Here is a 57,143-nt window from a genome sequence, read left to right as displayed (position 1 = left end):
ACCCGGCGATGAAAAATCAGGGCGTTCAGGCGCACTACCGCTCCCCTGAACTGGACCTGCCGTTGCCGGACACTGCCGAGTGGTTGGCGCTGTTAATGGAAACCTCCCGGCAAGTGCCCAACGACCCGCGACTGGTGCATTGGTCGGCCCGCCTGCGCGTGGTGCAAGAACAACAGCTGTACCTGGACAATCAGGGCTCAGAGATTTTGCGCAGCCAGCAGCAGTTATTCCCCGAAATTGGCGTCAACGCCTTTGATGGCCAGCAAAGCCAGCGCCGCACCTATCAGGTTGCCCAGCAAGGCAGCGCCAACATCGTGACTCACGCAGGCTTTATGGATGAGGCGCGTCGCGTCGCCGATCAGGCACTGCAATTATTACTGGCCCCCAATACTCCGCAAGGCCCGCGGGACGTGCTCTTGATGCCGGATCAGATGATCCTGCAAATCCACGAGTCGATTGGCCATCCCCTCGAACTGGATCGAATTTTAGGCGATGAACGCAACTACGCGGGCACCAGCTTTGTGACCCCAGACATGTTTGGTCATTACCGCTATGGCTCCGAGTTGTTGAATGTCAGCTTCGACCCGAACGTCGCGGGCGAACTGGTGAGCTACAGCCATGACGATGAAGGTTTGCGAGCCGAAAAACAGCTGCTGATCAGTCAGGGCATTTTGCAGCGGCCCATGGGCGGCGCGCTGTCCCAGGCTCGCAGCGCTTTGCCGGGCGTCGCCAACAGTCGCGCCTGCAGCTGGAACCGGGCACCGATTGATCGCATGGCCAACCTCAATATCGAACCCGGCGATCAGTCGATGCAGCAGCTGATTGGCGGCATCGAACACGGCATTTTAATGGCCACCAACCGCTCCTGGTCGATTGACGATGCGCGCAACAAATTCCAGTTCGGCTGCGAATGGGGCCAATTGATCGAAAACGGAGAGCTGGGCGCGGTGGTCAAAAACCCGAATTATCGCGGAATTTCGTCACAGTTCTGGCGCAAGTTGAGCGCCGTGGGGGATGCCTCGACTAACTCGATCATGGGCACGCCCAATTGCGGCAAGGGCGAACCCAACCAGGGAATCACCGTTGGCCACGCGTCCCCGGCCTGCGTTTTTAGCCATCTTGATGTGTTCGGAGGCCAAGCCTGATGAGCAATTGCCGATTCGCCAGCACCTTCAAAACGCTGGAACACTGGCTCAAACACCAGTTGCACGCCCAAGAGCATTTCACGCTGTGGTACGCCGCCGAAGACAGCCAGTTCGTGCGTTTCAATCACGGCAAAGTGCGTCAGGCCTATCCGGTGCTGCAAATTGAGTTGACCGTGCGCCTCATTCTCGGCGAGCGACACGCCAGTGCGCGGATAAACCTGAGCGGTGAGTTCGAACAGGACACCCTGCAATTGGGCCAGACCCTCGCTCAACTGCGCGGCGTACTCGATGTACTGCCCGCCGATCCGTATTTATTACTCAACACCCAAGTGTGGGCATCTGAACGCCAAGTGCCGGGGCGCGTTCCTGAGTTGCAGCAGGTCATCGACAGTATTTGTGGCTTGAGCCAAGGCCTGGACATGGTCGGCATTTACGCCGCCGGCACGCTGTATCGCGGGTTCGCCAACAGCTGGGGCGCCAGCGGCTGGCATGAATGCGCCAACGCGCTGTTTGACTGGAGCCTGTTCGATGCCAGTGGTGAAGCGGTCAAAAGTACCTATGGTTCGGCCGATTGGGATGCACAGGTTTTAAGCGATTTGTTTGTGAAGGCCCGTGAGCAACTGCACCACCTGAGCACACCGCGAATCAGTCTCAAACCCGGACAGTACCGAGCTTATCTGGCACCTGCGGCATTGGATGAAGTGTTGTCGATGCTCAGTTATGACGCATTTTCGGCCAAGACGTTGGCCAACCGCCAAAGTGCGCTGCAACAATTGCAGCTCGGCAAGCAGCAATTGTCGCCCTTGGTGAACCTGCGCGAGCAACCTTCGAGCGGTTTTGAACCTGGCTTCGGGCATGACGGTGCACCACGACAGGACGTTGACCTGATCCAGGCCGGGCAACTGGTCGGGCAGTTGGTCAGCTCACGTTCGGCCGCCGAATACGGCTTGCAAGCCAACGGTGCCGACCAACAGGAAATACCCCACACACTGGTCATGGCACCCGGCGAACTGGCCACTGCGGATGTGTTGCGCGAACTGGGAACAGGCTTGTACATCAGTAACTTGTGGTACTTGAACTATTCCGATGTGGGCTCGGCACGCCTGACCGGCATGACCCGTTTTGCAACCTTCTGGGTTGAAAACGGACAGATCGTCGCGCCCATCGAAACCATGCGTTTTGATGACAGCGTGTACGACATGTTGGGCACACATTTGCTGGCCCTGACGCGCGAGCAGACCTTGTGCATCGACACTCGCACCTATGAGCGTCGCTACCTGGACAGCCATGTGCTGCCGGGAGCTCTGTTAGAGCACTTGACCCTGACGCTCTAAAGCATCGGCCACGTTATGCACTATTAATAGGCAACGCTCATTACTTTGGTGCACTGTTTTATGACCAGACCCAAATAACGTTTGATTGTCAGACAATACTAGCGATTATCAAAGTCTACAACTAAGCCCATTATTAGTTCCAAGTGGCGTTAATTAAGCACGCAACTAATTAACGCCACCGTTTTTATGAAACTGCGTCGAACATCCTGAATATTTGCTTATGAAAACTGCACATTCTTAATGTTGGCACAGCCGTTGCTATACATAATTTAACGAAATCTTACAAAAAACCAAGAATCGATCCGTTGACTTAACTAGCAGGAGCTCAAATGACAACTTCCCCCCGCAGTGGCTAAACCCGTTTGCACGTGCCCCATCACGTGAACGAACGCCATTGAAGTAACCGTTGAACCCATAGTTCTCGTCCCTGCACGCAAGGGCGAACGGAGCCTTATTGCCCTTCATTTTGTCGAGGGACTCTTAATGAGTGACGAGGTAAAACATAAAGAGCGGCCTGCCTCTCTACTCGGCGCTGAGCGTGTGCAGCTGTGGACTCATATTCCACATGTGCCCAACACCTCGCAGCCGGGCGGACTGAGCAAGCCGCACATCCTGCTGCTGATCGGCGTAGTTGCCGTGCTGCATGGCAGCGCATGGTGGTTTTTCCAGCAGTCCAGACCCGCCCCGGTGATGACCCCACCGGAAATTCCGGAAATGACCGTCGAGCTCACAAGTCCGGCGCCACCGGCACCGCCTGTCGAGGAACCGCCGCCACCGCCACCGCCGCCAGAACCTGAAGCACCGCAAGAAGATGAAGATGCGGTCAAGGAGCCGCCACCCAAACCGGTGGAGAAACCCAAGCCCATTGAAAAACCCAAACCGGTGGTCAAGCCCAAGCCGGTGCAGAAACCACAACCGCCCAAGCCCGCACCACAGGCTCCCGCGGCTCCAGCTGCGCCCACCGCGCCAACAGCGCCCGCAGCCCCGGCAGCAGCGCCTGGACCGGTAAAAGAAACAGCCGCGGTCTCCGGGCTGGCCAGCCTTGGCAACCCGCCACCGGAATACCCGGCCCTGGCATTGCGCCGCAATTGGGAAGGTTCGGTGGGGTTAAAAATCAAGGTGCTGCCCAACGGGCGTGCCGGGTCAGTGGAGGTCACCAAGTCCAGTGGCAAGCAAGCGCTGGATGACGCCGCCGTAGAAGCTGTACGCAACTGGAAGTTTGTCCCGGCCAAACGCGGGGACACACCGATAGAAGGGTTCGCCACCCAGACCATTGCTTTCAAATTGCCGGAATAACCTCACCGGGTTACCGACATTTATTTAATTAGCCGCGTTATTTAACCGCAGTGCGAGGTATAGCCATGAACGAGTCTCTGTCTTCCATGATTGTCCCGGGAGTACTTTGGGCATTGGTGTTTTTTTCGGTGATAAGTTGGGCCCTGTTGCTCATCAAGTCATCGCAATACCTGCGTCAGAAATCCCAGAACAAGCAATTCACCAAAGCCTTCTGGGCCGCCCCCGACTTGCTGACCGCAGCCGAACACGCCAGCCAGTACCCAGGCTCCCTGGCCCGCATCGCCAACAGTGGTTTTGAAGCCATGATCGTCGATGACACGCCACGCACCACGCAACAGTTGGCCAACACCATCAACCGTTCCGACCGCCTGGAACGCAACCTGCGCCAGCAAATCCAGAAAGAGCGTCGCGCCCTTGAAAGTGGCCAGGCGATTCTCGCCAGTATCGGCAGCACCGCGCCCTTCATCGGACTGTTCGGGACGGTCTGGGGCATCATGGAAGCCCTGCAAAGCATCGGCGCCAGTGGTTCCGCCAGCCTGGAAACGGTTGCCGGGCCTATCGGCCACGCCTTGATCGCAACGGGTGTCGGCATCGCCGTCGCGGTACCTGCCGTGCTGATTTACAACTTCTTCCTGCGCCGTCTCAAACTGGCCTCGGCCAACATGGACGATTTTGCCCATGACTTCGACGCCCTCGCCCAGCGCAGCGCCTTCGCCATCGACCGCCAGGCCATTGCCACCAAGCGCACCGCAGTGCGGGAGGCAAGCTGATGTCTTTCTCAACCCAAGACAGTGATGAAGTGCTCAGCGAAATGAACGTCACCCCGCTGGTGGACGTGATGCTGGTCCTGCTGGTGGTGTTCATCGTGACCACGCCGATGATGACCAACGCGATCAAAATCAACCTGCCCAAGACTGACGCCGTGGCCACCGAGAAAAAGAAAGACCCGGTGGTGGTCAGCGTCGATCAAGACGGCAAATTCTTCCTGGCCAAAAACGAAGTGGCCCCTGAACTGTTGGAAAAAAGCCTGCAGGACGTCAAGGCCCAAGACCCGGAAGTACGGGTGCAGTTGCAGGCTGACGAGGGTGTCAATTACGGCCAGGTGGCTAAGGCCATGGCCTCGATTGAGCGCTCCGGCATTACCAAGATCTCGGTGATGACCGCGAGGTAACTGACGACACCACCGCGACAGCTCCCGCACAGGTGATTTGTCGCGCACTTAGTACTCCCGCTGTAACCACGCCGCGCAGGGGCTCTTGGGCCCCTGCTGGGGAGCGGCTTGCTTGAAAAAAGTGTTTTGCCACGGGTCGACACAACCCAACTGGAGTCATGAGGGCTCACAAAGCCATTCCAATAAACGTCTGAAAAAGTCGGAATTTACCATGCAGATGAAGAGTTCAGGTTTCACCCTCAAACCGCTCGTTGCAAGCTTGCAGCGGCATCGTTTTGTGCCGCTGTATCTGGTTGCTCTGGGGATGAGCGCAGGCCAGTTGCAAGCAGCGCAAACCAGCGCACCAGACGACTCGGCCAATGCCGTCAGCGTTGGCGCTGTGAGCACCGATGCAACCGCAGCCGCCCCCGCTACTACGCAATTGGAACGCGTGGAAGTGACCGGCTCGGCGATTCGCCGGGTTGACGCAGAAACCGCAGTGCCGATTACCATTCTGCGCGCCGAACAATTGCGTAATGAGGGTGTAACCACCACCGCTGAAATCATGCAGCGGGTGACGGGCAACCAGTCGCTGCGCAACCCGGCCAGTTCGGTGGGTGCGGGCACAGGCGGTTCCAGCTTTGCCGACATGCGCGGTATTGGCGCCAACAAAACCCTGGTGCTGCTCAACGGTCGTCGTTTGGGCAACAACGCCATCGACGGTTCGGCTGTCGACCTGAACACCATCCCGTTTGCAGCCATCGACCGGGTTGAAGTGCTGCGCGACGGCGCATCGGCTTTGTACGGCACTGACGCCATTGGCGGGGTGATCAACTTCATCACCAAAAAATCCTTGACTGACGGCACACTTTCGGTGGGCGGCGAAGGCGCTGACGCCACCGGTGGCGGTGAAAGCAAAGACCTGAGCGCCAGTTGGGGCTATGGCGACTTGGACAAAGACCGCTTTAACGTCATGGGCGTGGTCGGCTACAACAAACAGGGCGCACTGCGCGCCAACGACCGCACCTTCGCTACCACCTATGCACCGGGTCGTGGCCTGGACCAAACCTCCGGCACGGCATACCCGGCCAACTACAGCCAGGGCGGCGTGAGTTCCAACCCGCTGTCATCCGGCAACTGCAATGGCCCTGACCTGGTAGCGCGTCAAGGCGTATGCCGCTTCGACACGCGCAATTACATCGACTTGCTGCCGGCCACCGAGAAAACCTCATTTTTCGGCAAAGCCACCGGCAAGATTACCGACGACGACAACGTCAACCTTGAATACTTCTTTGCCCGCAACAACAACGCGACCCAAGTTGGCCCTGCCCCCTTGCTGGGCGTGACCATGGACCCGTCGTCGCCGTACTTCCCGGGCAACGGCATCACGCCTGCGTCCAGCAACCCGACCTTCGACCCTACCCAACCCATCGACCTCAACTGGCGTGAAACCGCAGCCGGTCCACGTGCCTCCAAAGACCAGAACACCAGCCAACGCCTGGTGCTGAGCTTTGACGGCGTGGCCAAGGGTTGGGACTACAACGTTGGCGCCTCGTACAACCAGAACAAGGTGATCTCCAGCGTGACGGGCGGGTATATCAGCGATGCAGCCATGATTGATGGCATCGCTGACGGCATCCTTAACCCGTTTGGCCCGCAAACAGCGGCTGGCCAGGCGCTGATCGACGCCAATCGGTACCACGGCCAGTATTCCTCATCGGTCGGCCGGGTGACCGGGCTTGATGGCCGCATGAGCCGCGAAATTGGCGACTGGTTTGGCGCAGGCTCTGCTGGTCTGGCAATTGGTGGGGAGTTCCGTCAGGAAAAATTCCATCAGAGCTACGAACAATTCGCCGCGGATATTTCCAGCCTGGGCGTCGATCCGGATGGCACCGTGTCAGGCGATCGCACTGTCAAGGCGGTGTACACCGAATTGAACGTTCCGGTACTGGACAGCCTCGAACTGTCAGCCGCCGTGCGTCACGACAAGTACAGCGACTTCGGCAGCACCACCAACCCGAAATACTCGTTCCGCTACCAGCCAGTCAAAGAATTGGTGGTTCGCGGTGCGTACAGCGAAGGCTTCCGTGCCCCCTCGCTGTATGAGCTGTACAACCCGCAATACACCACCTTCACCCAGGGTTACTACGACGACCCCAAGCTCTGTACCGGTGGTGTCGTGCAACCGGGCGGCAACGCCGGGCGTGACTGCGGCCAGCAGTTCCATAACCGCACAGGCGGCAACACCAACCTGTCACCTGAAACAGCGCGCAACGTGACATTGGGCTTCGTTTATCAGCCGGTTCGCAACCTGTCCATGGGGCTGGACTTCTGGTGGATTCACATCGCCAACCAGATCGCCGAGTTCCCGGAATCCACTGTGTTTGACGATCCGAACGCGTATGCCGATCGCTTCATTCGCAACGCCGACGGTTCCCTTAACTACGTGCAAACCGGCCTCGCCAACCTGGGGACAGTCAAAACCAGCGGCGTCGACGTGTCGCTCGACTACAAATTCCCGAACACCCCATACGGCCAGTTCGGCCTGGGCCTGCAAGGGACCTACGTATCGCGTTACGACTACCAGACCACCATTGGCGGCAGCTACACCGACAAGGTCGGGCAGTTTGAAGACGACGGCATGATCTCGCGCTGGAAGCATGTACTGAGCGGCACCTGGAACCTGGGCGCCTACCGTGCAGCCTTGGTCAACCGCTTCACCAGCGGCTACAACGATGCCGATCCGGACACCCACTCACGCGTAGCGTCGTACACCCTTTGGGATATTTCGGGGGGTTACACCTTCGACAAAACCGTGGACCTGGACGTGGGGGTCAAGAACATGTTTGACCGCAACCCACCGTTCTCTAACCAGTCCTACAACTTCCAGAGCGGATACGACCCTCGTTACGGCGACCCAATGGGCCGTACTTTCTTCGCCCGTGCGACTTACCACTTCTGAGTGATCACTGGCGCGGGCCTACTCCAGCCCGCGTCGGTTTAACTGCGACATCGCGACCCCACGACCTTTTAACGCGCAAGGAAGTGGGGGTTTTTCAAAGCAGTCGATGGTTCAACACGCGGTACAAGGAACTCCCATCATGTCTTCATTATTCCTGCCCCTGCTTCGTTCACTGCTGATACCCGTGTTGTCTTGCGTGTGCATCAGCGTCAGCGCCGCGCCCAGCCAGGCCATGACGGTCTATGGCGAGGCCGCCAAATACCCGGACAATTTCCAGCACTTCGACTATGTGAACCCCCACGCGCCCAAAGGCGGTTCGCTCAGTCGGGCCTCGATGGAAATTGGCCAGTTCAACTACATCGTTCCCTATATCGACCAGGGCACCGGCGTGGCACAGGCTGATCAATGGCTGTATTCGCCCTTGGCCTTTCGCTCACTGGACGAGCCCTACACAGTCTACGGACTGATCGCACAAAAGATGGAACGCGACCCTGACGGCCTGTGGGTGCGTTTCTACCTCAACCCCAAGGCTCGCTTTGCCGATGACACGCCGATTACCGCGCAAGACGTGGCCTTCACCTACAACACCTTGATGACCAAAGGCAGCCTGAGCTTTCGCATGCTCTATGGCGAGGTCAAGGACATGGTCGTCGAAGGCCCGTTGCAGGTCCGCTTCGACTTCAAGAACAATCAGAACCGCACCCTGGCGCTGGATTTGGCCAGCATGCGGATCATGCCGCAGCAGTGGTGGAAAACTCGCGACTTTAGCACTGGCGGCGGCTTTGAAGCGCCCCTGAGCAGCGGCCCGTACTCGGTGTCGCAGGTCGACCCTGGTCGCAGCATCACCTTTGAGCGCAACAAGAACTGGTGGGCCAAGGACTTGCCCGTCAGCAAGGGGCTGTACAACTTCGACCGCATGACCGTGAATTTCTACAGTGACACCGACATCGCCCGCCAACTGCTCAAGGCCGGCGCCTTTGATTACAACCGCGAGTTCTCGGCCACCGGCTTCAGCATTGGCTATGACAGTCCAGCCCTGACCGACGGACGTCTGCAACGCGGGGTCTTAGCCAAGGATAAACCGGGCGCCGCGCAAGGCTTTGCCTTTAACTTGCAGAACCCGTTCTTTCAGGACCGCCGCGTCCGCCAGGCGTTGAGCCTGCTGTGGGATTTTGAGTGGACCAACAAGCAGATGATGCGCAATTTCTATGTGCGCCAGCAGAGCTACTTCCCGAAAAGCGAAATGGCCGCCACAGCCCTCCCCGATCCTCGTGAGCTGGAAATTCTCGAACCCTTGCGCGGCAAGATCCCCGACGAGGTGTTCACCCAGGTATACCAGGCCCCTAAAACCGATGGCAGCGGTTATATCCGCGACAAACAACTGCAAGCACTGGCGCTGCTCAAAGAGGCAGGCTGGAGCCCAAAAGACAACAAACTGGTGAACGCCCAGGGCCAGCAACTGAGCTTTACCTTTCTTGACGGCCAGGGCGGCTTTGACCGGATGATCCTGCCGTACAAGCGCACCCTGGCGCAGATCGGCATCAACATGGACATCCGCAAGATCGACTCCGCGCAGTACATCAACCGCCTCAACGCCCGTGACTACGACATGATCGTGGTCGGTTTTCCGCGCAGCGGCCAGCCCATCGTCTCGCCGGGCCGTGAAATGTACGACATGTACGGCTCACGCAGCGCCACCCAGCCCGGTGCCTCCAACGCCTTTGTGCTGCGCGACCCGGCGGTCGACACCTTGCTCGACGGGCTGGTGCAGGCCAACAGCCGCGAAGAAATGGTGCATTACGCTCGCGCCCTCGACCGGGTGTTGCAGTGGGGTTACTACATGATCCCCAACTACTACTCGATAGGGACGCCAACCGTGTACCAGAACCGTTTCGGCCGCCCGGCCCTGGAACCCATGTTCGACGAGGGCCTGGACACCTGGTGGGAAGTCAGCAAAACCGCGCAAACCAGTGCCGCCTCCGGCCAGGCCAGCGCATTGTCGAAGGGGAATTGAGATGCTGCATTACATCAGTCGTCGCTTATTGCTCATCATCCCCACCCTGCTGTGCATCCTGGTGGTCAACTTTTTGATTGTGCAGGCCGCCCCCGGTGGCCCGGTGGATCAAGCCATTGCCCGTTTGCAGGGGTTCAGCGGCGGCTCGGTCGGCGGTGGCGGCGGTGAAATGGCCGCCGGGGGCTCCGGGGCCAGCCGCAGCAGCCGCGGCCTGGACCCGGCGCTGATCGAGGAAATCACCAAGCACTACGGTTTCGACAAACCCATGCATGAGCGCTTGTGGCTGATGCTCAAGAACTACGCGCAACTGGATTTTGGCAACAGTTTCTTTCGCGGTTCCTCGGTCACTGACCTGATTCTGCAAAAGCTGCCGGTAACCATTTCGCTGGGGTTCTGGGCCACCCTCATCACCTACCTGATCTCGATCCCGCTGGGTATCCGCAAGGCCATTCACAACGGCAGCGCGTTTGATATGTGGACCAGCACCGCCATCATCATTGGCTATGCCATGCCCGCGTTTCTGTTCGCCATTTTGCTGATCGTGGTGTTCGCAGGCGGCAGTTATGTGAGCTGGTTTCCGATTCAGGGGCTGGTGTCGGATGACTTCGACAGTCTGAGTTTTTTCGGAAAAATCGCAGACTACCTGTGGCACATGGTGTTGCCGGTCAGCGCTCTGGTCATTGGCGGCTTCGCCACGTTGACCATCCTCACCAAAAACAGCTTCCTCAACGAGATCAGCCGTCAGTACGTGGTCACCGCACGGGCCAAGGGCCTGACCGAACAACGGGTGCTGTACGGGCACGTGTTGCGCAACGCCATGTTGCTGGTGGTGGCCGGAATTCCCCAGGCGCTGATCGAGGTATTCTTCGCCGGTTCCCTGCTGATCGAGACCATTTTCAACCTCGACGGCATCGGCCGCATGAGTTACGAGGCGGCCGTATCGCGCGACTACCCGGTGGTGTTCGGCACGTTGTTCCTGTTCACCCTGTTCGGGCTGCTGATCAAACTGATCGGCGACATTGCCTACACCCTGCTCGACCCCCGTATCGATTTCTCGGCGAGGACTGCCTGATGTTTACCCTCTCTCCTCTGGGCCGTCGTCGCCTCGCCCACTTCAAGGCCAATCGTCGTGGCTGGTGGTCGTTGTGGCTGTTTGTCGGCCTGTTTGTGCTGTGCCTGGGCGGCGAACTGATCGCCAACGACAAGCCACTGGCGGTGCACTACAAAGACCATTGGTACTTTCCGATTGTGTCCCACTACACCGAAACCGACTTCGGCGGCGAACTGCCCTTCGAGCCCGACTACAGCAGCGACTACGTGCGCAAGCTGATTGCTGAACAGGGCGGCTGGATGCTCTTCGCTCCTATTCCGTTCAGCTACGACACCGTCAATTACGACCTCAAGGTGCCCTCCCCCAGCCCGCCCAGTACCAACAACTGGCTGGGCACCGATGAACAGGCGCGCGACGTGCTGGCACGGGTGATTTTTGGCGCACGGATTTCCATCCTGTTTGCCTTGATCCTGACCGCCATCAGCGCGTTGGTGGGCATCACTGCCGGGGCCTTTCAGGGGTTTTATGGCGGGCTGGTGGACCTGATCGGCCAGCGCGTGCAAGAAGTCTGGGCCGGGCTGCCGGTGCTGTATTTGCTGATCATTTTGTCCGGGTTCGTGGCCCCCAGTTTTTGGTGGTTGCTGGGGATCATGGCGCTGTTCAGCTGGCTGGCGCTGGTGGACGTAGTGCGTGCCGAGTTCTTGCGCGGGCGCAACCTGGAATACGTAAAAGCCGCTCGGGCATTGGGCCTGACCAATGGTGCACTGATGCGTCGGCACATTCTGCCCAATGCCATGACGTCAACCCTGACCTACTTGCCGTTCATTTTGACCGGCGCGATTGCCACGCTCACCGCCCTCGATTTTCTGGGCTTCGGCATGCCGCCGGGCACCGCCTCGCTGGGTGAACTGATCGGTCAGGCCAAACGCAACCTGCAAGCCCCGTGGCTGGGCCTGACGGCGTTCTGTGCCCTGGCATTGATTTTGTCGCTACTGGTGTTTATCGGCGAAGCCTGCCGCGATGCCTTTGATCCTCGGAGCTGACATGAACGACACACTGATTGAAATACGTAATTTGCGCGTTGGTTTCGGCGGGCGAGAAGTCGTGCACGGGCTCAACCTCGACATCCGCCGTGGCGAATGCCTGGCGCTCGTGGGTGAATCAGGCTCGGGCAAATCCGTGACCGCCCACTCGATCCTGCGCCTGTTGCCCGGCAAAGACGTGCAGACCCAAGGCAGTATTCGCTATGACGGCACTGACCTGGTCAACGCCAGCGACAGCCAGTTGCGCAGCCTGCGCGGCAACCGCATCGCGATGATTTTTCAAGAGCCGATGACCTCGCTTAACCCGCTGCACACCGTGCAAAAGCAAATCAGCGAAATCCTCGTCACCCACAAGGGCCTGAAAAACCGCGCCGCCCGTGAACGTACGCTGGAGTTGCTGAATCTGGTGGGCATTCGTGACCCCGAGAAGCGCCTAAATGCCTACCCACATCAACTGTCCGGTGGCCAACGCCAACGGGTAATGATCGCCATGGCGCTGGCCAACGAACCTGAACTGTTGATCGCTGACGAGCCGACCACGGCACTGGACGTGACCGTGCAGCAAAAAATCCTCGAACTGCTGATCGACCTGCAACAGCGCCTCGGCATGTCGTTGTTGCTGATCAGCCACGATCTCAACCTGGTGCGCAAAATCGCCCAGCGCGTGTGCGTGATGCGCGGGGGCGAGATCGTCGAGCAAGCCAGTTGCGAAGACCTGTTTCGCTCCCCGCGGCACCCCTACAGCCGCATGCTGATCGAAGCCGAACCCAGCGGCAGCCCGGTGCCTTGCGACTACCGGCATAACCTGTTGGAAGTCGACAACCTGAAAGTCTGGTTCCCCCTGCCCAAGCCGTTGTTCAGCCGCGAGCGGCAGTACATAAAGGCCGTGGACGGGGTCAGCTTTGAGCTCAAAAAAGGCAAGACCCTGGGCATTGTGGGCGAGTCCGGCTCAGGCAAATCGACCCTCGGCCAGGCGATATTGCGGCTGGTGGATTCGCAGGGTGATATTCGCTTTGGCAACAAACAGCTCAACCTGTTAAGCCAGGACCTGTTGCGCCCGTTGCGGCGACAAATGCAGGTGGTGTTCCAGGACCCGTTCGGCAGCCTGAGCCCGCGCATGTCGGTGCAACAGATCATCAGCGAAGGCCTGCTGGCCCACGACATCGGCACCGTGCAAGAGCGTGAAGAAGCGGTGATTCGCGTACTCCAAGAAGTCGGGCTCGACCCCGAAAGTCGGCATCGTTACCCGCACGAATTCTCGGGTGGGCAGCGCCAGCGTATATCCATCGCCCGGGCGCTGATCATGGAACCCGAGTTGATATTGCTCGACGAACCCACCTCGGCGCTGGACCGCACCGTGCAAAAACAAGTGGTGGATTTGCTGCGCGACTTGCAAGCCCGGCATGGTCTGACCTACCTGTTTATCAGCCATGACCTGGCAGTGGTGCACGCCCTGGCCCATGACATGATCGTGATCAAGGATGGCAAAGTGGTGGAACAAGGTGATGCGCAGTCGATCTTTGACAACCCGCAGCAGGCGTATACCCAAGAGTTGTTGCAGGCCAGTAGTTTGAAGACGGTTCACGCAGAGGTTGAATTAGCTTAAGAAGGCAAATCCCCTGTAGGTGCGAGCGGGCCTCGCGATCTTTTAAGAGATCAAAAGATCGCGAGGCAAGCTCGCTCCTGCAAGGGCCGCTATGCCAATGTTGTGATCATCACCCACACCGGGGCAAAAGCCACGGGTAGCCAGATGGCCAGGCGTGAGCGATAGGGCAATACCATCAGCAGCCCATAACCACTGAGCGATATCAGTCCAAACCAGCCGATCGGGCCCATCGCCCATCCCCAGGCCTGGGCGCAAAAGTGCAAGCTCAAGGCCAGACTCAACCACCCTACTGCGCGCAGGGTACGTCGCAGGCCAGTTGACGGCGCTTTGTTCCACACCTGTTTGTAATGGCGCTCCAACCCTTGACACAACGCAAGCATGCCGATGTAGGCAAAGGCCCACGCCGCAAAATAGTCCGCCAGCATCTCAATTCACCTCGGCCATAACAGCGGCTTTTTTGCGCGGCACCCGCTCGACCACCGGTTGCGAGACTTTCCAGCACGCCCACAACAACAGCCCACCCAGCACCATGGCGGTTAACTCCACCCCCAGGCTGCTGTGTCCCCCCCAAGGCTGTTTGACGGTGAGCAGACTCAGCAGCGGCAAGCTCAGGCACATCACTGCGGCCAGACCCAATTGTTCACGCCAGGCCTGCATGCGCGGGCGCAGCACGGCATGCACGAAGCTCAAGGCCCACAGGCCAAAGAACACGTTGAGTTCGGCGTCAGCACGTTCGGCCATGTTCACCGGCAACAGGCGGTTGCCCCACAACAAACCGATGCACGCCACGCTCAAACCGGCCATTACGGCGACGTTGATCGCCTCGACCAAACGGTAGAGCACTTGGGCGGCCCGGTTTTCACTGGCGTATTTGCGACGCCGTTTGACCGTGAACAACACCAGCCCGCTGGCAATCATGGCGCTGCTGATCAGGCCACACATGAAGTACACCCAACGCATCGGATAACCACCAAACTGGGCAAAGTGCATACCGGAGATCACCCGATGAGTGAGTACGCTGGCTCGCATGTCGGTGGGCCCGGACAATTGCTCGCCCGTGACCCCGTCAAAGCGCATACCTCCCCCTTTGACCAAGGCAATCCGGTTGCCCAGGATCGGGCGAATCTGAATCTGGGCATTGCTCTGGCCGGGGTTGCTGATGCTAACGCCACCCAACGGCCCCATGACTTCCCGAGCGTGGGCCAGCAACGGCCCGATGGCCACCAGCGGTGCCGGTTCGACGCTCGCCGCACGTTTGACTTCACGGACGACCGGGGTCGTGTCCTGAGCGTTGAAAAACGCCTCACGGTCGCCATCAAACAGCGCATCCATGGCCGCGGGCATGTAAATCACCAAGAAAATCGCCAGCCCGCTGTAGGTGATCATCAAATGAAACGGCAGCAACAGCACGGCGCTGGCGTTGTGGGCGTCGAGCCATGAACGCTGGCCTTTGGCAGGCCGAAAGGTGAAGAACTCCTTGAAGAATTTTTTGTGAATCACAATGCCGCTGATCAAGGCCGCCAGCATGCCCATGGCCAGCGCACCCACCAGATAAATCCCGATCATGCGCGGCATGTGCAAGGTGAAGTGGAACAGAAAAAAGAACCGCCCCCCGGCTGTCTCGCGCACCGGCAGTACGTCCCCGGTGTTTGGGTCCAGCGTTACCGAAACCCCGTCACGGCGCCCGCCCGTTGAAGCCTGTAATTCTGGCGAACGCTCATACGGCAAGCTGATGCCCCATTGTTTGGCATCTGGTTTGTGCTCACGCAAATAGCCCAGTGCACGCTCAACCGCCTGCTCATCGGTCAATGAGTGACCGGGCAACTCAGGGTGCATCCAGTTGTCGATCTCTTGATCGAACACTGCCAGGCTGCCGGTCAGGAAGATCACGAACAGCAACCAGCCAACAATCAGTCCGCCCCAGGTGTGCAACCACGCCATGGATTGGGTCAAGGTCTGTTTCATCCGAGGCGCTCCAGCATATGCGGCCAAAAACCAATCGCGGCCAGGGGCACCGCCAGCACGGCGCCCATCCACGCCGACCACTGATGGCGAGCGATAAAGGCCCACAAAATGGCGCAGGTGTAGATCGCGAATGACAACAGGCTGGCGACGAGCAGCGAGTCGACGTTGTCCAGCGGCAACAGCTGCGCCAGCGCCGCCGTAAAGGCATAGGTGAACACATAGCCGCCAACCATCGCGGCCAGAGTGCGAGACAGAATCGGCATCCAGGCCGGCGTTGTGTGTTTCATCGGATCAATCCTTAAATAGCATCAGCCACGTTTTGCCAACGCCACATGCGACAACGGCGCGACACCCGTTATAACGGGATGTCGCGCCTGTAAATGCCTGCACCATCTCGGCGGTCAGGCCGCGTTGGTTATCAGAACGAAGAGGTCACCGAGGCAAAGTAGGCGCGGCCTGCCTCGTTATAGGTCTGGGCACCGGCCTCGTCAGCGTTGCCCTTGCGGTACAACTGCTTGTCGAACAGGTTGTTGATGCCCACCCGCACGCTGAAGTTTTTATTGAACTCATAACCGCTGCTCAAACCCACCAGACCGTATGGGTCAACCGACTGTTGCACCGACTTGTCCAGCGCTTCGTTGGCACGCATGTTGTACTTCGGCGCTTTTTGCTCGCCGTAGTAAGTGCCGTTGACCTGGAACGACAGCTGCTCGGTGGCGTACCAGTCCAGCGTGGTGTTGAGTGTGTATTTGGGGATGATGCTCAGCGGTTCGCCGGTTTCCTTGTCTTTGCTTTCGATCATGTAGGTCAGGTTGGTATTCCAGTCCAAATCGTTGCGCAAACTGACGAACAGGTTACCTTCAACCCCTTGAACGATGGCCTTGCCACTGTTTTCCCACTGCAACACGCGGCGCCCGTTGGGCAGGCGGAAGGCCGATTCGTTGCTGGCATTGATTTTGTTTTGGTAGTCGTTACGAAAGTACGTACCGCTGGTGCGCCACGTGCCTTTGTCGAACGCCAGGCCAATCTCTTTGTTAATGCTGATTTCAGGCTTCAAATCGGGGTTACCCACCAGATAGCAGCCACCGATATTGACCTCAACCGAGCTGCAACCCGCGCCACGGCTGTACAACAGGTAGTTGGGGTTGGACTGGTACAGATTCGGCGTTTTGTAAGCCCGGGCAATACCGCCCTTGATGCTCAATTCGTCCGTGATCTGGTGCGAAGCGTTGAGGCTTGGGCTCCAGTTGCCGCCAAACTCGTTGTGGTGGTCGAAGCGCAAGCCCGGCGTAACGATGGTTTTGGCCCCGACTTCGAGATTATCCTCAACATAAAACGCGTAGCTGTTGGCGGTGGATTTGGTTTGGGTGCGGTCTGTTCCAGGAATACCTGGCGTGCCATCGGCGCCCGGATCCCAGCTTTGTGGACGCAGCGAACCCGGATCGTTGAGCGACTCGTACAGGTATTCGCCGCCCAGGGTCAGGACCTGATGGGTGTAAACGTCCAGCGGCAGGTTGACCTCAGCTTTGGCGCGAGTATTGCGCAAGCGTGACTCGAAGCTGCCAGCGCTTTCTGATGGAGCACCTTCGCCATACCCCGCCAGTCCTTCGTTGAGGCGCGAGTTACGGGTCAGGTCGTGGGTCAGCGAGGCGGTGGTTGAACCCCAGTCAAACGAGCCATTGTGGGTCGCCGAGAAGGTGCTGCGTTGCAGAACGCTGGTTTCCTTGCCGTACAGGCTGTTAACGAAGTCGCCCCCGCTGTTGAGCATGGTATCGCCGGCAAAGATATTGCCCTGGCGGCTGTAGCTGGCTTCCAGGTCGAGCGTTTGCTCGGGGGTGAACTGCCAGCTCAGCAAACCGTTCACGTCTTTGTTACGCACACCCTCTCGCCCCGCCACGACGCTGTCGGCATACGCCTGCTGGGCCGTGTTGATGGTGGCATCGTCGGCGTCGGTCTTGCTCAGGCCGCCGTACACGCGGAACACCAGGTCGTCGGTGATAGGGCCGCTGAGGTTGAAGTTGGTGCGCTTGCTGATGCCTTCCGAATCATCTTCCGGTGACAGGTAATAAGCGGTCAACGAGCCGTGAAGTTGGTCGGTTGGGCGTTTGGTGATGATGTTGACCACCCCGCCCATCGCGCCAGAGCCATAACGAGCGGCCGCCGGGCCACGCAGAATTTCGATACGTTCGACTTCTTCGGCCGGGACCCAGTTGGTTTCACCGCGGGTGTCACGGTCGCCGCTCCAGCCATACCGCTGAGCGTTACGCGAAGAGGACGGCTTGCCGTCGATCAGGATCAAGGTGTTTTCCGGGCCCATGCCGCGCAAGTCAATCTGGCGGTTGTTGCCGCGAGCGCCACTGGAACTGTTACCGGTGAGGTTGACCCCCGGTTCGCGACGGATAATGTCGGAAAGATCATTGGCGGGTGGACGTTTTTTAATGTCCTCGGCAGTGATGATCGATACACCCGGCGCTTGCTTCAGCTCTTCAGCGGCGGTGCCCAACACGCGGGTTTCTTCCAGTTGCAGCGCTTGCTTGCTGCCATCCACCGGTAAGTCGCTGGCCTCGACGGGCACCTCATCGCGTTCGCGCTCCAGCGCATCGGCGAGCAAGGTCGGTGAAGCGAGTGCGGCCATGATAGCCAGTGAGAATTGACTGCGTTTGAATCGAGACGACATGTCCAATTGATCCCTTAACAATGGAGTGTGCTCAGCAGGCAAAACGCTGGAGTGACTGGCGGCAGGGCTATCCAAATGCCCCACATCGCTTAGCTTTCCCCGGCGCTGCCAGGGCTGCAATAGTAACCATTCTCAAATGATAGTAAAGCGCAATTGACATCCAGCCTCATTAACAAGCTCCCGAGACCCTCTGTTTTAAAGGCTTTGGCTGCCTGAAAAAATGACAAGCCGCGCGTCTGACTGGCGCTGAAACAGCGATGGGAGCTGGCTGGCCAGCGATTGCATCCCTAAGGTCGGTCTGTAAAATGTGCCGCCTGTAGCGCTGGCCAGCCAGCTTGTGCAGTGATGCCCCTCTTTTCAGCTTTGTGAGTGCAGCCCCATGACTAACGAACTCCAGATCACCGACCTTGTACTGGGCGAAGGCAAAGCCTGTGTCAAAGGCGCGCTGATCACCACGCAGTACACCGGCTGGCTCGCAGATGGCACGGTATTCGACTCCTCGTTTGAGCGTGGCAAGCCCTTCCAGTGCGTGATTGGCAGCGGTCGCGTGATCAAGGGTTGGGACCTGGGACTCATGGGCATGAAAGTCGGCGGTAAACGCACACTGCAAGTCCCTGCACACTTGGCCTATGGTGAAAGAAGCATGGGCGCGCACATCACACCGAACTCCGACCTCACCTTTGAGATCGAACTGCTGGAAGTGCTGACTCGAGACGACTAAGTCCTTTACATGCAGCACTATTTTTTGGGAGTTAAGCGCAAGTGAATCGATTCTTCATGCGGCTTTTAGCGCTTTCTCTACTCATTGCGATCGCCGGCTGCAGCAGCAAAAGCACTCAGACCTTACCGAGCCGTACGCCTGAACAGGCCCGTGCACGCCTCATGCAACTGCTGCCCGCCCAGCTCCAGGATCGACAGGGTTGGGCCACCGATATTTACACCGCCTTTGCCGCGCAACAACTTGAGCCCAGCGACGAAAACCTGTGTGCGGTGCTGGCCGTCACCGAACAGGAGTCGACGTTTCAGGCCGACCCGCCGGTGCCAAACCTGGCAAAAATTGCCCGCAGCGAAATCAATCGCCGCGCGGCTAAGCTGCACATCCCTGAATTTATGGTTCGCAGTGCGCTGAACATCACCTCGCCGAATGGCAAAACCTATAACCAGCGCCTCGATACTGCTCGAACCGAAGGCCAGTTGAGTGCCATTTTTGATGACTTTATCGGCATGGTGCCGCTGGGTAAAAACCTGTTTGGCAGCCTGAATCCGGTACATACCGGCGGCCCGATGCAGGTCAGCATCGCGTTTGCCGAGAAACACGCGAAGGATTATCCGTACCCCATACCAGGCACGATCCGCCAGGAAGTCTTTACCCGTCGAGGCGGCATGTATTTCGGTACCGCCCATTTGCTCGGCTATCGCGCCGACTACACACAATCGTTGTATCGCTTTGCCGACTTTAATGCGGGCTGGTACGCCAGTCGCAATGCCGCGTTTCAGAATGCCGTCAGCCAGGTTTCAGGCGTTGTGCTGGTACTGGATGGTGATGTGACGATCCCCGATTCTTACGCCGTGGGCTCGACCGAACGCGCCGTGCGCACGTTGGGCAAACAGTTGGGCTTGAGCAATAACCAGATCAGGCAGCAATTGCTCAAAGGCGACAGTCTGGCGTTTGAACACACTGAGGTGTATCGCAAAGTGTTTGCGCTCGCAGATCGCCAACAAGGCAAACCCCTGCCCCGCGCGGTATTGCCGGGCATTACCCTGCAAAGCCCGAAGATCACCCGTAACCTGACCACCGCCTGGTTCGCCCAGCGCGTTGATGAACGTCGCCAGCGCTGTATGAATCGGGCCAAGTCATTGCCCACGCCGTGAAGTCACATCGCGCAAAGTTCATATGCGGATACATTTGTTGTAATTATCCAGATGCGGTGTACGCTCTTAAGTATTAGCGCCCTGGAGGTCACCATGCAGTTAGTCGCCCAACACACTCAGCCCGACATCACCAGTGGTGATGCGGGCCGTGTGGCCCTGACATTCTTCTTCAATTTAATGGAGCACTGGGGCTGCACCAAAGACCAGCAATGCACCCTGCTTGGCTCAATCGGCAATACCACGTACTTCAAGTACAAAAAACTACCGAATGTGCGCCTGCCTCACGACACTCTTGAGCGCATTTCATACCTGATGGGCGTACACAAAGCATTGCGCATCCTGTTCAGCAATCAGCCCGAGCGCGCCTACGAGTGGGTACACAAGGCCAACACCGCAGCGCCTTTCAATGGCCAGAGTGCGTTGAGCTATATGCTCGCGGGCCAGGTGGTCGACCTCGCGGATGTGCGGCGCTATCTGGACGGGGTGCGCGGCTGATGCCAGACACCTCCAGGCCAGTCGTGCTTCCCGAATGGAGCAACGCCTATCGCATCATCAACAGTGCGTTCCCGCCGGTATCGGTGTTTGAAGACACCCTGAACCCCGACGACCTGGACCTCGCCTTCGTCCTAGAAAGCCTGACCAATGACCGCCTGCGCGACCAGGCCGGGGTGCTGAACCGGGTGCGCCCCGAAGACCGCCTGTGTGGTGAAGGCTCAACCCCAATCATGGCCGCCTTTACCCATATTGGCCGCGCCAGTCGCTTTACCGATGGCAGTTATGGTGTGTACTACTGCGCCAGCAGCGTCGAGGCAGCCATAGCCGAAACCTGTTTCCATCAGGAGCAATTCTGGCGAGCCACCCAGGAAGCAAGCATCGAGATCACCCTGCGCACCTACATCAACCAGGTGCTCCAGCCGATGATTGATGTGCGCGACAACCCCCTGGTGCATCAACCTTCGCCCGCCGGCTACGGCGCCGCGCAAGCCTTTGCCCGGCCGCACCGCGAAGCGCTGGCCTGGGGTTTGCTCTACAACAGCGTGCGCCTCGACGGCCACGAATGCGTGGCCGCCTTTCGCCCGCCTGCGCTCTCGATTCCGGTGCAGGGCCCACATTTTCGCTATGTCTGGGATGACAAAAAACAGGCGATCGCCTGGGTGTTGCACGTGAGCGAAGTCACGTTCTGATCAAGCGACGTCAGAAACTTCGTTGTCGGGGGGTTATTTGGCCCTCACAAATCGAATATCGTCAGCACATGGCCGAAGTGGATGAGCAGGACCGGTGCGGGCACCTAAAAGCCCCCTTTCTGCCTCATACCCCTTACAAGAAAGATCACAGAGCCTCCCATGACTGAACGCTGCAACTCGTATTACACCGCGACCCTCAACCACGAAACCGGCTACCCGCTCCTGCAAGGCCAGCACCGGGTCGATGTGGTGATTATCGGTGGCGGATTTACCGGCGTCGCGACCGCCGTTGAGCTGGCAGAAAAAGGCCTGAAAGTAGCCATCGTCGAGAGCCACAAAATCGGCTGGGGAGCCACCGGGCGCAATGGTGGTCAAGTCACCGGCAGCCTGTCGGGCGATGAGGCGATGCGCAAACAGATGCGCCGTCGCCTGGGCAGCCAGGTCGATGATTTCATCTGGAACCTGCGGTGGCGCGGGCACGACATCATCCAGCGGCGGGTCGAGAAATACGCCATCCAGTGCGACCTGAAACACGGCCACTTGCATGCGGCCTACAAGCCAAGCCACATGGCAGGTTTGCGCAAGGATTACGACGAAGCCGTGCACCGGGGCATGGGGGCCGAGGTGTCGCTGCTCGACCGCAGTCAAGTACGCGACATTTTGCAAAGCGATCTCTATCACGGCGCCATCAAGAACACCCGCAACATGCACCTGCACCCGCTCAACCTGTGTATCGGTGAAGCACGGGCAGCAGAAAGCCTGGGTGCACTGATTTTTGAAAACAGCGAAGTGCTGGAAATCATCCATGGCGACACCCCTGGCGTGCGCACTGCTCATGGGCGCATTGATGCTAATCAGGTCCTGCTGGCAGGCGACGTTTATCACAGGCTGGAGCCTGGCAAACTCAAGGGTAAAATCTTCCCGGCCATGGGCGGGATCGTCACCACCGAACCGCTGGGGGACATGGCCCGGCAACTGAACCCCGAAGACCTGGCGGTGTATGACTGCCGCTTTGTACTCGACTATTACCGCATGACCGCCGATGGCCGCCTGCTGTTTGGCGGCGGCGCCAACTATAGCGGCAAAGATTCGCGAGACATTGCAGCTGAATTGCTGCCCTGCATCGAGCAGACCTTCCCGGCACTCAAAGGGGTGAAAATCGATTACCAGTGGAGTTGCGCGATGGGCATCGTGATCAACCGCATTCCACAACTGGGCAAGCTCTCGGACAACGTCTGGTACTGCCAGGGCTACTCAGGCCATGGCATCGCCACCACGCACATCATGGGCGAGATCATGGGCCGCGCGATCACAGGTCAACTGGAGCAATTCGACACCTTTGCCGGGTGCCAGCACATTCGCGTGCCGATGGGTGATGTGTTTGGCAACCCGATGCTGGCGGCGGGCATGTGGTACTACCAGATGCTTGAGCGGTTTCGTTAACCCTTGACGTGATCCAATCACAGGCCCTGTAGGCGCGAGCTTGACTCGCGATCGTTTGACCTTGTAAAAGCCCGCGCCTACCGGGCATCAGCCGCAGCCGGCGCACCCCTGGCCCCCACCAGCAACCCCAGTTCAACGGCCAAAAACCCGATCACCAGACTGGCCACCAGATAGCAGATAGAAACCAGCACCCCGCCCGGATCCGTCATCATTTCGACGGCGCCAAACACAAAGCTTGAGAACGTCGAAAGGCCGCCCATGATCCCGGTCCCGACCATGACGTGCACATACTGGTTAATTCGATTGCTCTTGAACAGCGACGTGGCAACGCCCAGCAAAAACGCGGCAACGATGTTGGCGACAAAAATATCCATGGGAAAGCCATCGGCCAGACGCGGCACCGCTAACATCACAAACTCACGGCACGTGGCCCCAAACGCCCCGCCGACAAAAATCAAAATGATCATATTCAGCATGTTTCAAGCTCCTTGTCAGCGCGCCAGCCAGGCGCCGAATGCCGCAGCGGCCAGCCCCAGCAGCACGGAAATAATCAAATAACCGGCTGCCCACACGCGGTCCTTGATAGCGGCCAGTTTGGAGGCGTCCAATTGCATGCTGCTGAAGGTGGTGTAGCCGCCCAGAATCCCGGTCAGCACGGCGGCGTTCAACACATCACCGTAACGATCACGCCAGTCGACGCTGAACAGAATGCTCAAATAGCCGATCACAAAGGCACCGCTGACGTTGATCAAAAACGTGCCCAGCGGCAACTTCCCCTTGTAAAACTGGCCTACCCGCAGCCCGATCCACCACCGAAGCAGCGAACCCAGGCCGCCCCCCAGCCCGACCCAGAAAACATCCAGCGCAGTCATGAAGATCCCTCTCGTGTCTGTCAGCAAGTGCCAAGAACTGTAGTTGATAAATGTCGGACCGCACTTGATTTGAAGCGCCTGAAGAGGCCAGAAATGGCACCGCCGCAGCTTCACGCCTTTGCCTATTGGTCGCATCGCGCCGCTTTACACCGAGGCGATCGACAAAGGACATGCGCGCCTGAAGGGCCCTCTTTCGCTCAAGTGAACAGCGTTGGCCTCTGTATGCGGCTGCTGAGTTGAGTGTGTAGCCCTGCGTAACACTGCGCCCTGTTTCGGTGCGCTTTTTCAGCCCTCGCCCGGCAGCCGCCCCAATGCCGCCGGGCTTTGCCAGCCATGGCGCAGTTCGTGCATCTAAATGCACCCCTGCCCTGCCAGAAGTCACCATGCGCCCCAAGGAACTGAAACTCTGGACCACCGGCGTTGCCCATTTGCTTGATTTACCCGCCGGGCATTCGCGTTTGGCGGGCTTGAGCCAGTGGTTACGGCAAATCTGCCCGGTGGATCACTTTGTGCTGTTTGTCTATGAAGGCAACCATCGGCCGCTGGCGATGTTCGATACGTTTTCGGCTGACAAGCGTGCCGTGTATGTCGATGACTACCAGAGCGGGCCTTACCTGCTGGACCCGTTCTACCTTGCCTGCACCCGCGCGCAAGCACCCGGTTTGTGGCGTCTACGCCAGTTTGCACCCGACCACTTCTACCTCGGTGAGTATTACCTGACCTATTACCAGCAAACCGGATTGGCTGAGGAAGTGGCTTTTTTCGTGGATCTGGGTGACGGCGCCATGGCGGTGTTGTCGTTAATGCGCTCGACCGCCAGTTGCGCGTTCAGCCGTGACGAGATGCAACTGATCGAATGCGCGCAGGCCGTAGTCGAACAGGTGATCAATGAAGCCTGGCGTTTGCGGCAGGCCCAAGCACCGCGCCCGGCACAAGACCTGGACTTCAAGATCCGCGAAGTCTTCGATCACTTCGGCGCGCACATTCTCACTGGCCGTGAACAAGAGATCGTGCAACTGCTGCTGCGCGGCCACTCCAGCGCCTCGGTGGCCGAACAATTGAGCATCAGCCCCGGCACGGTGAAGATTCATCGCAAGAACATCTACGCCAAACTCAACATCGGCAGCCAATCTGAGCTGCTAGGTCTGTTCATCCGGGATTTGACAGGCCAGGAACTGGTTGTCGAATCCTGATACCTGAAAACGACTCTATCCCCCAAGGGATATATACGCCGCAAAACCCCGATTGCTAGTTTGGCCCCCGACGCACTGATTGATCACTGCAAGGGAGCCCGCCTCGTGAATAACAACACCGCGCCTAGCGACATCGAATTCTGCAATGTGGTCAAACGCTATGGCGAGGTGACCGCCGTCAACGGGCTGAACTTTGCCGTGCGCCGCGGCTCGTTTCATTCCTTTCTCGGCGGCTCGGGCTGCGGTAAAACCACTACGTTGCGCATGATCGCAGGCTTCGAACAACCGAGCAGCGGCGAAGTCATGTTGGCCGGTCACAACGTGGCCGGGGTTCCTGCCTTTGAACGGCCGGTGAACATGGTGTTCCAGCACTATGCGCTGTTCCCGCACCTCACGGTGGCGCAAAACATCGCCTACGGCCTGCGCTATCGCACCCCGCGCCCCGACAAGAAAACCCAACTGCGCATGGCCGATGAGGCGCTAGAGATGGTACGCCTGACCGGCTTTGGCCAGCGCAAGCCCAGCGAACTGTCGGGCGGCCAGCAACAGCGCGTAGCCCTGGCCAGGGCGCTGGTCAACAAGCCCACCGTGCTATTGCTCGACGAACCACTGGCCGCACTGGACCGCAAGTTGCGCAAGGAAATGCAGTCCGAATTGCTGCGCCTGCAGCGCGAAGTCGGCATCACCTTTGTGCTGGTGACCCACGATCAGGAAGAAGCCCTGTCGATGAGCGACAGCATCAGCGTGATGCACAACGGCTCAATCATTCAGACCGCGACCCCCGAGCAACTCTACGAAGCCCCTGCTAGCCGCTACGTGGCCGACTTTATCGGCGAATCGAACCTGTTTAACGGGACGGTGCGCCATCTGCAGGGCAACTCGGTAGTGCTGCGCACCGAACAAGGTCTGGAGCTCAACAGCCCACTGACGCCCACCGGCAAAGCGTTAAGCGCTGATGCTGCCGGGTGCATCGCTGTGCGCCCGGAGCTGATCAGCATTGCCGGGGCCAACGCAGAGCTGGGGCGCGACGTGAAGCTGCAAGGCTGCGTCGAAGACCGGATCTACCTCGGCAACTCCACTGAATATCGCGTGCGCACCCAAGCCTTTGGCGTGGTCTGCGTCCGCGTGCCGCGCCAGCAAGACCAAGGCGCCCCTGCATTCGAACACGGCGCTGCAGTCAGCGTCGGCTGGGATCACGCCAACGGCTTGGCCATGGCGTTGTAAATCATCGATTCGTTTCAATAACTACCCTGTGGAGCGCGCTATGGACCAGAAGACGTTTATCAAAAACCTGCGCAGTTGGCAGAATGGCTCGATCAGCCGGCGCGACTTTCTGGGTCGCACCGGCCTGGGCGTCGCCGCTGCGGTGGTCGCCACCCACATGCCAGGGCTGTTGACCTCAACCGCCTTCGCCGGTGAACAACCGCAGTTGGGCGACCGACTGGCATTGGCGACCTGGCCGAACTACCACAGCCAGGAAAACCTCGACGATTTCGGCAAGAAAACCGGCGCCCGGGTGTCGATGAGCGTGTTTGGCTCCAACGAAGAAATGCTCGCCAAGTTGCAGGCCGGTGGCAGTGGCTGGGACGTGCTGGTACCGACCAACTACGCCATCAGCACCTACGTCAACCTGGGCTTGATCGAGCCGCTGGACCTGTCGCGGATCCCCAATTTCGACGCCTCGGCCTTCCAGCAGAAGTTTATGGCCCAAGGCACCGTGGACGGCAAGGTTTACGGCGTGCCGAAGAACTGGGGCACCACCGGCATGCTATACGACACCGACAAACTTAAAGAGGGCCCCAGCAGCTGGAAAGAATTCTGGGCCGCCGCCCAAGGCCCTGCCAGCGGCCGCACAATGGTTCACGACTACCAGTTGACCGCCATCGGCAATGCCCTCAAAAACTTCGGCTACAGCTTCAACTCACTGGACCCGAAAGAATTGGCCGATGCCGAAAAACTGCTGATCGAGGTCAAGCCACACCTGTTTGCGATCAACTCCGACATTCAGCCCTCCATGCGCAGCGGCGATGCCTGGCTGGCCATGTCGTGGACTGGCGACGCCTCGCAACTGCACCGCGACAACCCGCAGATGCATTACACCTTGGGCAAGGAAGGCGGCGAACTGTGGAGCGACTTCTTCGCCATCCCCAAAAGCTCGGAGCACAAAGATGCGGCCTACGCCTTCATCAACTATTTGCTCGAGCCGCAACACAACACACTTGAAGTGCTGAGCCACGGCTACCCGAGCGGCGACAAGCGAGTCGATGCTTTACTGCCGGTGGCGATGCTCAATGACCCGATCATGTACCCGGCTGCCGAGGCTTTGAGCCCACTGGAGTTCGGTGCAGCAGCAACCCTGACCAGCCCGGCACGTGCCGAAGTGATGGCGCGCTTCAAGTCCGCTTAAAACGCCCAATACCCTGTTGTCGCTGACGAGGGACGAGGCTCAGATCGAGTGCGATGCAGCCGTTCGCAGCCTCGTCCCTCGTCAGCGACTACCAAAATTGAGTTGTACCCAGCCCTCATAAGGAGCGCTCCATGAACGCCGCCACCCACCTTGCGGTGAATGCCTCGTCAACCGGGGTTCGCCAGCGGCGCAGCCTGGGCCAGCGGATCACGCTGCTGATGCTGCTACCGTCGACGTTATGGTTTTTGCTGCTATTGCTACTGCCGCTGGTGATCATCCTAGTCTTCAGTTTCGGTGAGCGCAGCGCCGTGGGCGGCTATGCGGCGGGCTTCACCCTGGCCAACTACCTGAACCTCGGCTCACGTGCGGCAGCCTTCAGCAACACCTTAATGCTGGCCCCGCTGGGCACGTTGGTGTGTCTAGTGGCGGCGTATCCGCTGGCGTATTTTCTGGCCGTCAAGGTCAGCAAAAACCGCTCGCTGCTGCTGACACTGGTGATTGTGCCGTTCTGGACCAGTTTTCTGATCCGCACCTACGCCTGGATTTTCATCCTCAGCGGCAAGGGCATCCCGGCCTTGCTGGCAAGCCTTGGCCTGGAAGACGTGCGCTTGATCAACACCCCGTGGGCGGTGCTGATCGGCATTGTCTACGGCTATTTGCCACTGATGGTGTTCCCGATCTATGTCAGCCTCGAAAAACTCGACAAGCGCCTGCTGGAAGCCTCGGCAGACCTGGGCGCCAGCGCCTTTGAAAGCTTTCGGCGGATCACCTTGGCGCTCTCTGCGCCGGGCATCATCACCGGGGTCATGCTGGTGTTTATCCTGCTGATGGGTGAGTTCTTGATACCGGCCATTCTGGGCGGCGGCAAAGTGTTCTTTCTTGGCAACGCGCTGGTCGACCTGTTTTTGCAATCGCGCAACTGGCCGTTTGGCAGTGCCTTGGCGATGACGTTAGTGGCGATGATGCTGCTGATCATCGGCGTGTATTTGAAGCTGGTGGCGCGCTATGGCGGCCGCCCTGCCGATGGAGGGTTGTGACATGTGGCTGCGCAGCTATTCGACCTCGCTGTACCTGTTTCTGTACGCGCCGATTGCCCTGATTATTCTGTTCAGTTTCAACGCCGGGCGCAGCGGCCTGGCGTTTGAGTGTTGCTCGGTGCAATGGTTTGGCCGTGCCTTCGGCAACCCATTTATCATGGAGGCCCTGGGGCACAGCGCATTCATTGCGCTGACCTCGGCTGTCATCGCTACCCTGTTCGGCACGCTTGCAGTGTTCGGTTTGCAGCGCGTCGGGCCCAGGGTACGCATGCTGTTCGATGCCCTGACCTACTGCGCGATCATCGTCCCCGGCATCGTCATTGGCATCTCGACCCTGATCGCCTTCATCAGTATGTTCGACCTGATCAACCCGCTGCTGGCGAGCTGGATCCCCAGCGCTGCGCGCCTGAACATGGGGTTTGCCACGGTGATTGCCGCGCACTCGTTGTTCACCATGGCGCTGGTCATGGTCATCGTGCGCAGTCGCGTCGACGCTCTCGACAGAGCTTTGCTAGAAGCCTCGGCCGACCTCTATGCGCCACCGATGCAGACCTTCTGGCGCGTGACCCTGCCGCAAATCAGCCCCGCGATCATGGCCGGGTTTCTGCTGGCGTTCACCTTCAGCTTCGACGACTTCATCATCGCCTTTTTCGTTGCCGGTTCTGAAACCACCTTGCCGATCTATATCTTTTCATCCATCCGCCGGGGGGTGACGCCGGAAATCAACGCAGTCTCGACAGTGATCATTTGCCTGTCGCTGGTGCTGCTGTTTACCTCCCGCCACCTGCAAGGCCGCCGCACCGGTGGCCAGGAGTCTCAGCATGCGTGATCAGCTCTATATCAATGGCGAATGGGTCAGCCCGGATCTGGGCGGGTATCTGGACGTTATCGACCCAGCCACTGGCCAGGTGTTTCATCAGGTCGCGGCCGGCACCGAGGAAGACATCGACCATGCCGTGCGCGCTGCCCGCCGAGCATTCGATAACGGTTGGAGCCAAACCACCGGCGCCGAACGCGCGCAGTGGCTGGACGCACTGGCCGATGAACTGGAAAGAAACCTGCCGCAACTGGCCGAACTCGAAGTGCGCGACAACGGCAAACCTTTGCCCGAAGCCCAATGGGACGTTGGCGATGCCATTGCCTGCTTTCGTTACTATGCCGGGCTGGCTGCTCAATTGGACACGCAACAAGACCAACCGCTGGCCCTGCCGGATCCGCGCTTTCGGTGCCGCATTCGCCATGAACCCATTGGCGTTGCCGGGCAAATCATCCCGTGGAACTACCCGCTGCTGATGGCTGCCTGGAAAGTCGCCCCGGCCTTGGCAGCCGGGGCCACGCTGGTGCTCAAGCCTTCGGAGCTGACGCCCCTTACAGCCCTTGAACTGGCAGCCGCCGCTGACCGCATCGGCCTGCCTGCCGGGGTCTTGAACATCGTCACCGGGCTCGGTACCGACGCGGGCAGCCCGCTGACCGAGCACCCCGGCGTGGACAAGCTGGCCTTCACCGGCAGCGTGCCCACCGGAGCAAAAATCATGTCGGCGGCGGCCCGCGACATCAAGAACATCAGCCTGGAACTGGGCGGGAAATCGGCCTTTATCGTCTTCGACGATGCCGACGTCGAAGCCGCCGTGGAGTGGATTCTGTTCGGCATCTTCTGGAACCAGGGTCAAGTCTGTAGCGCCACCTCACGCCTGCTGGTGCAAGACAGCATCGCGCCACAACTGATTGAACGGCTGGTCGAAGAGACTCGCAACATCAGCATCGGCCCCGGTATGCAGCCCGGAGTACTGCTGGGCCCGCTGGTGAGCCATGGGCAATACGAAAAAGTGCGGGGCTTTATCGACCAGGGCCTGGCCAGCGGCGCGCGGCTGCTCACCGGCGGTCAGCGCCCGGCCCATTTGGCAGAGGGTTACTTTATCGAGCCGGCGATCTTTGACGAACCGGCACACAACAGCAGCCTCTGGCGAGAAGAAGTGTTCGGCCCGGTGCTGAGCATCAAGCGCTTCAAGACTGAAGAGCAAGCGGTGCAAATGGCCAACGCCAGTCGCTTCGGCCTCGCGGCGGCCGTCATGAGCGCGGATGGTCAGCGCACCAGCCGGGTTGCCAACCAGTTACGCGCAGGGATTGTCTGGGTCAACTGCTCGCAGCCAACCTTTGTCGAAGCGCCATGGGGCGGAATGAAACACAGCGGCATTGGCCGCGAACTGGGCCAGTGGGGGCTAAACAACTATCTGGAGGTCAAGCAAGTGACCGAATACATCCATGACCAGCCATGGGGCTGGTACTTGAAATAAACGGTCACAGGCTGTGGTGCTCGGGAAGCCGCTCAGAGCTGCTTGAGGGTTTCCTGAGTAATGGCTTCAAGACCTTTTTCAGTGATGTTCTTCCAGTCGTCTTCGCGGGTGACCTTGATGGTCTCGTTGACCAGCGTATTCACTTGTTGCTCAGGAGCGCCAGCCGCTTTGATCTTCAACAGCGACTTGTTGCTTATGACCTTTTCAAACACGCCCTGCAGCTTGATCCATGACCAGAACTCAATGACATGCACCTTCACTTCGCTGGCATCGCGAACACCGGACGTACTCACCACCTCATACCCGGCTTGCCGGTAGGCGGCGGCGACAGCGTCTGCCACCAACCCTGAAACAGTCTGGCCCTTGGGTAACAGCCAGTCACCGATGGGCATGTTGTAGGTGTTGCGCTTACGGGCAAAAACCCGCTCGGTGATCGACTTGTTATCGATCTCGTTGTACTTCAACGAAGGAATGTCCGGGCTGTCTGGCTTGATCTGAAAAACCCGATCATCGATGGCGCTGATGTACACCTTTTTGCCATTGCTGGGTGCAGGAGCCTGCGACTCAACGGGCGGTACAACCTTCACGTCCACTTCTGAGCGGTTAATGGCGCAACCGGCCAACAGCACCACTACCGCAATCCCCAAAACGCTACGAACCATCACTTCTACTCCCTTTTTATTGCGCCTTCATTGGCATGGTCAAAAGCCGACCCAAAAAGAGTGTAGAAGACAGAACGCGATTCAACCGCCCGCAGATCTCGGGCGATTGAGAATGGCTAAGACAACGATTGAGTACGATCGACTCAGGCCTTGGCCGCCATTGCAGTCACTTCCACACGCATGCCCTCGACAGCCAATGCCGCCACACCGACTGCCGCCCGCACCGGCCACGGCTTGGCGAAGTAACGCTTGTACACCTCGTTAAACGCGGCTCGGTCGGCCATATCGGTCAGGTAGATGGTCAGATGCAACACCCGGTCCATGCCGCTGCCGGCACGTTCCAGCGCCACCTTGAGCGCCTGCAAAGTGCACTCGCTTTGCTCGGTGATCCCGCCCAGCTCCAGACTGCCGTCCGCACGGGTCGGGATCTGAGTGGACACCAGCATGCCGGCAAAACCAGCCACGTCGGAAGAGATGGAGTCGACGTCTGGATCAGGGGTAAAGGTAATGTCTTGGTTTGCCATGAGGGTCTCTTGGTCGAGGTCAATAAAAGCGACTACTGGGCCGGTCAAGCTCGGCTGAATCAATTAACGGCTGCGCTTGCCTGCTGCGCAGCGAGCGCGAGTCTAGCACTGGAGCGCTCGGCGATTGGTCAGAAGGTTACGGCCATCTGCGGTGTGACGGAACATAGGTGGGAACTGGCGAAGGCTGCGATCTTTGGTTTGGGCTTATTCGAAAAGCGGACGGAAGAAACTGCGCTCGTAGCTCAGGATGCAGCGGTTGTCTTCAGCCAGCTTGAACGCTGCAATGCACTCGGCATCGGTTTTCGAGCGTTCACGGTAGTCTTCGTAGGTGGCCAGACTGGGAAAGGTAAACATTGCCAAGGCAATATTGTTGGCGCCTTCCGAAGGCAGGAAATAGCCATGGTGTGTGCCACCGAATTTCTCGACCAGCGGGATCCAGATGCGCCCGTACGCTTCGAATTCAGCCAGTTTGTAAGGGTCAATAACGTATCGCAGGTAGCACGTGATCATGACTTCATTTCCTTTCGGGATAAATTCGATTGAGTACGCCCAGGGTGATAACGACCGCCGGGATGGTTAGCAACACCGGGTTGAACGATGGCGGCACAAACAGCGTGATAATCCATGCGATAAACAGTCCGGCGGCGATCAGGCAAAAGAGCCAGGTCGGAACCCGTTTGCCAAAGTGTTCGCACGCCTGATTGAATCGTTGAAACCATTGCATCCATAACATCCTTGTCAGGTCGCCTCGCAGAATACTTTAAAGCCCTCGTTGCCCATAACCCACACGCAAAATGTGCGTGGGCGCCTGGCTTGCCAACGATGCGAGCCACCGACCTCGGCGGCATACGCGGGTTTATGCATGCAACCGTTCCTGTATCTGTTGCACCGTGACGCGCATGGCCGGCAAATAGCGGCGCGCCGCCTCTTCTACGGACATGGCCTTGGCGATGTACACCAGATTCAAACACCCCATCACCCGCTCTTCATGCACCACAGGAATGGCAATCGCGGCAATCCTGCGTTCTTGCCCCCAGTGCGAGTTGTTCTCGCCATACCCCTTGCTCACGGTGTGTTCCACCAGTCGCTCAACAAAGCGCCGATCAGCCGCCAGCACCGATTGTTCATCCTCGCGACTGAGCATTAAATCAATCAACTCTTCACGCTCGGACGCCGAACAATACGCAAAGTAAGCGCGCCCGGTCGCCGTCATGAGCAATGGCAAGCGCCGCCCTACCATCGAACGGTGAAACGACAACCGGCTAAACCGGTGCGTGGTCTCGCGAATCACCATGGCATCACCGTCCAGGGTGCACAGGTCGGTAGGCCATACCACCTGCTGCAACAACTCCCCCAGTAACGGGGCAGCGATGGATGAAATCCACTGCTCATCGCGGAACCCTTCACTGAGCTCGCGCACTTTCAAGGTCAGCCGATAGCTGTCATCCGACTCGCTGCGGCGCACATAACCCTCAGCCTGCAGGGTCTCTAGCAATCGGCGCACGGTAGTGCGATGCAACCCACTTAGCTCGGCCAATTGCGCCGTGCTGGCCCCCCCGTCAATACGGTTCAGACCATTGATCAACGCCAGTCCACGTATCAGGCCGCGCACGGCCTTGTATTCGGTTTCGCTCATTGGCGACCTCTTTATTTTTATAAATCAACGATGTGCACCTAGTGCACCCTACCAAGGGTTGTCGTTGTTCACCAGCCTTGTGATTTCCATACTGGGCCCAACAAGAAATTCAAAAAAAGACGCTGTACGGAGATGCTCATGAACTCTGCCTCCACACCTTCTGCACAGGTGCTCACCACTGACGTCGCGATTATCGGCGCCGGACCGGTCGGTTTGATGATTGCCAACTATCTGGGCCAATGCGGCATCACTGTCACCATCGTCGAGAAGCTCGACAGCCTGATCGACTACCCCCGCGCTATCGGCCTGGACGACGAAAGTCTGCGGGCCTTTCAAGCCGTTGGTCTGGCCGACAGTGTGCTGCCGCACACCACGCCTTGGCATGCGATGCGTTTTTTGACCCCCAAGGGTCGCTGCTTTGCCGATATTCAACCGCAAACCGATGAGTTCGGCTGGCCACGCCGCAATGCCTTTATCCAGCCGCTGGCAGACAAAGTGCTGTTTGAGGGGTTGCGCCGCTTTGACAACGTCAAGGTGATGTTTGGCCGCGAAATGGAAGGTTTCGAGCAAAGCGCCAGTCAGGTTGTGCTCAATCTCAAGGATCAAAACGGTCGCAGCGAGCGCTTGCAAGCCCGTTACCTGATTGGTTGCGATGGCGGCAACAGCTTGGTGCGACGCAGCCTGAACATCAGTTTTGAAGGCAAGACCGCGCCCAACCAGTGGATCGTGGTCGACATTGCCAACGACCCGCTGAGCACGCCCCATGTGTATCTGTGCTGCGATCCGGTGCGCCCGTATGTGTCGGCCGCCCTGCCCCACGGCGTGCGGCGCTTTGAATTCATGGTCATGCCCGGCGAGACCGAAGTTGAGCTGAGCAAGCCCGAGAACATGCGCAAATTGCTGGCCAAGGTGTTGCCCGACCCGGACCGCATCGAGCTGATCCGCAGCCGCGTCTACACCCACAACGCCCGACTGGCCGGACGCTTTCGCGAAGGCCGGGTGCTGCTGGCAGGCGATGCGGCGCACATCATGCCGGTCTGGCAGGGTCAGGGTTACAACAGCGGAATTCGTGATGCCTCGAACCTGGCCTGGAAACTCTCACTGGTGATCAAGGGCCTGGCCGACGACAAGCTGCTCGACAGTTATGAGCAGGAGCGTCGCGACCATGCCAAGGCGATGATTGATCTGTCGGTGCTGGCAGGCCATGTACTGGCGCCGCCAAAGCGCTGGCAAGGCACGGTACGTGATGGCGTGTCCTGGCTACTTAATTACGTGCCACCGGTCAAACGCTACTTCCTGGAAATGCGTTTTAAACCCATGCCGCAATACACCCAGGGGGCGCTGCTCGCGCCGGGCACGAAAGCGTCGCCGGTGGGCAAGATGTTCATCCAGCCACGCATCCTGACCGAGAACGGCGAAAGCCTGCTGCTGGATGAAGTGATCGGCAAAAATTTCGCGATCATCGCCTGGGGCTGTGATCCGACCTGGGGCCTGACTGAAGCCCAAATCGCGCAATGGCAGGCCCTGGGCACGCGGTTTATCCAAGTATTGCCAGACGTTCAACTCAAAGCCGCCAGCGATGTCAGTTCGCCGGTGATTCGCATCGGTGACAGCCAGGGCCGCCTGCGTCAGTGGTTTGCCCTGGGCACGGGCTCTATCGCCGTGGTACGCCCCGACCGCTTCCTCGCGGCCTTGGCGATTCCGCAAACCATCGGCCAGGCCTGTGATCAATTGCTGCTGGCGCTCAAGGCATTGCCCTGCACGGTTGTCGCCCCCACAACCAGCAAGGTGGCCTGAGATGAGTGCCTATCTGCACTGCCTGTCGCACACGCCGCTGGTGGGTTACGTCGACCCATCACCACAGGTACTGGCTGAAGTTGATGCCATGCACCACGCGGCCCGTGCGCGCATCGCCCGTTTTAACCCGGAACTCGTCGTGCTGTTTGGCCCGGATCACTACAACGGCTTTTTCTACGACGTGATGCCGTCTTTTTGCATTGGCATGGCAGCGGACGCGATTGGCGATTTCGATACCGCCGCCGGGCCGCTGGATGTGCCCAAGGCGCTGGCCGAAGCCTGTGCCCGCCATGTGCTGGATGCCGGAATCGACGCTGCCGTGTCGTATCGCATGCAAGTCGATCACGCGTTCGCTCAGCCACTGGAACTGCTGCTCGGCGGCCTGCAAAGCTGCCCGGTGATTCCTGTGTTTATCAACGCGGTAGCGGTGCCGTTGCCTAGTTTTCAGCGTTCCCGCCTGCTCGGTGAAGCCATCGGCCAGTGGGCGTTGTCGCTGAACAAACGCGTGTTGTTCCTGGCCTCGGGCGGGCTTTCACATCAGCCACCGGTTCCGGAACTGGCCAAGGTCGATGCCCGCATGGCTGACCGTCTGATGGGCAGCGGCCGTCAGTTGCCGGCCGACGAGCGCCAGGCCCGCCAGCAACGGGTGATTCAGGCAGCGCGCCATTTTGTTGAAGACCAGAACAGCCTGCACCCGTTAAACCCGGCCTGGGACCAGCAGTTTCTCGACACCCTAGAGCAAGGCTGCGTGGGCGATCTGGATGCGCTGAGCAACGACGCGCTTTCAGCGCTGGCCGGCAAGTCCACCCATGAGGTGAAAACCTGGACCGCGGCTTTCGCGGCCTTGTCAGCCTTTGGTCCGTATCAGACCGAAGGCCGTTATTACCGCCCGATTCCTGAATGGATCGCAGGCTTTGGCGCCCTGAGTGCCCAGCCACTGAACCCCTCTACCCGAATTCAAGGAACACAACCATGACTGCCACTGCCGCTGCTTTCACTGAAACCTCCACCAGCCGCTTTGCCCGTATCAAAGAAGGCAATCTGGACCTGCAACTGCATTACAACGATGTCGGCCAGGGCGCCGAAACCGTGGTCATGCTTCACGGCTCCGGGCCCGGCGCCAGCGGCTGGGCCAACTTTAATCGCAATATCGAACCGCTGGTCAACGCCGGTTACCGGGTGATCCTGCTCGACTGTCCGGGCTGGAGCAAAAGCGACCCGGTAGTCAGCGAAGGCTCGCGCTCGAACCTCAATGCCGACGCCCTCAAAGGCTTGCTCGACGTGCTGGAGCTGGACCGCGTGCACCTGATCGGCAACTCCATGGGGGCTCACAGCGTGGTGGCCTTTGCCCTGGAACACCCGGAGCGCATCGGTAAGTTAGTCCTGATGGGCGGCGGCACCGGCGGCCCGAGCGCGTTCGTGCCGCAACCCACAGAAGGCATCAAGTTAATCGGCGGGCTGTACCGCGACCCGACCATCGACAACCTGAAAAAGATGATGAACGTTTTCGTGTTCGATGCCAGCAGCATTACCGACGCGATGTTCCAGACCCGCCTGGACAATATCCTGGCGCGCCGCGACCACCTGGAAAACTTCGTCAAGAGCAGCACCATAAACCCTAAGCAGTTCCCGGACTTCAGCCACCGCCTGCACGAAATCCAGGCCGACACCCTGATCGTCTGGGGCCGTGAAGACCGCTTCGTGCCCATGGACACCGGTCTGCGCCTGCTGGCAGGCCTGCCCCGTGCCCAACTGCACGTTTTCAATCGCTGCGGCCACTGGGCGCAATGGGAACACGCCGACACCTTTAACCGCATGGTCCTGGACTTCCTGACCCATTGAGCATCGAGGCTGACATGAGCGTTACTCAACACACCCTTGAACACCTGGCGGCCGCCTTGCGCCAGGCCGAAATAGACGGCGAGGCCATCGCCCCTCTGCGTGAGCAGATCGGTGCCGACAACGCTGACGCTGCCTACCGCATCCAGCGCCTGAATGTGGCGCATAGCCAGGCGCAAGGCCGGCGCGTGGTGGGCCGAAAAATCGGCCTGACCAACCCCAAGGTGCAAGCGCAACTGGGCGTCGACCAACCCGACTTCGGCACCCTGTTCGCTGACATGTGCTATGGCGACAACCAGAGCGTGCCGTTTGACCGGGTTCTGCAACCCAAGATCGAAGCCGAAATCGCCTTGATCCTGCAACACGATCTGCCGTACGCCGACACCACCTTTGACGAAGTGATGAACGCCACCGGCTGGGTACTCCCGGCGCTGGAAATCGTCGGCAGCCGTGTCCAGAACTGGAACATCCGTTTCGTCGACACCGTGGCCGACAACGCTTCCAGCGGTTGCTTCGTGCTCGGCGGCCCGGCCCGGCGCATCGACAGCCTGGACCTGCGTCAGGCCAGCATGCGCATGACCCGCAACGGTGAACCGGTGTCCAGCGGCAGCGGCGCTGAATGCCTTGGGCATCCGATCAATGCCGCCGTGTGGCTGGCCCGCACCATGGCGCGCCTGGGCGAACCGCTGCGCGCTGGCGACATCATTTTGACCGGCGCACTGGGTCCCATGGTGGCAGTTGCCGCCGGTGATCGTTTCGAAGCCCAAATCGACGGCATTGGCCAAGTCGCAGTGGACTTCACGGTAGACAGCAGCGCCGGGTAATCGGCGGCATGCGTGCAAATGAGGCAACAACCATGAATAAGAAACTTAAAGTCGCCATCATCGGTTCCGGCAACATCGGCACCGATTTGATGATCAAGATCCTGCGCAACGCCAAGCACCTGGAAATGGGCGCGATGGTCGGCATCGACCCCGCCTCCGACGGCTTGGCCCGCGCTCAGCGCATGGGCGTGGCGACCACCCATGAAGGCGTCGAGGGCCTGACCCGCATGGACGTGTTCAAAGACATCGACTTCGTCTTCGACGCCACCAGCGCCGGCGCCCATGTCAAAAACGATGCGTTTCTGCGCAGCGTCAAACCCGACATCCGCCTGATCGACCTGACACCTGCGGCCATCGGCCCGTATTGCGTGCCGGTGGTCAACCTGGAGCAAAACCTTAACCAGCTCAACGTCAACATGGTCACCTGCGGTGGGCAGGCAACCATTCCGATGGTGGCGGCCGTGTCTCGCGTGGCCAAGGTTCATTACGCTGAAATCGTGGCCTCCATCGCCAGCAAATCAGCGGGACCTGGCACCCGCGCCAACATCGACGAGTTCACCGAAACCACCTCCAAGGCCATCGAAGTGATCGGCGGCGCCAGCAAGGGCAAGGCGATCATTGTCATGAACCCGGCCGAGCCGCCCTTGATGATGCGCGACACCGTGTTCGTGTTGTCCGAAGCGGCGGATCAGGCATTGGTTGAAGCCTCCATCGTTGAAATGGCTGCAGCCGTTAACGCTTACGTACCGGGCTATCGCCTCAAGCAAAACGTGCAATTTGATGTGATTCCTGAATCCGCGCCGCTGACCATTCCCGGCCTTGGCACCTTCAGCGGGCTCAAGACTTCGGTGTTTCTGGAAGTCGAAGGTGCTGCCCATTACCTGCCGGCCTACGCCGGAAACCTCGACATCATGACCTCCGCAGCCTTGGCTACCGCCGAGCGCATGGCGCTGTCGATGCTCAACGCCTGAGGAGATGGCTATGAATCCGAATAAAAAGCTCTACATCAGCGACGTGACCCTGCGTGACGGCAGCCACGCGGTGCGCCATCAGTACTCGATCCAGAACGTACAAGACATTGCCCGCGCGCTCGACAAAGCCGGGGTTGACGCCATCGAAGTGGCCCACGGGGATGGCCTGCAAGGCTCAAGCTTCAACTACGGGTTTGCCTCGCACACCGATCTGGAATGGATCGAAGCCGCTGCTGATGTGATCAGCCACGCCAAAATCACCACCTTGTTGCTGCCCGGCATCGGCACCGTGCACGACCTCAAGGCCGCCTATAACGCCGGGGCCCGGGTGGTGCGCATCGCCACCCACTGCACCGAAGCCGACGTGTCGAAACAACACATCGAATTCGCCCGTGAACTGGGCATGGACACCGTCGGTTTTCTGATGATGAGCCACATGATCCCGGCCGAGCAGTTAGCGGCCCAGGCCAAGTTGATGGAGAGCTACGGCGCGACCTGCGTGTACATGGCCGACTCGGGTGGCGCGATGAACATGCAGGATGTGCGTGAGCGCTTCCGTGCGTTTAAAGCCGTGCTCAAGCCAGAAACCGAAACCGGAATGCACGCCCACCACAACCTGAGCCTGGGTGTGGCCAACTCGATCACCGCGGTCGAAGAAGGCTGCGATCGCATCGACGCGAGTTTGGCAGGCATGGGCGCAGGTGCCGGTAATGCGCCGCTGGAAGTGTTTATTGCCGCTGCTGATCGCTTGGGCTGGAACCACGGCACCGACCTCTACACCTTGATGGACGCCGCAGACGACATCGTGCGCCCGCTACAGGATCGCCCGGTGCGAGTCGACCGCGAAACGCTGGCGCTGGGTTACGCCGGGGTCTACTCGAGCTTCTTGCGCCATGCAGAAATTGCCGCGGCCAAATATGGCCTCAAAACCCTGGATATTTTGGTCGAGCTGGGCAAACGGCGGATGGTCGGCGGCCAGGAGGACATGATCGTCGACGTGGCACTGGACCTGCTCAAACGCTAGGTCAAACACCAGCACAGGCAATACTGCTCACTTGAGAACAGCACACGGCCAACGACAGGAGCGAGCTTGCTCGCTCCTGCAAGGTCTGCTTTCGCTTGAGTGAACAGCATTGCGCGGCCACAGCATTTTTCTTCACCCCTAAAACAACAATAAAACGAGTACTGCCCATGTCTTTGCTCAACACAACTGCGCGCACGATTGCCTTGTGCTTTCTGGTGGCCTTGATGGAAGGCCTTGATTTACAAGCTGCGGGCATCGCAGCCCAAGGCATGTCCAACGCTTTTGCGCTGGACAAGCTACACATGAGCTGGGTGTTCAGTGCCGGGATTTTCGGCCTGTTACCCGGCGCGTTTGTGGGCGGCTGGCTGGCAGACCGGATCGGGCGTAAACGCGTACTCATGGCATCGGTCGCGTTGTTCGGGCTGTTTTCGCTGTTCACCGCACTGGCCTGGAACTTCAACAGCCTGCTGCTGGCTCGTTGCCTGACGGGTGTCGGCCTGGGGGCGGCCCTGCCCAACCTGATTGCCCTGACCAGCGAAGCGGCTGGCCCGCGCCTGCGCGGGACTGCGGTAAGCCTGATGTATTGCGGCGTACCGTTGGGCGCTGCGCTGGCCGCCGTGATTGGCATCGCGGATTTAAGCGGTGGCTGGCAATCGGTGTTTTATGTCGGCGGGGTGGTACCGCTGTTGATCGTGCCGCTACTGGGACGCTACCTGCCGGAGTCGCAACAGTTTCGCCACGCACAAGAGGCAGCCCCCATCAGCGTGGCCAAGGGGCTGTTCGGTAAAGGCGCGGCCCTGCCAACCGCGCTGATCTGGCTCAGCTATTTCTTTACCTTGATGGTGGTTTACATCCTGATCAACTGGTTGCCCAGCTTGCTGATCGGCCAAGGGTTCAGCGGGCGTGACGCCAGTTGGGTAATGCTGGCCCTGCAAATGGGCGCGGCGATCGGCACCCTGATGCTGGGCTGGGTCATGGACCGCTTGCCCGCGTGGGCACTCTCGGCCCTGATTTATCTGGGCATTCTCGGCTCGCTGACGGCGCTGGGCCTGGTCAACAGTGTGTCAGGCATGCTGGTGGCCGGTTTTGTCGCCGGGTTCTTCGCCACCGGCGGGCAATGCGTGCTGTACGCCCTGGCCCCGCATTTCTACCCGGCCTCGATTCGCGCAACAGGGGTTGGCAGTGCGGTGGCCATCGGTCGGCTGGGGGCCATGAGCGGCCCGTTGGTGGCCGGCAAAATGCTCGCACTGGGCACCGGCACCGCCGGGGTGATGCTGGCCTCGGCGCCGGGCATCTTCATTGCGGCGGCCGCCATGTTTTACCTGTCGATACGGCGCAACAACTCACTGCCTCAATAACCCCGTAGGCGCTGGCGCTGGCTGCGATCTTTTGATCCTTTAAAAGCGTGCAGCCCGCGCCAGCGCCTGCAATAACACCCATAACAATAAAAGTGAACCTGCCATGCTCAAGACTTCTCAGTGGGCGCTCAGCGCCTGCGCCTGCGTTTTATCCGTGCCTGCAATTGCCGACGGTTTTATCAATGACAGCCACGCCGACCTGACGCTGCGCAACTATTACTTTGACCGCAACTACGTCAACGCAACGCCTCAAGCCGCCGCCCGCGAATGGGCCCAGGGCTTCATTCTCAACGTGCGCTCAGGCTTTACCGAAGGCCCGATCGGCTTCGGCCTCGACGCCCAAGGGTTGCTCGGCATGCGCCTCGACTCCTCACCCGCTCGCACTGGCACCGGCCTGTTGCCCTACGACCCGGCGACCCGCGAGCCTGCCAATGAGTATTCGAAGCTGGGCCTGACGGCCAAATTCCGCGCCTCGCAAAGCCAACTGCAAGTGGGCACCATCAGCACCTTTCTGCCGATTGCCTTTGCCAGCCCTACCCGGCTATTGCCACAAACATTCCGGGGGGCGTACTTGAAATCTCAAGAGTTCGAAAACCTGACCTTGCATGTCGGCTGGCTGGACCGGATCAACCTGCGCGACTCCACCAACTACCAAAAAATGTCCGTTGGCTCACCCAATAGACGTTTTAACGGCGCAGCCGAATCAGACCGTTTCACATTTGTGGGCGGCGACTATGCCTGGTCCCCGCAACTGACACTCAAGTACTACCACGCCGAACTGGCCGAGCTGTACCGCAAGGACTACTTGGGCTTTGTCGATAACCGTGCGGTGGGCCCCGGCAGCCTGAAAAGCGACTTTCGACTGTTTATCAGCGGCGAAGACGGCGCCGCCAAGGCTGGCCCGGTGGACAACCGTAATGCGGCGCTGATGCTGACCTACACGCTGGGCGCACACAAACTGGGAGCCGGTTACATGCAGCTAACCGGTAAAACGGCCATGCCTTACCTGTTTGGCACCGAGCCGCTGGTGATCACCGAGGGCACCCTCAGCTCCGAGTTCCTCAACCCCAAAGAACGCAGTTGGCAGGTGCGCTATGACTATAATTTCACCGCGCTCGGCCTACCCGGCCTCAATGGCATGCTGCGCTACGTCAGCGGCAGTAATATCGAACTGCCCACACTCGGCGGATCCGATCTGACGGAAAGTGAAAAAGACCTCGAAGTGTCGTATGCAGTACAGAGCGGGCCGCTCAAAGACGTGTCGCTGCGGGTGCGCAACGCGTGGTATCGCAACGACTTTACCGCCCAGGCCAGCCACCGTGACGACAACGAGTTACGGATAAATATCGATTACACGTGGAAGTTGTGGTGACAGTCATCACATTGTCTGGCTCAACAGACCCCAATTTCGCTAAGCTGCGCACCTGTGCACCTCAGACAGCGCTGCGCAGAACCCGATATGAAACGTTATTTTGAGCATTATGATGTTCCATCATCCAACCTCCTCCAACCGTTAGCGGTGAGCGCATGATCGAAGTCACTGAAGTTTCCATTGCCCAATTGCGTGAGGCCCTCGAATCGGGTCAGACCACTGCGGTTGAGCTGGTCACGTCGTACCTTGCACGGATCGAGGCCTACGATGGCCCCGACACTGCGACCGCGCTCAACGCGGTGGTGGTGCGCAACCCCGATGTGCTGCAAGAGGCCCAGGCTTCGGATGCCCGTCGCGCCAAGGGCCAGACCCTCGGGCCGCTGGACGGCATTCCCTACACCGCCAAGGACAGCTATCTGGTCAAGGGGCTCACCGCCGCGTCCGGCAGCCCGGCCTTCAAAGACCTGATTGCCTATCGGGATGCGTTCACCATTGAGCGCTTGCGTGGCGCCGGGGCCATTTGCCTGGGCAAAACCAACATGCCGCCCATGGCCAACGGCGGCATGCAACGCGGCGTGTATGGCCGCGCCGAAAGCCCGTACAACGCCGACTACCTGACTGCGCCCTTTGCTTCGGGGTCGTCCAACGGCGCTGGCACGGCCACGGCCGCCAGCTTTTCGGCCTTTGGCCTGGCGGAAGAAACCTGGTCCAGCGGTCGCGGTCCGGCGTCGAACAATGGCCTATGCGCCTACACCCCGTCACGCGGAGTGATTTCAGTGCGCGGCAACTGGCCGCTGACCCCGACCATGGACGTGGTGGTGCCGTACGCCAGAACCATGGCTGATCTGCTGCAAGTGCTCGATGTGGTGGTCGCCCAAGACCCGGACACCCGAGGCGACCTGTGGCGCATGCAACCGTGGGTGCCCCTGCCGAGCGTTGAATCGGTGCGTCCGGCGTCGTATATGGAACTGGCAGCCAACGCTGAATCGCTCGCCGGCAAGCGCTTTGGTGTACCGCGCATGTACATCAACGCCGACCCTGAAGCCGGAACGGCAGAAAAACCTGGCATCGGTGGCCCGACCGGGCAACGGATCATCACCCGCGCCTCGGTCATCGACCTGTGGCAAGACGCACGCCGGGCCCTCGAAGCCAAAGGCTGCGAAGTGATCGAAGTCGATTTCCCGCTGGTGTCCAATTGCGAAGGTGATCGTCCGGGCGCGCCGACTGTGTTTACCCGCGGTTTGGTGTCCAAAGCGTTTATGCACCACGAACTGTGGGATCTGTCGGCCTGGGCCTTCGATGACTTCTTACGGGCCAACGGCGACCCGAAACTGAACCGTTTGGCGGATGTTAACGGCGCACTGATATTCCCTCACGATCCGGGCACCCTGCCCAACCGCGAAGACGAACTGGCGGCAGGCATGGACGAATACGTGCGCATGGCCCAACGCGGGATTACGCCCTGGGATCAGATTGCCACCTTGCCGGACGGCTTGCGCGGCCTGGAACAGACCCGTCGAATCGACCTTGAAGACTGGATGGACCGACTGGGGCTGGACGCCGTGCTGTTCCCGACCGTGGCCGACGTTGGCCCGGCAGATGCCGATGTCAACCCGGTATCGGCCGACATTGCCTGGAGCAACGGCGTGTGGGTGGCCAACGGCAACCTTGCGATCCGCCATTTGGGCGTGCCTACCGTCACGGTGCCAATGGGCGTGATGGCCGACATTGGCATGCCGGTGGGGCTGACCTTCGCCGGACGTGCATATGACGATTCAACGTTGCTGCGCTTTGCCTCGGCGTTCGAATCGCTTGGCAACAAACGCATGATTCCACCGCGTACTCCGCCGTTGTCGGCAGTGTAAGCAAACCCAGTGGCAGGGCACTCCGGGGGGTGCAGCAAGCCGATAGCGCAGCAATCGTAAACCCCAGACACACCCCGCAGTAGATCGGTGGGAGCTGGCCAAGGCTGCGATCTTTTGATGTTAAAGCCCAGAGATCGCAGGCTTCGGCAACTCCCACGCACCATGCCTGGTCACGCTCCATACCCAAAGCACTGACTTAACGCGTATTTCATTGCCGTGAGCCATCACAGCCAGTGATGCCCAGTGATGCCCAGTGATGGCCAGTGATGGCCAGTGATGGCCATTGGCCTGATTCTTGCTGCTGCCTTCATCTCTCAAGGTCGTCGTTGGAGACGTGAATGTCGCTATCAAGCAGTTCAATGCAACTTTCTTCCAGCGAGAAACGTTGGCTGCCCTGGTTCGGTAAGAACGGAAAACTGACCATGGGCTGGGGATGCTGGCTCAATCGTTCGGCGTATCCGGTGCTGGAGCAAACCTTCGAAGCCATTGCCCACACCCGCGTGCAACTGCTGCACAACTGGACCCGCGAGCAGTGGGAACATTTGAGCGAATTGGCCGAGCATGCAGGCACCAATCTGGCCCATCTCGATCAGCCAATGTTGCTCGACAAGCTCAAGCAAGCCAAAGACTTCTGCGAGTTGTTTGTGGTCGACCCGCACGGCAAGGTGATCACCTCGACGTGGAGCGGGCGCAGCAAAAACCAGCCGCATACCTCTCGCGCTTTAACCGAGGGCTTGAAAGCACCGTTTTTGCACGGACCTTACACAGACCCGCTAACCCTGCAAATCGGCCCTTCGTCGTCGCCGTTCCATGACGAAGTCACGCTGATGTTTTATCAGCCGCTCAAGGCCCATGGCAAAACCCTGGGCTGCCTATGCGCCCGCGTACCCAACGATGTACTGGGCGACCTGATTCAGCGCGAGGCCGGGCATATTTATGCCGAGTCGGGCGACAACTACCTGTTTATGGCGCAATCACGCTTCGACCCGTCTATCCAGCCGGGCACGGCCTTGTCGCGCTCACGCTTTGAAGACGGCACCTTCAGCCACGGCGAGAACCTGAAAAGTGGTGTGCGCACGCCCTGGAAAACCGTGCAGATTCAGCGCCACACCGAGCTGGAGTTGCGCTTCACCGACCCGGCCACGCAACAACTGCACCCCGGTGTGCGCGAAACCATCCGCAACGGCTCCAATCTGTTCGTGACCTACCCCGGTTACTCGGACTACCGGCATATTCCGGTGGTCGGCAAGGGTGTCACCTTCCAGCTGCCTGGCTCGCCAGACCGCTGGGGCATGATGTGCGAGGCCGATTTAGAGGAGGTTTATCGCCGGCGTTCGCTGAGTTATGGACTGATGAAGCCCTACCTCGCGACCATGACCGGTCTGTTTGCCTGCAACTTTGCGGTTCAGCATTACAGTGGCCTGGATCAATCCTTGATCGATGCTGTCGAGGTCGTGAGCATGGCCGGTGCCACGGTGTTGTTTGGCCTGCTGGGGCCCAAACGACTGGCCGCCCGTTTGAGCGAAATGACGGGTGTGATCAGGACCATTGCCGAGGGCGAAGGCAATCTGCGCCAGCGCCTGGATACCCGCAAAATGGCCAATGATGAAACCGGCGACATGGGCCGCTGGATCAACAGTTTCATCGACCATCTGGACTCGGTGATCGGGCAAGTGGTCAAGGCCAGTCATCACGTCGGCGCCACCAATCAGATGATGCTGGGCCGCAGCCATGAAGCCAGCCTGACCTCGGTCGAGGTCACTGAAGCGGTGCACCACATGATGATGATTGTCGAAGACCAACTGGGTGAAATTCAGCAAGCCAGCGCCAGCGCCGAACAGATGAAACAGGCCATGGATGACGTCGTCACCCGCGCCCACGAACAGTTTCTGAAGGTGCAGGAAGGCACTCAGTCGATTCGGGATGTGGTCGAGCGCTCGACGTCCAGCGTGCAGTTGCTCGACAGTCGCATGGCGCAAATCGGCAACATCACTGGCCTGATCAGCGCCATTACCCAACAGACCAACTTGCTGGCTCTGAACGCAGCCATTGAAGCCGCTCGCGCAGGCGAGCATGGACGTGGCTTTGCGGTGGTTGCCGATGAGGTGCGCAGCCGATGACATTCGCGAGATGGTCGAGGGCCTGCAAAGTGAAACCCGGCAAGCCGTCAGCTTTATGGAAGACGGGGTTAAAGACGTCGACAACAGCCTGCGGATATCCGAAGCCGCCTCATCGCAAAGCGTGCAGTTGCATCAGGCGGTAGAAAGCATGTTTGCGATCATTCAACAACTCAATCGCCGCAGCCTGGACTGTGGCAAGACCATCAAGAGCGTCGACCAGTCTTCAATCGAAATGCGCCAGACCGTGGTCGTGCTGCAAAGCAGCGCCGAAAGCGTGAGGCTTAATGCCAACAAGCTGCAAAAGCTGGTTGGCCAGTTCGAAGTCAGCCAACTCCCTGCACCGGATGCGGCGGCCTGACTTCGGATCTGCGGCAGGCTGCCAGTGACCTGGCAGCCTGCGTGCAATCAAGGGTTATAGGCCCGCTCGTTATGCTCAGCCAGATCCAGGCCCATCTCTTCCACCGATTCATCGGCGCGCAAGCCCACCACCTTGTTGACCCCTTTGAGAATCACCCAACTCACCACAAAGCAATACACCGTGGTCAGTAGCACCCCCTTGATCTGCGCCAGCACTTGCCCGCCCAGGGTGACGCCTTCCACCAGCCCCCCCAAAGACGGCACACAGAACACCCCGGTCAGCACGGCGCCGATCATCCCGCCGATGCCGTGCAAGCCGAACACATCCAGGCTGTCGTCATAACCGAAGCGACGCTTGAGCACGGTGACGCTGAGGTAGCAGAACACACCGCACAGCAAACCGATCGCCAGTGCACCGCCGACCCCGACATACGCGCATGCCGGGGTGATGCCCACCAGACCGGCCAACGCCCCACTGGCCAAACCCAAGGCGCTGGGTTTACCGACCTTGAACCATTCGGTGAACATCCAGCCCAGAACACCCGCGCAGGCACCCAGTTGCGTGTTGAGCATGACGATCCCGGACAAACCGTTGAGGCCACCGCCCGAACCGATATTGAAACCGAACCAACCGACCCACAGCATGGCTGCGCCGACCATGGTCAGGCTCAAGTTGTGCGCGGGCATCGGGGTGTTTTCATAGCCTTTGCGCTTGCCCAGAATCAGGCACGCTGCCAGTGCCGCAACCCCGGCATTGATATGCACTGCGGTGCCACCGGCAAAGTCCAGTACACCCCAGTTATGCATCAATGCCCCCGGCCCGCCCCACACCATATGCGCCACCGGGGCATATACCAGGGTGAACCACACCGCCATAAACAACAGTGCCGCCGAGAACTTCATGCGCTCGGCAAACGCCCCGGCGATCAGCGCCGGCGTGATGATGGCAAAGGTCATCTGGAAGGTCACGTACACGCCTTGTGGAATGTCGCCAACCAGACTGTCAGGCGTCATACCCTTCAAGAAGGCCTGCCCCAGACCACCGACAAAACTGTTGAACGTCACCTGCCCTTCGACCATGCCCGTGGCGTCCACCACCATGCTGTAGCCATACATCACCCATAGCACGCCCACCAGACCGGCAATCCCGAAGCACTGGGTAAACAGTGAAAGCATGTTTTTGGCGCGCACCAGCCCGCCATAAAACAGCGCCAGACCGGGCAGGCACATAAATAGCACCAGCACCGCCGCGGTAATCATCCAGGCAGTGCTGCCGGTGTTCAATGTTGGCGCGTCAGCGGCCTGAGCCAGCGGTGCAAGCACCGTGGCTGCGCACACCAGTAGTAGGGATTTGCCGAGAAGACGATTGACCATGTTCAAAGCTCCTGCAAAAGAACGTTTAAACGTGGGAACGGCCGCAGGCTGCGATCTCTTGAACGTAACATCAAGAGATCGCAGCCTGCGGCAACTCCCACAGTAGGGGGGGGTCAGTAGCCGGAGCCGGGGATCCAACGCGTGCCCGCCAACGGCACGCGGGCCATGGCCGCCGATTCGACGGTCAGGGCTACCAGATCTTCGGGATCAAGGTTGTGCAGGTGCGACTTGCCACACGCACGGGCCATGGTCTGCGCCTCCAGCACCATGACGCGCAGGTAGTTGGCCAAACGCCGACCGCCTTCAACCGGGTCAAGGCGCTTCGACAACTCCGGGTCTTGGGTGGTGATGCCGGCCGGATCGCGGCCGTTCTGCCAGTCGTCGTAGTAACCCGCCGCCGAACCGATTTTCTTCAGCTCTTCGTCCAGCCGTGGATGGTTGTCACCCAGGGCAATCAACGCCGCCGTGCCGATAGCCACCGCGTCAGCCCCCATCGCCATGGCCTTGGCAACGTCGGCGCCGTTACGAATGCCACCCGAGACAATCAACTGCACCTTGCGGTGCATGCCCATCTCCTGCAAAGCCTGCACCGCCTGGGGGATGGCCGACAAAATCGGGATACCCACGTGTTCGATAAACACTTCTTGCGTGGCCGCCGTGCCGCCTTGCATGCCGTCGAGCACAATCACATCCGCACCGGCCTTAACCGCCAGCTTGACGTCGTAGTACGGACGGCTGGCGCCAATTTTCACGTAGATGGGTTTTTCCCAATCCGTGATCTCTCGCAGTTCGGCAATTTTGATCGCCAGGTCATCCGGGCCGGTCCAGTCCGGGTGACGGCAAGCGCTGCGCTGGTCGACACCAATCGGCAAGGTGCGCATGCCCGCCACCCGTTCGGTCACTTTCATGCCCAGCAACATGCCGCCACCGCCCGGTTTGGCGCCCTGCCCCAGCACGATTTCGATGGCGTCGGCCTTGCGCAAGTCATCCGGATTCATGCCGTAGCGCGAAGGCAAATACTGGTACACCAGATGCTGCGACTGGCCACGCTCTTCCGGGGTCATGCCGCCGTCACCGGTGGTGGTGCTGGTCCCGGCAATGGTGGCGCCACGGCCCAGGGCTTCTTTGGCATTGGCCGACAAAGCACCGAAGCTCATGCCGGCGATGGTGACCGGGATTTTCAAGTGAATCGGCTTTTTCGCGAAGCGATTGCCGAGGATGACATCGGTGCCGCATTTTTCACGGTAGCCTTCCAGCGGGTAGCGCGAGACGCTGGCGCCGAGCAGCAGCAAGTCATCGAAGTGCGGCAGTTTGCGCTTGGTGCCGCCGCCGCGAATGTCGTAGATACCGGTTTCCGCAGCGCGCTGGATTTCCTGAATGGTCAGGCGGTCGAAAGTGGCCGATTCGCGCAATACTGGCGTGGCTGCTTTTGGGTTATTAGAGTCGCTCATAGGGGGTCTCCTCGCGCGGATCAGTACGCGGATGCGTTATCGACTTTGAAGTTGTACAACTGACGGGCCGAGCCATAGCGCTTGAAGTCCGTCGCCTGATGAGCGAAACCCGCCAGATCCAGCAGCTCTTGCAGCTCTTGCAGGTGTTCGGCACGCATCTCTTTCGCGACGCAGTCCGAGCCCAGCGACTCGACGGTGCCGCGCACATAGATGTGGGTTTCATACAGCGAGTCGCCCAGCGCATCGCCCGCATCGCCGCACACCACCAAGCGCCCGGCCTGGCCCATAAAGCAGCTCATGTGGCCGATGCTACCGCCGACCACGATGTCGATGCCTTTCATGGAGATCCCGCAACGCGCTCCGGCGTCGCCTTCAATCACCAGCAAACCGCCATGTGCGGTGGCACCGGCCGCCTGCGAAGCGCTGCCTTTAACCCGCACCACACCCGACATCATGTTTTCGGCGCAACCGACGCCGACATTGCCGTGCACGGTGATCGTGGCCTGCTGGTTCATGCCCGCGCAGTAGTAGCCGGCGTGGCCCTCAATATCGATGGATACGGCCTGGTTTACGCCCACCGCGAGGTTGTGTTTGCCATGGGGGTGAGTAACCCGCCACTCGGCATCGATGACGCTGTGCGCCTGGTCATGCAACGCCTGATTGAGGTCACGCACGCTGGCAGTGGAAAGATCGATGGTTTTCATGTGTGCGCTCCTTAAGCTGACTCGCGTTCCCAGATGTATAAAGTGGCCGGGGCTGGCTCCCAGATCCGAGCGTTTTCAATGCCCGGCAGGCTCGACAGCGCCTGATATTCGGAGGCCATGGCCACATAATCGTCGGTTTCGGCCAAAATCGCCGGTTTGCAGGCAATCGGGTCGCGGATGACCGCAAAGCCGTTACGGGTGCCGATGGCAAAGGTGTAGAAGCCGTCCAGGTCTTGCAGCGCATGGTCCAGCGCTTCTTTGAGCGAGTCGCCCTGTTGCAGGCGCCAGGACAGGTAACCGGCGGCGACTTCGGTGTCGTTGTCGGTTTCAAAATGAATGCCTTCGCGCTTGAGTTCCTGGCGCAGGCGCAAGTGATTGGACAACGAGCCGTTGTGCACCAGGCACAAGTCCGCGCCGGTGGAGAATGGGTGGCTGCCTTCCATCGTCACCGCGCTTTCAGTGGCCATGCGGGTGTGGCCGATGATGTGGCTGCCCTGCATGCCGGGCAGGCCGAAGCGTTGGGAAATCTCTTCGGGCAAGCCCATGCCTTTGAGAATCTCGATGCTTTGCCCTGCACTCATAATGCGAACGGTCGGCGCCAGTTCGGCCAACGCCGCCCGCGCCGAAGCTTCATCGGCATTGACCTTGAGCACCGCCGCGCTGGCGTTTTGAAACCAGTCCAACGAGCAGCCCAAACGCCCTTCCAGCGCACCCATCAGGGACTGCCAGTCAAAGCCGTCAGTGGTTGCCTGCAAGGTCAGCTTGACCCAGCCCGCCGCCACTTCATCGCCATAAATAGCAAAGCCTGCGCTGTCCGGGCCCCGGTCAGTCATGGCCTGCAACATTGGCTCGAACAGCTTGCCGAGCCGGGATTCCCACTGCGGGTTTTTCAGATAAAGACCTACGATTCCGCACATAAAAAGTCCTCACGTTGTTCGAAGCGGCACGTGTTGAGCTTCACGCTGCAAGTTGCCGCCAGACAGAAATTTGATAAACGCCGCACACTGCTTTCACTTGCGGCTTGACGCTTGCAATTTGCCGTTCAGAAGAATTCTGTATACCGCTTGATCTCCCAGTCCGAGACGTGGCGGCTGTATTCCACCCATTCCATGCGCTTGAGCTTGATGAACTCGCCCACGATTTGCGGACCGAGCACTTCAGCGAACAGGGGGTCGGCTTGCAGCGCGTCGCACGCTTCCTTGAGCGATTGCGGCAAGGTCTTGATACCCCGTGCAGCGATCTCTTCCAGGCTCAGGTTGTAGAGGTTTTCGTTGCAGACGTGGTCGATGCCCAACTGGCGGTCGATGCCGTCCAGCCCGGCCGCGATGATTGCAGCGCTAACCAGATACGGGTTGCACCCGGCATCCGGCAGACGAAACTCCAGGCGCCCATAAGGCACGCGGACCATGGCGGAACGGTTGTTGGCACCGAAGGCTATAAAGGCAGGTGCCCAGGTGGCGCCGGACAGCGAGTTACCGACCACCAGACGCTTGTAGGAGTTGACGGTCGGGGCAGCAAAGGCACACAGCGCCGGGCCGTGAGCGAGCAAACCGGCGGCAAAGTGGTAGGCCATTTTCGACAGGCCCATGCCACTCGGATCACTGGCGTCGTGGAACAGGTTTTTGTGCTCGGCACTGCTGATCGACAGGTGAAAGTGCATGCCGTTGCCTGCCCGTTTCGGGTCCGGCTTGGGCATGAACGAGCAAATCATCCCCAGGTCATTGGCAATCTCACCGGCCGCCATACGAAAGAAGGTAAAGCGGTCAGCCGAGGTCAGTGCGTCGCTGTAGGTGTAGTTGATTTCAAATTGGCCGTTGGCGTCTTCGTGGTCGATTTGGTAGACCTCGAAATCCACTGCCTGCAAAGCTTCGGTGAGTTTTTCCAGAAACAGCCGTGAACGCGACAGGCCTTTGTAGTCGTAGCAAGGCTTATCGAGGTTATCGCTGGGATCGACCAGTTGCAGGGCGCCGTGTTCGTCGCGGCGCATCAGATTGAACTCGGGCTCAAGCCCGGTGTTGAGCGTCCAGCCCTTGTCCGCCAGGCGCTGCACTTGTTGTTGCAACACATAACGGCTGTCGTACGGGTGTGGCTTGCCGTCGACATGACCTACGCACACCACCCGGCCATAACCCGGTTGCCAAGGCACCGGCGTCAGGGTCGACAAATCGCCACGGGCCATAAAGTCGGCCCCATGCGGCTCCATCCCCATGCCGCTGATGGCAAAACCGGCGAAACCCGCACCTTCTTCGGCCACGGTCTTGAGGCCACAGATGGGTACCGACTTGGTTTTGGCCGCACCGTGAATATCGACAAACTGCGCGAGCACGTACTTGATGCCGTGCTTATCGATGATGCGCTGAGTTTCTGCTGGCAACATTGCTTGTCACTCCTGGCGAAAGGCAAAACAGTGTGGATGGCGCCAACCTCCTTTTATTCCTAAAAAGAAAGTTAGTTTCCCAATAGGAATGCAAAGCCCTTGCCAAATTCGCCAGTGCCGCCTCGAAACGCCGCAAAACGTGCTTTTGTGCTGTATATATGGGAAAAATGTTTTCCCAGTGGGAATATGGCCAACGACGCGTTAGCCTGTGACTCGCTGTTTGCACTTTCTCAGTGCGAAACTAATATTACTGAACAGAAAGTGTGCAGGATTTAATGACGATGCCAACCGAACCCGCTCCACGACTCAAGCTTGAGCAATACCTGGGCATGCAGATAAAGCGTCAGCGCCAGGCCCAGGATTTGAAATTGTCCGATGTGGCAAAAATTGCCGGTATCAGCCAAGGCATGCTGAGCAAAATCGAAAACGCCCAAGTGTCTACCAGCCTCGACACGTTGAGCCGTCTGTGCGACGTGCTTGGGCTGCCGATGTCCAAGTTGTTCAGCGAGTACGACCAGCAAGACGGCAGCGCGCTGCTGGTCAAGGCCGATCAAGGTATGGAAGTGGTGCGCCGAGGCACCGAGAAAGGCCACACCTATCACCTGCTTAACCACACCCGCGGGCCGAATAAGAGTTTTGAGGCCTACATGGTGAGCATGGATGACGCCAGCGAAGAGTTTCCGACCTTCGCCCATCCGGGCACCGAGTTTTTACACTTGCTTGAAGGTGAACTGATCTACCGCCACGGCAACCAGCTATACCGCATGCAGGCAGGCGACAGCCTGACCTTCGAGGGCGACATCCCCCATGGTCCAGAGCAACTGGTGCAGGTGCCGATTCGCTTGCTGTCGATCATGAACTACGGCAACGATAAGGAGTAACCCACCAGCCCCCCTCACCTCAATTCCCTTGCGAGAGCTGGAGCAGGCTGCGATCTTTTGATGCCCTTACGAGGAAAATCAGCAGATCGCAGCCTGCTTGAGTTCCCACGTTGTGAAAGGGTGTTCCCCCGCCAAAAATTCCTCTCAGTTAAAAAACTTTCTCAAAATATCTGGACGTGGCGCGGGCATTCCCCTATAAAGCCAACACTCAGGAATATTTTATTCCCCACAAGAAAACACGTTCCATTTCGAGAACGCGCTGTCCGGATGTCTTTTTTCGCCCTGCGATGAGCTGCCACTACCCTCCCGAGGACGTGTCATGCAACACGAGAAAAACCATTTCATTATCAAAATCACGTGTCCGGCAGTGTCTGGCATCGTCGCGGCCGTGACCACTTATCTGGCGGACAACGGTTGCTACATCGGGGAGATGGCGCAATTCGACGACGACTTCAGCGGCCGTTTTTTCATGCGCGCTGTGTTTCGCTTCAACGATGATCAGCCCGGTGACATTCAGCAGATCAAAGTCGGTTTCAGTGACGTAGCCGCTGCTTTCGACATGACCTGGGAGCTGCACGACACCCGCCAGCCCATGCGGGTGCTGCTGATGGTGAGCAAGTACGACCACTGCCTGAGCGACTTGCTGTATCGCTATCACAAGGGCGAGATCGACATGACCATCACCGCCATCGTCTCCAACCACCTCGACCTGCGTCCCATGGCCGAACGCGAAGGCATTCGCTTCATTTACCTGCCCGTCACCCAAGACAGCAAAGCCCGCCAGGAAGCCGAGTTGATGAATATCGTCAACGACACCGGCACTGAGTTGGTGGTGTTGGCGCGTTACATGCAAATCCTCTCCGACGACTTGTGCCAGCAGCTGTCAGGTCGGGCGATCAATATTCACCATTCGTTCTTGCCCGGTTTCAAGGGCGCCAAGCCTTATCACCAGGCCTATCAGCGTGGGGTGAAACTGATTGGCGCCACCGCGCATTACGTCACCAGCGATCTCGACGAGGGTCCGATCATCGAACAGCAAGTGCAACGCGTCGATCACGCCCACTTGCCAGATGACCTGGTGGCCATTGGACGCGACACCGAAACCGTGGCCCTGTCCAAGGCGGTCAAGTACCACCTGGAACACCGGGTGTTTCTCAACCAGGACAGAACGGTGATTTTCCGGTGAACACGCCCCTTCTGATTGACGGCAAAGCCGCCGCCGCGCAGGTGCTGCTGCACGTGCGCGAGGCCGTGGCCAGGCTGCATGAGCACGATGTGCAGCCCGCCCTGGCGGTGATTCTGGTGGGCAGCGACCCGGCCAGCCAGGTGTATGTGCGCAACAAGGTGCTGCGCGCCGAGGAGGTCGGCATCCGCTCGCTGGAGCACCATCTGCCGAGCGACACCAGCACCGCCCACCTGCTGGATCTGATCGCCCGCCTGAACGCGGATTGCGCCGTGCATGGCGTGTTGTTGCAACTGCCGTTACCGGCGCACATCGATGAACTGCGCGCGCTGCAAGCCATCAGCCCGGACAAGGATGTCGATGGGTTTCACAGCGAAAACGTCGGCGGCCTGAGTCAAGGCCGTGCCGTGCTGGCGCCCTGCACGCCCAGCGGCTGCCTGTATTTGCTCAAGCAAACCTGCGGCGATTTGCGCGGCAAGCATGCGGTGGTCATCGGCCGTTCGAACATCGTCGGCAAGCCCATGGCCGCGCTGCTGCTGCAAGCCGACTGTTCGGTGACCGTGCTCCATTCACGCACCCCCGACCCGCAAGCGCTGTGCCGTCAGGCCGACATTGTGATCGCCGCCGTGGGCCGCCCGCGCATGATCGACGCCAGCTGGCTCAAGCCCGGCGCCGTGGTGATCGACGTCGGCATCAACCGCATGGATGACAACGGCGCCAGCCGCCTTGTGGGTGACGTCGACTTTGACAGCGCCCTGACCCGAGTCGCCGCCATCACCCCGGTGCCCGGTGGTGTAGGGCCGATGACCATCGCTTTTCTGATGAAAAACACCGTGACCGCCGCCCTTAACCAACACCAGGCGCAACGCAGCCTGTCGGAGGCCGTATGCCATTCAACCTATTGAAATACGGGCTGAGTTCGGAGTACCCGCTGGAGGTCGATCTACCGTCGCCCAAGGAACTCAAGGCACGCTATGACGTGGTGATCATCGGTGCGGGCGGCCATGGGCTGGCCACCGCTTACTACCTGGCCAAGTACCACGGCATCACCAATGTCGCGGTACTGGAAAAGTCTTATCTGGGGGGCGGCAATACGGCGCGCAATACGGCCGTGATCCGCTCCAATTACCTGACCAGCGAAGGCGTGAAGTTCTACGCCGAATCGGTGCGAATGTTCGAGTCGCTGTCCAACGAATTCGATTTCAACATCATGTATTCGCAGCGCGGCCAACTGACCCTGGCCCACACCGATGCCACCGTGCGCTCGTTCCGCCAACGGGCCGAGGTCAACAAGCACTTCGGCGGTCGTAGCGAAATGATCGACCGTCAGCAGATCCGCGAACTGGTACCCAGCCTCAATCTCGACCCTGGCCATTTGCCGGTGCTCGCCGGTCTCTGGCACATCGACGGTGCCACTGCACGCCATGACGCCGTGGCCTGGGGCTATGCCAAGCAGGCCGCCAAGCGCGGGGTGGAAATTCATCAGCTCACCGAGGTCCAGGACCTGGTGATAGAGAACGGCGCGATCACGGCCGTGAAAACCAATCGCGGGACCCTTCAATGCGGCTGCGTGGTGCAAGCGATTGCCGGCCACAGTTCGCTGCTAATGGCCAAGGCCGGAATCCGTTCGCCGATTCAGACCTTCCCGTTGCAAGCGATGGTGACGCAACCGTTCAAGCCGTTCCTTGACCCGCTGGTGAGCTCGTCGGCACTGCACTGCTATGTGCAACAGACCAGCCGTGGCGAGGTGGTGTTTGGTGGCGGCTCCGACCCTTATCCGCTGTACAACACCCGCTCCACCCTGGACTTGAAAGAAAGCCTGCTGGCCCACGCCATCGAAATGTTCCCATTTCTGGCCAACGCCAAACTGATGCGCCAATGGGCCGGGATCACCGACATGACCCCCGACTACAGCCCGATCATGGGCCTGTCGCCGGTGAAGAATTACTACCTCGATGCGGGCTGGGGCACATGGGGTTTCAAAGCCACGCCGATCTGCGGCAAAACCATGGCCGAACTGGTTGCCAGCGGCGGCAAAGTGCCCGACTTGATCAAACCGTTCGCCCTGGAGCGCTTTTCAACCTTCCAGCAAGTCAACGAAATGGGCGCCACAGCGGCCAGCCACTGACCCGGAGTACGCAATGAAAATCATGATTTGCCCGCTCAACGGGCCGCGCAATATCAGCGAGTTCACCTACGGCGGCGAGTTCAAGGTCATGCCCGACCCCGCCACCTGCAGCGACAGTGAATGGGCCGATTACGTGTTCAACAGCGAAAAC

The 57,143-nt window shown here is 59.4% G+C and carries 52 protein-coding genes and 1 pseudogene (2 of these 53 cut by a window edge); 37 read left to right on the top strand and 16 right to left on the bottom strand.

Going from position 1 to position 57,143, the window contains the following annotated elements:
- The 10 genes from ACIQYF_RS13580 to ACIQYF_RS13535 all read left to right on the top strand — a co-directional run.
- Window positions 1–1,145, top strand: the 3' portion of a protein-coding gene (locus ACIQYF_RS13580) for a TldD/PmbA family protein (protein WP_402862252.1). Its footprint begins 289 nt before the window's first position; 1,145 of the gene's 1,434 nt are visible here — the last part of the coding sequence; its start codon lies off the left edge, out of view; the stop codon is at window positions 1,143–1,145.
- Window positions 1,145–2,479, top strand: a complete 1,335-nt coding sequence (locus ACIQYF_RS13575; protein ID WP_402862249.1) for a TldD/PmbA family protein — start codon at window positions 1,145–1,147, stop codon at window positions 2,477–2,479. Before ACIQYF_RS13580 ends, ACIQYF_RS13575 begins: the two co-directional genes overlap by 1 nt.
- 483 nt (window positions 2,480–2,962) lie before the next feature.
- Window positions 2,963–3,775, top strand: a complete 813-nt coding sequence (locus tag ACIQYF_RS13570; RefSeq protein ID WP_402862246.1) for an energy transducer TonB — start codon at window positions 2,963–2,965, stop codon at window positions 3,773–3,775.
- A 65-nt stretch (window positions 3,776–3,840) separates the two neighbouring features.
- Window positions 3,841–4,545, top strand: coding sequence for a MotA/TolQ/ExbB proton channel family protein (locus ACIQYF_RS13565; protein WP_402862243.1), 705 nt, complete (start codon window positions 3,841–3,843; stop codon window positions 4,543–4,545).
- Complete coding sequence (locus ACIQYF_RS13560; protein WP_048369966.1) at window positions 4,545–4,946, top strand: biopolymer transporter ExbD; 402 nt, start codon at window positions 4,545–4,547, stop codon at window positions 4,944–4,946. Before ACIQYF_RS13565 ends, ACIQYF_RS13560 begins: the two co-directional genes overlap by 1 nt.
- A gap of 211 nt (window positions 4,947–5,157) precedes the next feature.
- Window positions 5,158–7,887, top strand: coding sequence for a TonB-dependent receptor (locus ACIQYF_RS13555; protein ID WP_402862239.1), 2,730 nt, complete (start codon window positions 5,158–5,160; stop codon window positions 7,885–7,887).
- Window positions 7,888–8,026: 139 nt separating this feature from the next.
- Window positions 8,027–9,901, top strand: a complete 1,875-nt coding sequence (locus ACIQYF_RS13550; RefSeq protein ID WP_402862236.1) for an extracellular solute-binding protein — start codon at window positions 8,027–8,029, stop codon at window positions 9,899–9,901.
- A gap of 1 nt (window position 9,902) precedes the next feature.
- Entirely contained in the window at window positions 9,903–10,973 is a 1,071-nt protein-coding gene (locus tag ACIQYF_RS13545; protein WP_402862233.1) for a microcin C ABC transporter permease YejB, read from the top strand.
- Window positions 10,973–11,995, top strand: a complete 1,023-nt coding sequence (locus ACIQYF_RS13540; RefSeq protein WP_402862230.1) for an ABC transporter permease — start codon at window positions 10,973–10,975, stop codon at window positions 11,993–11,995. The genes ACIQYF_RS13545 and ACIQYF_RS13540 overlap by 1 nt, the downstream gene beginning before the upstream one ends.
- Before the next feature lies 1 nt (window position 11,996).
- Window positions 11,997–13,601, top strand: coding sequence for an ABC transporter ATP-binding protein (locus tag ACIQYF_RS13535; RefSeq protein ID WP_402862227.1), 1,605 nt, complete (start codon window positions 11,997–11,999; stop codon window positions 13,599–13,601).
- A gap of 89 nt (window positions 13,602–13,690) precedes the next feature.
- On the opposite strand, the gene ACIQYF_RS13530 is transcribed toward ACIQYF_RS13535, so the two are convergent.
- The 4 genes from ACIQYF_RS13530 to ACIQYF_RS13515 form a co-directional block, all read right to left on the bottom strand.
- Entirely contained in the window at window positions 13,691–14,026 is a 336-nt protein-coding gene (locus tag ACIQYF_RS13530) for a DUF3325 domain-containing protein (protein ID WP_402862224.1), read from the bottom strand.
- A gap of 1 nt (window position 14,027) precedes the next feature.
- Entirely contained in the window at window positions 14,028–15,566 is a 1,539-nt protein-coding gene (locus ACIQYF_RS13525) for a PepSY-associated TM helix domain-containing protein (protein WP_402862221.1), read from the bottom strand.
- Window positions 15,563–15,853 (bottom strand): iron transporter, encoded by a 291-nt coding sequence (locus tag ACIQYF_RS13520; RefSeq protein WP_402862218.1) that lies wholly within the window; start codon window positions 15,851–15,853, stop codon window positions 15,563–15,565. The genes ACIQYF_RS13525 and ACIQYF_RS13520 overlap by 4 nt, the downstream gene beginning before the upstream one ends.
- Window positions 15,854–15,984: 131 nt before the next feature.
- On the bottom strand, window positions 15,985–18,243 hold the full coding sequence (locus ACIQYF_RS13515; RefSeq protein ID WP_402862215.1) for a TonB-dependent siderophore receptor: 2,259 nt from the start codon (window positions 18,241–18,243) through the stop codon (window positions 15,985–15,987).
- A 379-nt stretch (window positions 18,244–18,622) separates the two neighbouring features.
- Between ACIQYF_RS13515 and ACIQYF_RS13510 the strand changes: the two genes are divergently transcribed.
- The 5 genes from ACIQYF_RS13510 (at window position 18,623) to ACIQYF_RS13490 (ending at window position 22,742) form a co-directional block, all read left to right on the top strand.
- A complete protein-coding gene (locus ACIQYF_RS13510; protein WP_402862212.1) occupies window positions 18,623–18,964 on the top strand; it encodes an FKBP-type peptidyl-prolyl cis-trans isomerase in 342 nt (113 codons plus the stop codon).
- A 56-nt stretch (window positions 18,965–19,020) separates the two neighbouring features.
- Window positions 19,021–20,115: a DUF1615 domain-containing protein gene (locus ACIQYF_RS13505; protein ID WP_402862209.1), complete on the top strand. Its 1,095-nt coding sequence runs from the start codon at window positions 19,021–19,023 to the stop codon at window positions 20,113–20,115.
- 93 nt (window positions 20,116–20,208) lie between these two features.
- Window positions 20,209–20,610, top strand: a complete 402-nt coding sequence (locus ACIQYF_RS13500; RefSeq protein ID WP_402862206.1) for an antitoxin Xre-like helix-turn-helix domain-containing protein — start codon at window positions 20,209–20,211, stop codon at window positions 20,608–20,610.
- A complete protein-coding gene (locus ACIQYF_RS13495; RefSeq protein WP_402862203.1) occupies window positions 20,610–21,299 on the top strand; it encodes an RES family NAD+ phosphorylase in 690 nt (229 codons plus the stop codon). Before ACIQYF_RS13500 ends, ACIQYF_RS13495 begins: the two co-directional genes overlap by 1 nt.
- 159 nt (window positions 21,300–21,458) lie before the next feature.
- Complete coding sequence (locus ACIQYF_RS13490; protein ID WP_402862200.1) at window positions 21,459–22,742, top strand: NAD(P)/FAD-dependent oxidoreductase; 1,284 nt, start codon at window positions 21,459–21,461, stop codon at window positions 22,740–22,742.
- 77 nt (window positions 22,743–22,819) lie between these two features.
- Here the strand turns inward: ACIQYF_RS13490 and crcB (ACIQYF_RS13485) are convergent, their stop codons facing one another.
- Together crcB (ACIQYF_RS13485) and crcB (ACIQYF_RS13480) are read right to left on the bottom strand one after the other, a co-directional pair.
- On the bottom strand, window positions 22,820–23,218 hold the full coding sequence (crcB, locus tag ACIQYF_RS13485; RefSeq protein WP_402862197.1) for a fluoride efflux transporter CrcB: 399 nt from the start codon (window positions 23,216–23,218) through the stop codon (window positions 22,820–22,822).
- A gap of 15 nt (window positions 23,219–23,233) precedes the next feature.
- On the bottom strand, window positions 23,234–23,614 hold the full coding sequence (gene crcB / locus ACIQYF_RS13480) for a fluoride efflux transporter CrcB (RefSeq protein ID WP_402862194.1): 381 nt from the start codon (window positions 23,612–23,614) through the stop codon (window positions 23,234–23,236).
- Window positions 23,615–23,997: 383 nt separating this feature from the next.
- On the opposite strand from crcB (ACIQYF_RS13480), the gene ACIQYF_RS13475 reads away from it, so the two are divergent.
- From ACIQYF_RS13475 to ACIQYF_RS13450, 6 genes are all read left to right on the top strand, one after another.
- On the top strand, window positions 23,998–24,807 hold the full coding sequence (locus ACIQYF_RS13475; RefSeq protein WP_402862191.1) for a response regulator transcription factor: 810 nt from the start codon (window positions 23,998–24,000) through the stop codon (window positions 24,805–24,807).
- 105 nt (window positions 24,808–24,912) lie between these two features.
- Entirely contained in the window at window positions 24,913–26,031 is a 1,119-nt protein-coding gene (locus ACIQYF_RS13470; RefSeq protein ID WP_402862188.1) for an ABC transporter ATP-binding protein, read from the top strand.
- Between the two features lie 40 nt (window positions 26,032–26,071).
- Complete coding sequence (locus ACIQYF_RS13465; RefSeq protein ID WP_402862185.1) at window positions 26,072–27,214, top strand: PotD/PotF family extracellular solute-binding protein; 1,143 nt, start codon at window positions 26,072–26,074, stop codon at window positions 27,212–27,214.
- Between the two features lie 131 nt (window positions 27,215–27,345).
- Window positions 27,346–28,251, top strand: a complete 906-nt coding sequence (locus tag ACIQYF_RS13460) for an ABC transporter permease (protein WP_402862182.1) — start codon at window positions 27,346–27,348, stop codon at window positions 28,249–28,251.
- 1 nt (window position 28,252) lies between these two features.
- On the top strand, window positions 28,253–29,080 hold the full coding sequence (locus tag ACIQYF_RS13455) for an ABC transporter permease (RefSeq protein ID WP_402862584.1): 828 nt from the start codon (window positions 28,253–28,255) through the stop codon (window positions 29,078–29,080).
- Window positions 29,073–30,545 carry an aldehyde dehydrogenase family protein gene (locus ACIQYF_RS13450; protein WP_402862179.1) on the top strand — a complete coding sequence of 491 codons (1,473 nt, stop codon included), beginning with the start codon at window positions 29,073–29,075 and terminating at the stop codon, window positions 30,543–30,545. Before ACIQYF_RS13455 ends, ACIQYF_RS13450 begins: the two co-directional genes overlap by 8 nt.
- Before the next feature lie 32 nt (window positions 30,546–30,577).
- Here the strand turns inward: ACIQYF_RS13450 and ACIQYF_RS13445 are convergent, their stop codons facing one another.
- The 5 genes from ACIQYF_RS13445 to ACIQYF_RS13425 all read right to left on the bottom strand — a co-directional run bounded on the left by ACIQYF_RS13445 (window position 30,578) and on the right by ACIQYF_RS13425 (window position 33,367).
- The gene (locus ACIQYF_RS13445) at window positions 30,578–31,207 is read right to left on the bottom strand and encodes a flagellar biosynthesis protein (RefSeq protein WP_402862176.1); all 630 of its coding nucleotides are present in this window, start codon (window positions 31,205–31,207) and stop codon (window positions 30,578–30,580) included.
- Window positions 31,208–31,350: 143 nt separating this feature from the next.
- Window positions 31,351–31,731 (bottom strand): RidA family protein, encoded by a 381-nt coding sequence (locus ACIQYF_RS13440; protein WP_402862173.1) that lies wholly within the window; start codon window positions 31,729–31,731, stop codon window positions 31,351–31,353.
- A 204-nt stretch (window positions 31,732–31,935) separates the two neighbouring features.
- Complete coding sequence (locus ACIQYF_RS13435) at window positions 31,936–32,241, bottom strand: NIPSNAP family protein (RefSeq protein WP_402862170.1); 306 nt, start codon at window positions 32,239–32,241, stop codon at window positions 31,936–31,938.
- A gap of 4 nt (window positions 32,242–32,245) precedes the next feature.
- Complete coding sequence (locus tag ACIQYF_RS13430; protein WP_402862167.1) at window positions 32,246–32,455, bottom strand: hypothetical protein; 210 nt, start codon at window positions 32,453–32,455, stop codon at window positions 32,246–32,248.
- A 132-nt stretch (window positions 32,456–32,587) separates the two neighbouring features.
- Window positions 32,588–33,367: a DNA-binding transcriptional regulator gene (locus ACIQYF_RS13425; RefSeq protein WP_402862164.1), complete on the bottom strand. Its 780-nt coding sequence runs from the start codon at window positions 33,365–33,367 to the stop codon at window positions 32,588–32,590.
- Between the two features lie 138 nt (window positions 33,368–33,505).
- Here ACIQYF_RS13425 and ACIQYF_RS13420 point away from each other — a divergent pair, with 138 nt between their 5' ends.
- The 11 genes and pseudogenes from ACIQYF_RS13420 (at window position 33,506) to ACIQYF_RS13370 (ending at window position 46,895) form a co-directional block, all read left to right on the top strand.
- On the top strand, window positions 33,506–35,164 hold the full coding sequence (locus ACIQYF_RS13420) for a bifunctional 3-(3-hydroxy-phenyl)propionate/3-hydroxycinnamic acid hydroxylase (RefSeq protein WP_402862161.1): 1,659 nt from the start codon (window positions 33,506–33,508) through the stop codon (window positions 35,162–35,164).
- 1 nt (window position 35,165) lies between these two features.
- Window positions 35,166–36,140, top strand: a complete 975-nt coding sequence (gene mhpB, locus ACIQYF_RS13415) for a 3-carboxyethylcatechol 2,3-dioxygenase (protein ID WP_402862158.1) — start codon at window positions 35,166–35,168, stop codon at window positions 36,138–36,140.
- Entirely contained in the window at window positions 36,137–37,006 is an 870-nt protein-coding gene (locus ACIQYF_RS13410; protein ID WP_402862155.1) for an alpha/beta fold hydrolase, read from the top strand. Before mhpB ends, ACIQYF_RS13410 begins: the two co-directional genes overlap by 4 nt.
- Before the next feature lie 14 nt (window positions 37,007–37,020).
- Window positions 37,021–37,827: a 2-keto-4-pentenoate hydratase gene (gene mhpD, locus ACIQYF_RS13405; protein WP_402862152.1), complete on the top strand. Its 807-nt coding sequence runs from the start codon at window positions 37,021–37,023 to the stop codon at window positions 37,825–37,827.
- 32 nt (window positions 37,828–37,859) lie between these two features.
- Window positions 37,860–38,798: an acetaldehyde dehydrogenase (acetylating) gene (locus tag ACIQYF_RS13400; RefSeq protein ID WP_402862149.1), complete on the top strand. Its 939-nt coding sequence runs from the start codon at window positions 37,860–37,862 to the stop codon at window positions 38,796–38,798.
- A 4-nt stretch (window positions 38,799–38,802) separates the two neighbouring features.
- The gene (dmpG, locus tag ACIQYF_RS13395; protein WP_402862146.1) at window positions 38,803–39,822 is read left to right on the top strand and encodes a 4-hydroxy-2-oxovalerate aldolase; all 1,020 of its coding nucleotides are present in this window, start codon (window positions 38,803–38,805) and stop codon (window positions 39,820–39,822) included.
- A gap of 167 nt (window positions 39,823–39,989) precedes the next feature.
- A complete protein-coding gene (mhpT, locus tag ACIQYF_RS13390; protein WP_402862143.1) occupies window positions 39,990–41,180 on the top strand; it encodes a 3-(3-hydroxy-phenyl)propionate transporter MhpT in 1,191 nt (396 codons plus the stop codon).
- A gap of 103 nt (window positions 41,181–41,283) precedes the next feature.
- Window positions 41,284–42,552 carry an OprD family porin gene (locus ACIQYF_RS13385; RefSeq protein ID WP_402862140.1) on the top strand — a complete coding sequence of 423 codons (1,269 nt, stop codon included), beginning with the start codon at window positions 41,284–41,286 and terminating at the stop codon, window positions 42,550–42,552.
- A 155-nt stretch (window positions 42,553–42,707) separates the two neighbouring features.
- Window positions 42,708–44,417, top strand: coding sequence for an amidase (locus tag ACIQYF_RS13380; RefSeq protein ID WP_402862137.1), 1,710 nt, complete (start codon window positions 42,708–42,710; stop codon window positions 44,415–44,417).
- A gap of 338 nt (window positions 44,418–44,755) precedes the next feature.
- Window positions 44,756–46,528: pseudogene (locus tag ACIQYF_RS13375) on the top strand (methyl-accepting chemotaxis protein); the annotation flags it as partial.
- Window positions 46,518–46,895: a hypothetical protein gene (locus ACIQYF_RS13370; protein WP_402862134.1), complete on the top strand. Its 378-nt coding sequence runs from the start codon at window positions 46,518–46,520 to the stop codon at window positions 46,893–46,895. The pseudogene ACIQYF_RS13375 and the gene ACIQYF_RS13370, both read left to right, overlap by 11 nt.
- A gap of 47 nt (window positions 46,896–46,942) precedes the next feature.
- On the opposite strand, the gene ACIQYF_RS13365 is transcribed toward ACIQYF_RS13370, so the two are convergent.
- The 5 genes from ACIQYF_RS13365 to glnT form a co-directional block, all read right to left on the bottom strand.
- Window positions 46,943–48,268, bottom strand: a complete 1,326-nt coding sequence (locus ACIQYF_RS13365; protein WP_402862131.1) for an ammonium transporter — start codon at window positions 48,266–48,268, stop codon at window positions 46,943–46,945.
- A gap of 113 nt (window positions 48,269–48,381) precedes the next feature.
- Window positions 48,382–49,719, bottom strand: a complete 1,338-nt coding sequence (locus tag ACIQYF_RS13360) for an FMN-binding glutamate synthase family protein (protein WP_402862128.1) — start codon at window positions 49,717–49,719, stop codon at window positions 48,382–48,384.
- A gap of 20 nt (window positions 49,720–49,739) precedes the next feature.
- Window positions 49,740–50,423 (bottom strand): protein glxC, encoded by a 684-nt coding sequence (locus ACIQYF_RS13355; RefSeq protein ID WP_402862125.1) that lies wholly within the window; start codon window positions 50,421–50,423, stop codon window positions 49,740–49,742.
- An 11-nt stretch (window positions 50,424–50,434) separates the two neighbouring features.
- Entirely contained in the window at window positions 50,435–51,340 is a 906-nt protein-coding gene (locus ACIQYF_RS13350) for a glutamine amidotransferase family protein (RefSeq protein WP_402862122.1), read from the bottom strand.
- Between the two features lie 125 nt (window positions 51,341–51,465).
- Window positions 51,466–52,800 carry a type III glutamate--ammonia ligase gene (gene glnT / locus ACIQYF_RS13345; protein ID WP_402862119.1) on the bottom strand — a complete coding sequence of 445 codons (1,335 nt, stop codon included), beginning with the start codon at window positions 52,798–52,800 and terminating at the stop codon, window positions 51,466–51,468.
- Window positions 52,801–53,081: 281 nt separating this feature from the next.
- Here glnT and ACIQYF_RS13340 point away from each other — a divergent pair, with 281 nt between their 5' ends.
- The 5 genes from ACIQYF_RS13340 to ACIQYF_RS13320 all read left to right on the top strand — a co-directional run.
- A complete protein-coding gene (locus ACIQYF_RS13340; RefSeq protein ID WP_402862116.1) occupies window positions 53,082–53,681 on the top strand; it encodes a helix-turn-helix domain-containing protein in 600 nt (199 codons plus the stop codon).
- A 319-nt stretch (window positions 53,682–54,000) separates the two neighbouring features.
- Complete coding sequence (gene purU / locus ACIQYF_RS13335; RefSeq protein ID WP_402862113.1) at window positions 54,001–54,867, top strand: formyltetrahydrofolate deformylase; 867 nt, start codon at window positions 54,001–54,003, stop codon at window positions 54,865–54,867.
- A complete protein-coding gene (gene folD / locus ACIQYF_RS13330) occupies window positions 54,864–55,769 on the top strand; it encodes a bifunctional methylenetetrahydrofolate dehydrogenase/methenyltetrahydrofolate cyclohydrolase FolD (protein ID WP_402862110.1) in 906 nt (301 codons plus the stop codon). The genes purU and folD overlap by 4 nt, the downstream gene beginning before the upstream one ends.
- Entirely contained in the window at window positions 55,751–56,992 is a 1,242-nt protein-coding gene (locus ACIQYF_RS13325) for an FAD-dependent oxidoreductase (RefSeq protein ID WP_402862107.1), read from the top strand. Before folD ends, ACIQYF_RS13325 begins: the two co-directional genes overlap by 19 nt.
- Window positions 56,993–57,005: 13 nt before the next feature.
- A protein-coding gene (locus tag ACIQYF_RS13320) for a sarcosine oxidase subunit delta (RefSeq protein WP_402862104.1) crosses the window boundary here: on the top strand, window positions 57,006–57,143 show its beginning. The gene runs 165 nt beyond the window's last position; the window shows 138 of its 303 coding nt (coding positions 1–138); its start codon is at window positions 57,006–57,008; its stop codon lies beyond the right edge, outside the window.

This window comes from Pseudomonas sp. NPDC096917 (assembly GCF_044762555.1).
GTDB lineage: Bacteria > Pseudomonadota > Gammaproteobacteria > Pseudomonadales > Pseudomonadaceae > Aquipseudomonas.
Note: the sequence above shows the minus strand (reverse complement) of the source record. Positions and strands in the feature narration are given on the sequence as shown.

Excerpts from the sequence above, each read along its gene's own strand:
- ACIQYF_RS13575 (WP_402862249.1), top strand. The coding sequence starts at position 1,145 with ATGAGCAATTGCCGATTCGCCAGCACCTTCAAAACGCTGGAACACTGG.
- ACIQYF_RS13570 (WP_402862246.1), top strand. The coding sequence starts at position 2,963 with ATGAGTGACGAGGTAAAACATAAAGAGCGGCCTGCCTCTCTACTCGGC.
- ACIQYF_RS13565 (WP_402862243.1), top strand. The coding sequence starts at position 3,841 with ATGAACGAGTCTCTGTCTTCCATGATTGTCCCGGGAGTACTTTGGGCA.
- ACIQYF_RS13560 (WP_048369966.1), top strand. The coding sequence starts at position 4,545 with ATGTCTTTCTCAACCCAAGACAGTGATGAAGTGCTCAGCGAAATGAAC.
- ACIQYF_RS13555 (WP_402862239.1), top strand. The coding sequence starts at position 5,158 with ATGCAGATGAAGAGTTCAGGTTTCACCCTCAAACCGCTCGTTGCAAGC.
- ACIQYF_RS13550 (WP_402862236.1), top strand. The coding sequence starts at position 8,027 with ATGTCTTCATTATTCCTGCCCCTGCTTCGTTCACTGCTGATACCCGTG.
- ACIQYF_RS13545 (WP_402862233.1), top strand. The coding sequence starts at position 9,903 with ATGCTGCATTACATCAGTCGTCGCTTATTGCTCATCATCCCCACCCTG.
- ACIQYF_RS13540 (WP_402862230.1), top strand. The coding sequence starts at position 10,973 with ATGTTTACCCTCTCTCCTCTGGGCCGTCGTCGCCTCGCCCACTTCAAG.
- ACIQYF_RS13535 (WP_402862227.1), top strand. The coding sequence starts at position 11,997 with ATGAACGACACACTGATTGAAATACGTAATTTGCGCGTTGGTTTCGGC.
- ACIQYF_RS13530 (WP_402862224.1), bottom strand. The coding sequence starts at position 14,026 with ATGCTGGCGGACTATTTTGCGGCGTGGGCCTTTGCCTACATCGGCATG.
- ACIQYF_RS13525 (WP_402862221.1), bottom strand. The coding sequence starts at position 15,566 with ATGAAACAGACCTTGACCCAATCCATGGCGTGGTTGCACACCTGGGGC.
- ACIQYF_RS13520 (WP_402862218.1), bottom strand. The coding sequence starts at position 15,853 with ATGAAACACACAACGCCGGCCTGGATGCCGATTCTGTCTCGCACTCTG.
- ACIQYF_RS13515 (WP_402862215.1), bottom strand. The coding sequence starts at position 18,243 with ATGTCGTCTCGATTCAAACGCAGTCAATTCTCACTGGCTATCATGGCC.
- ACIQYF_RS13510 (WP_402862212.1), top strand. The coding sequence starts at position 18,623 with ATGACTAACGAACTCCAGATCACCGACCTTGTACTGGGCGAAGGCAAA.
- ACIQYF_RS13505 (WP_402862209.1), top strand. The coding sequence starts at position 19,021 with ATGCGGCTTTTAGCGCTTTCTCTACTCATTGCGATCGCCGGCTGCAGC.
- ACIQYF_RS13500 (WP_402862206.1), top strand. The coding sequence starts at position 20,209 with ATGCAGTTAGTCGCCCAACACACTCAGCCCGACATCACCAGTGGTGAT.
- ACIQYF_RS13495 (WP_402862203.1), top strand. The coding sequence starts at position 20,610 with ATGCCAGACACCTCCAGGCCAGTCGTGCTTCCCGAATGGAGCAACGCC.
- ACIQYF_RS13490 (WP_402862200.1), top strand. The coding sequence starts at position 21,459 with ATGACTGAACGCTGCAACTCGTATTACACCGCGACCCTCAACCACGAA.
- crcB (WP_402862197.1), bottom strand. The coding sequence starts at position 23,218 with ATGCTGAATATGATCATTTTGATTTTTGTCGGCGGGGCGTTTGGGGCC.
- crcB (WP_402862194.1), bottom strand. The coding sequence starts at position 23,614 with ATGACTGCGCTGGATGTTTTCTGGGTCGGGCTGGGGGGCGGCCTGGGT.
- ACIQYF_RS13475 (WP_402862191.1), top strand. The coding sequence starts at position 23,998 with ATGCGCCCCAAGGAACTGAAACTCTGGACCACCGGCGTTGCCCATTTG.
- ACIQYF_RS13465 (WP_402862185.1), top strand. The coding sequence starts at position 26,072 with ATGGACCAGAAGACGTTTATCAAAAACCTGCGCAGTTGGCAGAATGGC.
- ACIQYF_RS13460 (WP_402862182.1), top strand. The coding sequence starts at position 27,346 with ATGAACGCCGCCACCCACCTTGCGGTGAATGCCTCGTCAACCGGGGTT.
- ACIQYF_RS13455 (WP_402862584.1), top strand. The coding sequence starts at position 28,253 with ATGTGGCTGCGCAGCTATTCGACCTCGCTGTACCTGTTTCTGTACGCG.
- ACIQYF_RS13450 (WP_402862179.1), top strand. The coding sequence starts at position 29,073 with ATGCGTGATCAGCTCTATATCAATGGCGAATGGGTCAGCCCGGATCTG.
- ACIQYF_RS13445 (WP_402862176.1), bottom strand. The coding sequence starts at position 31,207 with ATGGTTCGTAGCGTTTTGGGGATTGCGGTAGTGGTGCTGTTGGCCGGT.
- ACIQYF_RS13440 (WP_402862173.1), bottom strand. The coding sequence starts at position 31,731 with ATGGCAAACCAAGACATTACCTTTACCCCTGATCCAGACGTCGACTCC.
- ACIQYF_RS13435 (WP_402862170.1), bottom strand. The coding sequence starts at position 32,241 with ATGATCACGTGCTACCTGCGATACGTTATTGACCCTTACAAACTGGCT.
- ACIQYF_RS13430 (WP_402862167.1), bottom strand. The coding sequence starts at position 32,455 with ATGCAATGGTTTCAACGATTCAATCAGGCGTGCGAACACTTTGGCAAA.
- ACIQYF_RS13425 (WP_402862164.1), bottom strand. The coding sequence starts at position 33,367 with ATGAGCGAAACCGAATACAAGGCCGTGCGCGGCCTGATACGTGGACTG.
- ACIQYF_RS13420 (WP_402862161.1), top strand. The coding sequence starts at position 33,506 with ATGAACTCTGCCTCCACACCTTCTGCACAGGTGCTCACCACTGACGTC.
- mhpB (WP_402862158.1), top strand. The coding sequence starts at position 35,166 with ATGAGTGCCTATCTGCACTGCCTGTCGCACACGCCGCTGGTGGGTTAC.
- ACIQYF_RS13410 (WP_402862155.1), top strand. The coding sequence starts at position 36,137 with ATGACTGCCACTGCCGCTGCTTTCACTGAAACCTCCACCAGCCGCTTT.
- mhpD (WP_402862152.1), top strand. The coding sequence starts at position 37,021 with ATGAGCGTTACTCAACACACCCTTGAACACCTGGCGGCCGCCTTGCGC.
- ACIQYF_RS13400 (WP_402862149.1), top strand. The coding sequence starts at position 37,860 with ATGAATAAGAAACTTAAAGTCGCCATCATCGGTTCCGGCAACATCGGC.
- dmpG (WP_402862146.1), top strand. The coding sequence starts at position 38,803 with ATGGCTATGAATCCGAATAAAAAGCTCTACATCAGCGACGTGACCCTG.
- mhpT (WP_402862143.1), top strand. The coding sequence starts at position 39,990 with ATGTCTTTGCTCAACACAACTGCGCGCACGATTGCCTTGTGCTTTCTG.
- ACIQYF_RS13385 (WP_402862140.1), top strand. The coding sequence starts at position 41,284 with ATGCTCAAGACTTCTCAGTGGGCGCTCAGCGCCTGCGCCTGCGTTTTA.
- ACIQYF_RS13380 (WP_402862137.1), top strand. The coding sequence starts at position 42,708 with ATGATCGAAGTCACTGAAGTTTCCATTGCCCAATTGCGTGAGGCCCTC.
- ACIQYF_RS13370 (WP_402862134.1), top strand. The coding sequence starts at position 46,518 with ATGAGGTGCGCAGCCGATGACATTCGCGAGATGGTCGAGGGCCTGCAA.
- ACIQYF_RS13365 (WP_402862131.1), bottom strand. The coding sequence starts at position 48,268 with ATGGTCAATCGTCTTCTCGGCAAATCCCTACTACTGGTGTGCGCAGCC.
- ACIQYF_RS13360 (WP_402862128.1), bottom strand. The coding sequence starts at position 49,719 with ATGAGCGACTCTAATAACCCAAAAGCAGCCACGCCAGTATTGCGCGAA.
- ACIQYF_RS13355 (WP_402862125.1), bottom strand. The coding sequence starts at position 50,423 with ATGAAAACCATCGATCTTTCCACTGCCAGCGTGCGTGACCTCAATCAG.
- ACIQYF_RS13350 (WP_402862122.1), bottom strand. The coding sequence starts at position 51,340 with ATGTGCGGAATCGTAGGTCTTTATCTGAAAAACCCGCAGTGGGAATCC.
- glnT (WP_402862119.1), bottom strand. The coding sequence starts at position 52,800 with ATGTTGCCAGCAGAAACTCAGCGCATCATCGATAAGCACGGCATCAAG.
- ACIQYF_RS13340 (WP_402862116.1), top strand. The coding sequence starts at position 53,082 with ATGCCAACCGAACCCGCTCCACGACTCAAGCTTGAGCAATACCTGGGC.
- purU (WP_402862113.1), top strand. The coding sequence starts at position 54,001 with ATGCAACACGAGAAAAACCATTTCATTATCAAAATCACGTGTCCGGCA.
- ACIQYF_RS13325 (WP_402862107.1), top strand. The coding sequence starts at position 55,751 with ATGCCATTCAACCTATTGAAATACGGGCTGAGTTCGGAGTACCCGCTG.